The sequence below is a fragment of the Martinezella lusitana genome (assembly GCF_010668395.1).
Classification (GTDB): Bacteria; Pseudomonadota; Alphaproteobacteria; order Rhizobiales; family Rhizobiaceae; genus Rhizobium; species Rhizobium lusitanum_A.
Genome location: NZ_WUEY01000001.1, coordinates 54,104 through 109,905, shown reverse-complemented (window position 1 = coordinate 109,905; position 55,802 = coordinate 54,104). Strand labels below are relative to the sequence as shown.

Genomic DNA, 55,802 nt, shown 5'->3' with positions numbered 1-55,802 from the left:
AGCCGCACGGTCTTCGTGGCGGTCGATGGCGGACACATCGTCGGTACGGCCAGTCTCGACGGAGCCGTCGTGCGTATGGTGTTCGTCGCTCCCGCCGCGCAAAGGCGCGGCATCGGCGCCCGCCTCATGGCGGCAATCGAGCAGGCGGCTATCGCGGGTGGCATTGCCATTTTATCCGTGCCGTCGTCCATCACCGCCCAGGCCTTCTACGAGGCGCTCGGTTTCAATGGTGTCGGCGACAGCTTTCACGGCGACGAGCGAACGATCATCATGCAGCGTTCGCTGAAATCATAAAATCCGGCCGCAGGAGCGCATCTCCCGCGGCCGGTTCTTGAAGATATTCGGTTTCTGAACCGCTATGGCTCAATGCCGCGCGATGATCTCGCGGCCTGCGATCTTCATCTTCACGCCAAGCTTGCCGGTAGAGCGGCGCACGAGGAAGCGTGGACGGCGGTCGGCGAAATAGGAGTGGCGGCGACGCGGCTGGCTGTCCTGCGAGCGGACGCCGCCGAGATGCTCTTCGAGCGGGCGGGCGACGCCGTCGGCCTCGATCATCAGCATGGGGATGCGGAAGGCTTCCGACCAGGAGCGCCAGTCGGCGGCGATGTCGCTCAGGTCGTGAGCGACGAGGAGGGGGATGCAGAGATCCGGATCGGAGTGATGCAGCTCCAGAGTGACGGTCACTTCGCCGTCGCCATGGTCGATGGCACGGGCGGCAACGCCCTGGAAAGCCCGTTTCGGCAAGGCGACGGACAGCGGCAGGCCGCTGGACGGCAGGATCTTGCGCAGCACCGCGCCGCGCTCGTCGATCGTAATGGTGACATCACCTACAGCACCTCGCATGGCGTAGCTGACCTGTTGCGGAAAGCGCGCCGGATCGAGCCGCAGTGTGGTTCCAGCCCAATCGGGCTTAAGGACGGTATTTGTCATCGATTTCTCTACCCTTGCTTTACCTGAGAGCCCGTTGTTCCGGTCTTCTCTCGGAGAACTTTTGTCCTCTCGTTGTTGGGCAGATTAGGCGCCGTCCCTTCCAGACAGCTTAAAAATCGAGGTTAAGAAAACTTTGCGTCCTCAAATGGTTAGCAAAGTCGCTTGCATCAGGGTTTCCATAAAGTGAATGCAGGGCAGGGTGGTGCCTCAATATAGTACACGCATAGGGAGAGTCCATGTAAGTCTCGGGTAAGGTTTGTATGGAATAATAACGAATAGATTCGCCCCCCTTTATTAGAGATCTATTGGGATTCTGCTGATGATTTCCACCTATCTTGGTTATACGGTCGCAACCAGGGACATGGCGACCTCGCTCAATCAGGTGGCCTCACAGGCGCAGAACAAGCGTGCGATCGACTATTACAATGCCAATATCGGCAAAGTAACCAATGTCGACGACTTCCTGAATGACTATCAGCTATACAGTTACGCCATGGAAGCCTACGGGCTTTCGGACATGACCTATGCCAAGGCCTTTATGAAACAGGTCCTGACCAGCGACCTCAGCGACTCCAGCAGTTTTGCCAATAAACTCACCGATCCGCGCTACAAGGAGTTCGCTGCTGCGTTCAATTTCGGTGCGGGTACGTCCAATACGGCACAAACCGGCGCGCAGGAAGACGATCTCATCGGGCTCTATCAGCAGTCGTTTACGAATGAGGAGACGGCTGCGGCGACCGAGACAAGTTACTACAGCCAGAATATCAGTTCCGTGAAGTCGGTCGATGATCTCCTCGGCAACACGCGCCTGCGCAACTATGTGCTGCAGGCCTATGGCATCGATCCGACCTATGCGTCGAACTCCATCCTCAAGCAGATGCTGACGAGCGATCCGAACGATCCCAACAGCTATGTCAACCAGAACGGCAGCGCTGCCGACAAGGCGCTGGTGGCGGAATTCAATTTCAATGCCGACGGCACGGTCAAGACATCGACGCCGGACAGCGACACGGCCTATTACGAGGCCAATATCGGCAAGATCACCTCGGTCGATCAGCTCACGTCCGATCCGCAGCTGTTCCAGTACGTGAAGACGGCCTACAATATCCCGTCCTACATCACCGCCGACCAGTTCGATGCCTCGGCAAAGGATGCGGGCACCGCGAGTTCGAACGGGTTGACCGCCGTCATGGCCCAGTTCAACTTCCAGAGCGACGGCACCGTTGCGTCGGGCTCGCAGGCGCAGACGTCGGGCCAGATGAGCGACACGACCTCGGCCTATGCCGCCAACTATCCCGGCGGTCCGCAGACCCTCGGCCAGCAGGCCGACGTGATGAGCGCCTACAATTCGACGGTCCCCTCGTTCATCACGAGCGTCGGCGCGAGCGACAACGATCTCTACTACAAGAACCACATCGGCTCCATCACGTCCGCCGACCAGCTGACCTCGGACCCGCGCCTTTTCGATTACATCAAGACGGCCTACGGCATCGACCCGACGACGCCTGCCATCGTCTTCAAGAACGCTTTCGGTGATCCGACGACCGCCGCCATCTTCGGGCTGACGAATGTCGTTTCGCAGTTCAATTTCCAATCGGACGGTACGCTTGCCGCCGGCCAGACGGCGCAGTCCCAGGACGAGATAGACGCGGCCTCGAAGACCTATATGAGCAATTACCAGTCGTCGCAGTCGACGCTGACGACCGATGCGGTCAACAACTACAAGAATCGCCTCGCCGACGTGAAGACCATCAAGGATTTCATGGCGAGCAACACGGCCGACAGCAGCACCACCAACGACAGCATGCCGGAACTTTATCAGATGGCGTTGCGCGCCTATGGTATCGGACCGAACGAGGTCACGAAGAGCCAGCTCACCAAGATCCTCGAAAGCGATCCGTACGACCCGAAGAGCTATGTCAGCTCGCTCAAGGATTCCCGCTTCACCGACCTTGCCAAGGCGTTCAACTTCGACAGCAGCGGCAATCTCAAAGCTCCGGTCCAGTCCCTGTCGCAGACACAGATCAACAGCTATATCTCGCAATACTCCAGCCGCAGCACCACCGGCCTGACGGGCGCGGAACTCACCAAGGCAACCAGCGATGCCAAGGATGCCGGCACTTACTTCGCGACCAACATCGCCAACGTGACCAGCGTCACGGATCTGCTGGCCGACAGCAAGCTCACGAATTTCATCCTGACGGCCAATGGCATCGATCCGAAAAGCGTCGATACCGCGACCTTGAAGAAGGCCTTCGCGTCCGATCCCTCCGATCCGAAGAGCTTCATCAATACGGACGACGGCGCCAAGTTCAAAAGCATCGTCGAAGCCTTCAATTTCGGTACCGATGGGAATCTCACCGACAGCAAGCTCGGCACGGCACAGAACCAGGGCACGCTCGCCGCGACCAATGACCTCTATCTGCACCAGACGCTGGAAGATCAGGAAGGGCAGACCAATCCGGGCGTACGTCTGGCGCTCTACTTCCAGCGCAAGGCGCCCGATATCAACTCGGTCTACGATATCATGGGCGACGCGGCGCTTTATGAGGTGATTACGACCACCTACAATCTGCCGAGCTCGATCTCCAACATGGATGTCGATACCCAGGCGAAGATGCTGAGCAATTTCGTCAATGTCAGCGACTTGCAGGATCCGGACAAGGTCAACAAGCTGCTGCAGCGATTCTCGGCGATGTACGATATGGAGAACAACACGACCTCCTCGACATCGCCCGCGCTTGCGATTCTCACGGGCTCTTCCTCTGGAGTCGGCATCAGTGGCGACACGCTGCTTTCCATCGCGCAGCTGTCCTCGTCGACGTAACGAGCGTCCTAAAAAATTTGCCTCGTGTCCCTGTCGAGCTTCTGCGCGGCGGGACGCCCGTATGTGACTGGTTTTTCGGGGTTTTCGGGAAAATTCTGATGCATCGGACGGGCGCGGAATGGCTGCTTTCCATAACGGCAGGAAGGAACTTATTAACCATCCTTGCCCTATTCGATTTGAGAAGCCATCGGCAATATCAATGACTGGGTTGCAGGTCTCATGCGTCTTTCCCGAACGACACTTTCCAATGCCTCGCAAGGCGTCCAGCCGGAGGGCGATCTCGACCCCGAGCAGGCAGCCGAAGAGGCCCGCCGGGCCGAGCAGATCGCTGCTCGCCGCGCGTTCCTGGAGGAGAAGATTCGCAACGCCCGTGAAGCCAAGCGCAAGGCTGAAGAGCAGCGCCGCGCCGAGGAAAAGCGGCTTGCCGAACAGGTGAGACAGCGCACCGCCGCTGCTCCGCCGCCGGTCGTGGAGGCGCTGCAGGCCGCTGCCGCAATTGCGAACGAGCAGGAAATGCCCGTCCTGCCGCAGGGGATCTCTGCGGAAGATCTCGCATCGCCCGGCTGGCAGAATGCCTTCCTGATGGGGCCGAACGTGCGGTTCACCCGCACGCGCGAAAACGAAATCATCAGCCGTCGTCCGCCCGCCGAGCCGAAAGCCGACGTTCAGCCGCAGCTCGGCTCGCATGCCTCCATGCGGGTGATGGAGCCGCCGGTCGTCGAGGCGCCCGTTGCGTTGCCTGTGCCCGTTGCCGTCCAGCCCCTGCGTCAGGACGAGTTCCATCTGCCGCCGCTGGAGGACATGCCGCTGGTGGTTGAAAGCTACATACCGACAGTAATTCAGAGATCTCCGGCAACCGAGCCGGACGCATTGGAGATGACCGTTATCGCTACCGCATTCTCGAAAGCTCCCGCGATCGCGCTGGATGCTTCCCCTGTTCAGTCAAGTGTTCCCGAGTCCGTAGCCGCGCCTGTGGTCGAGTCGCGTCTTGCCCATCTTTCCGATTTCGCCTTCTGGGATGCGATGCCGTTCGACGGCGAGTTCCTTTCTGCCTTGAAGGGTGAGCCGAAGCAGCCGGCGATGCCGCCCAAGCCGGAAATCGATGCCGAATCGATCATTGCGAAATTCCGCGTCGTCGAGTGCCGCCGCCCGGCTGCCGCCGCCGAGCCGCAGCCCGCTGTCGTGCCATCCCCGGCAGTCGAGGTCGCAGCACCCGTCGAAACCGCTTCCGGCGTGGCTGCGGCAGATCTGAGCACGCCAGCCATGGACGAGCTTGCCGCACTTGAGGCCGCCGTTCTCGCTCCCGCCGTCGAGGCCGTGCCGGCGATTGTCGAAGCACCCGCAGCCGAGCCGCAGCCGGTCGAGACATTCGTGCCGCCTGCTTTCGTAACCGCGGTTTATGGCGCCGAAGCAGCGCCGGCTGCCGAGGCTCGCCCCGCTCCGGTCATGGTTGTCGCCCCGATGCCGGCGAAGGTTGCCGTCCCGGTTCCCGCCGAACCGGTCGCCAAGGCTGCGCCGATCCTTCCTGCAGTCGAGGCCGCAGCCCAGCGGTTGATCGATGCGCCGCCATCGCGGATCTCGCCGCGCCGGCCCGCCTCCCTGACGCCGCCCGAGTGGCGCCCGATCGCCGTCAGTGCTGAGGGGGAATACGAGTTTCCGCCGCGCGAGTTGCTGCAGGAGCCTGTTGCCCGTTCCGGCGTCATCATGACGCAGGAAACGCTGGAGCAGAATGCCGGCCTGCTGGAAAGCGTGCTGGAGGACTTCGGCGTCAAGGGCGAGATCATCCATGTCCGTCCCGGCCCGGTCGTCACGCTTTATGAATTCGAGCCGGCTCCAGGCGTCAAATCCTCGCGCGTCATCAACCTCGCCGACGATATCGCCCGTTCGATGTCGGCCCTGTCGGCCCGCGTCGCCGTCGTGCCCGGCCGCAACGTCATCGGCATCGAGCTGCCGAACGTCAACCGCGAGACCGTCTACTTCCGCGAGATGATCGATTCGCCCGATTTCGAGAAGAGCGGCTACAAGCTTGCCCTCGGCCTCGGCAAGACCATCGGCGGCGAGCCCGTCATCGCCGAGCTCGCGAAGATGCCGCATCTGCTCGTTGCCGGCACGACCGGCTCGGGCAAGTCCGTCGCCATCAATACCATGATCCTGTCGCTGCTCTATCGCATGTCGCCCGAGCAGTGCCGTCTGATCATGGTCGACCCGAAGATGCTGGAACTGTCGGTCTATGACGGCATCCCGCACCTCCTGACCCCGGTCGTCACCGATCCCAAGAAGGCCGTCATGGCGCTGAAGTGGGCGGTGCGCGAGATGGAGGATCGCTACAAGAAGATGTCGCGTCTCGGCGTGCGCAATATCGACGGCTACAACAGCCGCGTCGCCGCCGCCAAGGAAAAGGACGAGACGATCCACGTCATGGTTCAGACCGGCTTCGACAAGGGCACAGGCGCCCCGATCGAAGAGAGCCAGGAGATGGACCTGACGCCGATGCCCTATATCGTCGTCATCGTCGACGAAATGGCGGACCTTATGATGGTCGCCGGCAAGGAGATCGAAGGCGCGATCCAGCGTCTGGCGCAGATGGCGCGTGCCGCCGGCATTCATTTGATCATGGCGACGCAGCGGCCGTCCGTCGACGTCATCACCGGCACGATCAAGGCGAACTTCCCGACGCGCATCTCCTTCCAGGTGACGTCGAAGATCGACAGCCGCACCATTCTCGGCGAGCAGGGCGCCGAACAGCTTCTCGGCCAAGGCGATATGCTGCACATGGCCGGTGGCGGACGTATCTCCCGTGTCCATGGCCCCTTCGTCTCGGACGAGGAAGTCGAAAAGGTCGTGGCTCACCTGAAGCTGCAGGGCCGTCCGGAATACCTCGACACGGTCACCGCCGACGAGGACGAGGAAGACGAGGAAGAAGATACGGCCGTCTTCGACAAGGGCGCGATCGCTTCGGAAGATGGCGACGATCTCTACGAACAGGCGATCAAGGTGGTCATGCGCGACAAGAAGTGCTCGACCTCCTACATCCAGCGCCGCCTCGGCATCGGCTACAACCGCGCCGCATCGCTCGTCGAGCGCATGGAGAAGGACGGTCTGGTCGGCCCAGCCAACCACGTCGGCAAGCGCGAGATCATCACCGGCAACCGCAATGGCGGCAATTCGGGCAACGAGGATTTCGATTGATCTGACCGGGGGATGACGCTGGCTGCGATCGTCGCGGAGAGTGCGCATCCCCCCTCTGTCCCTTTCGGGACATCTCCCCCACAAGGGGGGAGATCGCTGATCAGCGGAACGTGCGTGCCTCAAACAAACATCTCGCCCGCAGAAACCAAAATGCGATGACTTGGTGAAGCGGTACGGCATACTCCCAACAATCTCCCCCCTTGTGGGGGAGATGTCACGAAGTGACAGAGGGGGGTATCAAATCCTCGGCGTATTCAGAGCCAAATTGTTTCTATGCGGCCGCGTCAAATTAATCCCAATATCAAACCCGCTCGAGCTTGATGTGCGGCAGCGGCGGCAGCTCGATGCGGATGGCATCGTCGCGCTGCACCCGGCCACCCTGCGAGACGATGCCCATGATGCCGGCCTTGCGGACCAGACCGCCCTCGGCATCGCGGTCGAGCACCGCATGCAGCAAGCCCTTCTGAAAATCGTCGATCTGCTTGCAGGGATTGCGCAAGCCCGCCACCTCCACGATCGCTTCCGCGCCGATATGCAGGCGCGTGCCCTGGGGCAGGGAAAGCAGGTCGATCCCCCTGGTCGCGATGTTCTCGCCCATGTCGCCCGGCGCGACCACAAAGCCCTTTTCGGTCAGTTCCTCGAACAGCTCTTCGTGGATGATATGCACCTGGCGCAGGTTGGGCTGCGTCGGATCGGCCGCGACGCGTGAGCGGTGCTGCACGGTCACCCCCATATGCGCGTCGCCTTCCACGCCAAGGCCGGTCAGCAATTGGATATGATCCTTGTTCTCCTTGCTGAACCCATGCACGCCGCTGCTGCTGACCGCCGTCACATATATGCGCTTGTCGCCCATGCCGAACCCTTCCATAAACGACCAGATCTCTGTAGATTGGTATATACCAATTTCAAGGCGACAGAATTGTGATGGGTGAGAAAAATCGACAGGGCGAAAGCGTAAAATCCGCCGGAGGCTGGGCGACCGTTGCCAGGGAGCTGCGAAGCGCCATCGACAAGGGCAGGCATGCCCCCGGCAGCCGCCTGCCGAGCGAGCGCGCCCTGTCCGAGCAATTCGGCGTCTCGCGGGTGACGATGCGGCGCGCGATTGCCGAGCTGGAGGGGGAGGGGCTCTTGCGCGTGGCGCGAGGAAGTGGCGCCTATGTACGCGCCGACATGCCCGTTCGCTTTCAATTGGGCGACAAGGTGCGATTCAGCAAGGATCTGACCGCGACGGACGCAAATCTGACGCGAAAGGTTTTCTCGACAAGGGAGGTTCCGGCAGATGCCGATATTGCTGGCAGGCTGAACCTCCAGCCGGGCGAGTCGGTGCTGGAAATGTGCGTGATCGCCTATGCCGACAGCCTGCCCGTCTCGGTGGTCATGCGCAGTTGCTTGGCTGCGCGCTTTCCCGGCCTGGCGCAGAAGTTCGGTTCAATGGGGTCGTTCACGGCAGCACTGAAGGATTATGGCGTAAAGGATTATTGGCGACGGTCCACCGACATCACGGCGCGTATGCCCACGGAAGCCGAAGCGCGTCTTCTGCAGCAATCGCGCCTCGCACCGGTGCTCGCCTATGCCGGCGAAGACATCGATGCCGACGGCGCGATCATTTCCTGCCAGATCGGCTGCTTCGCTTCCGAGCGGGTCGTCGTCACGGTGTAGGACCGTAAATCTGGTCTCAGGCCTTGAGGACCTTCCCCGGATTCATGATCCCGGCCGGGTCGAACGCCGTCTTGATGCGGCGCATCAGGTCCATTTCGATATCCGAGCGGATCGAAGCCAGCTCGTCTCGCTTCAACTGGCCGATGCCGTGCTCGGCGGAAATCGAGCCGCCATACCGCAGCACCAGCCCGTGCACGATCTTGTTCATCTCGCGCCAGCGGCCGATGAACTCCGCCTTGTCGGCGCCGACGGGCTGCGAGATGTTGTAGTGGATATTGCCGTCGCCCATGTGGCCGAAGGCGCAGATGCGTGCGCCCGGCATGGCGGCGACAACGGCCTTTTCGGCTTCCGCCATGAATTGCGGGATCTGTGCGACCGGCACGGAAACGTCATGCTTGATCGAGCCGCCTTCCGGCTTCTGCGCGTCGGACATGCTCTCGCGCATGTGCCAGATGGCCGTCTGCTGAGCTTCCGAGCTGGCGATGGTCGCATCCTGAACCAGGCCGGCTTCGTAGCCCTGTTCGAGCAGCGCCGTCATCATCCGCTCGGCTGTTTCAGCCGAATCGGACGTGGAGATATCGATCAGCACATACCAGGGATGCGCCGTCTCCAGCGGGTCGCGCACGCCAGGAATATGGCGAACGGTGAATTCGACGCCGATGCGCGGCATCAGCTCGAAGCCGGTCAGCGCCGTGCCGCACAGGCTGGAGGCGTTCTTGAACAGGGTCAGCGCGTCCTCGACCGACTGCAGGCCGGCAAAGGCGACCTGATGGCCGAGCGGCTGCGGAAAGAGTTTTAGCACCGCGCCGGTGATGACGCCGAGCGTGCCTTCCGCGCCGATGAAGAGGTCGCGCAGATCGTAGCCGGTATTGTCCTTCTTCAGGCGGCGCAAGCCGTTCCAGATCTCGCCCGTTGGCAGCACGACTTCGAGACCGAGGCAGAGCTGGCGCATGTTGCCATAGGCAAGAACGGCCGTGCCGCCGGCATTGGTGGAAAGGTTGCCGGCAATGCGGCAGGACCCTTCGGAGCCGAGCGAAAGCGGAAACATGCGGCCATGCTCGGCTGCCGCCTTGTGAACGTCCGCCAGAATGCAGCCGCCGTCGACAACAATCGTATTGCCGACCGGATCGATATCCCGGACGCGGTTCATGCGCTCCAGCGACAGGATGATGTCGGAGCCGCCCTCGCGCGGCGTCTGGCCGCCGACGAGGCCGGTATTTCCGGTCTGCGGAACGATGGCCGCGCCGGTCTCGCTGGCGAGTTTCAGGATCGCCGAAACCTCCTCCACCGAGCCGGGCTTCAGCAGCATGGGCGAAGCGCCGTGATAGAGCCCACGGTTTTCGACGAGATGCGGTGCGATCGCCGCCGGGTCCCGCACGGCATGTTTTTCGCCGACGATGGCGGCGAAGCGAGCGAGGAGGTCGGAAGAGGGGGCGGAGCTGCTCATGGCGTGTCCTTTGCCGGTAGGGCGGGCTAGTTCATTCTCGTGGTGCAGCCGCGCGACGCAGCCGGTCGTTGATGGCCTCGCCGAGGCCCTCGTCGGGAATATGCGAAAAGGCGATGGTCGCCGCGCCGGTCGCATCGGCGCGCTTCATGAAGTCGAAAAGGTTTGCGGCGGCCTCGGAAAGATCGCCGGTGGCGCTCAGATCCAGCACGGCAACGGCGTTCTCCATGCCGGCAATCTCGGGCGTCCCGAAGCGGATCAGCGCCTCGTTTGCGGACACATCCCTTGCGTCGAGCCGCACGGCGGCCCCCGGCGCATAGTGAGAGGCGAGCATTCCGGGCGCCTCGATCGCAGCCGAAGCTTTCTTCTTGCGCTTCAGCGCCTTGCCGGCTACCCGCTCGATTTCGCGGGCCGCGAGCCCACCGGGCCGCAGCAGACGCATCTCGCCATCCTCGACCTTGACGATGGTCGATTCCACGCCGACGACCGAAGCTCCGGCATCGAGGATCAGCGTGATTCGCTCCCCGAGATCGTCATCGACATGATCGGCGCTGGTGGCGCTGATCTTGCCCGACGTATTGGCGCTCGGCGCGGCAAGCGGGCGGTCGAAGGCACGGATCAGCTCGCCGGCGAAACCTTGAGGCACGCGGATGCCGACCGTGTCGAGACCGGCGGTCGCCAGCGGATGGATGCCGCTGTCGGCCTTGAGCGGCAGCACCAGCGTCAACGGGCCGGGCCAGAAGGCTTCCGCCAGCTTGCGGGAAATGGGATCGAAGACGGCATAACGTTCCGCCATGGCGAGATCGCTCATGTGGCAGATCAGCGGGTTGAAGCGCGGCCGTCCCTTCGTCTCGTAGATCCGCGTAATGGCGGCCGGGTTGGTGGCATCGGCGGCAAGCCCGTAGACCGTCTCCGTCGGCAGTCCGATCGGTAAACCTTCGGCAAGCGTTGCCGTTGCGACGTCAATCGCCGTTTGCGGATGTTCGAGAATGTCTATGTGTCGTGCCATGGCCTGCCTGCTTGCAGTTCAGGCCGTTCTTATGCCCTTCGAGTTTTCGGATCAATCGTCAAAGCTGGCGAATGATGTCGCGAAGCTGTTCGTTGCGGGCACCGAGCAGGAGAACGTTGCGGATGGCGATCTGCGGATCGTGCGTATGGAATAGCACGCCGTTGCCGCGAATCTCGCGATTGATCGTCAGCCTCTTGTCGTCCGCTTCCTTGTCCGGATGGACGGCGACGGCGAAATACATCCGCGAATATTTCAGGCTGATGTCTTCGAAGAAGTTTTCTTCCTGGCCGATGCGGGCAAAGAAGTTGGCGATATAGAAGGCCCAGTTCACGTCCTCATATTGCGCGAACTGCGTCCGCGCGGCGGTGACGTGACAATAGCCGAGATGCGGCGTGTCCTTCAGCGTGTGATGAAAGATGAGCTTCGGAAAGCGGATGGATTTGTGGAAGCTGTTGAGCCGGTCATGGGTCTTTTCGCCGGCATCCCTGAGCTTCAGCGCGGTGCGCTCGGCCACCTGCTGATGACTGAGGTATTCGCGCTCTTCCGCAAGCCAATGCGGCCTGTCGCGGTTGATGCGGCCCGTGCGCAGGAATTCGCTGTGCCCCGTCGTCGGTGCCGCCGGCGCCGGTTCGGGGTCGGCGGGCTTCCCAGCGTCGAAATATCTGAGTTTGGCCATGCCGGATCTCGCTATAAGACTCTCTATGCGGGACGATAGATCGCAGAGCTTGAGCCGGGCTTAACCGCGCCGGGCCGGCAAACCTTCGAGGAGACGAAAGAACATGCCAGGAATGACCGATCTCACGCAGCTGCTTTCCGGCATGAAGCCTCGTCTCGTCGCGGGTGAGTTCGTCTATTGCACCGTGCCGGCCTCCGCGCTCGCGGATCATCTGCATCTGGAGCCGATCGGGCTTTTCCGGGAGAAGGAAGGCGTGACGCTGATCCTTCCCCTGGAGGCGGCGAAGCGAGCGGGGCTCCCGGCCGCACCGGCAATGCGGATGATTACGCTCGAGGTCCACTCGTCTCTCGAGGCTGTGGGCCTGACGGCGGCCTTCGCCACGGCCCTTGGAAACGAGGGGATCAGCGCCAATGTCGTTGCCGCTTACTATCACGATCATATCTTCGTGCCGGCTGCCGATGCCGGGCGTGCGATGGCCGCCCTGATGGCGCTTTCCGCCGCCCAATCATCCCCCTGAGCGCCGGCCGGCGGCGGGTCTGTCGCAATCAGAATAAAGCGTCATCGATGCGATGTGGATGGCGCATATGCCGCACTTTCCACGCAGGCACATAAGAGCTTGAATTACCTTCCTATATTGGCGCTGCTTGCAACCGTCCCACGGCCCCGTTTCACCTGTCGTCAATTTCGAAGCCGATGTCGCATTGCAGCGCAGCCGCCGACAGGGCCGAGGGATATGATGATATCAATCTCAAGGTGCCGTCTGCTAGGGAGGCGGAGAATTGGGAAGCCGGTCAAAATCCGGCGCTGCCCCCGCAACGGTGGTGGAGTAAGGCATGGCGGATAAAGCCACTGGGTCTGGTCGGCCTGGGAAGGTGCCATGGGGTTCTGGAAACAGGGCCGCTCCAGAGCCCGGAAACCAGCCTTGGGCACATATGGTTTACTGACCGCGGCGGGCGGCCAGGACATTGCACCCGGCTGTTCCCAACCGGCCGCGCATGTCCTCTGCTCGTCTCCCGGTACTGCGCGAGGATAGGCAAATGGATATCAACAGCAATGTTTTGCGGCAATTGAAGAACCGCCGGCCGGGTTTCAGCCTGGAGCAACCCTTCTACACCGACGCCGAGTACTTCAAGCTCGACATGGAGATGATCTACTATCGCGACTGGCTGTTCATCGGTCACGATTGCGAAGTGCCGCGCGCGGGCAACTACTTCACCGTCCAGATCGGCGATTACCCGATCGTCATCGTTCGCGGCCGCGACCAGGTTATCCGCGCCTTCCACAACAGCTGTCGCCATCGCGGTTCGCGCGTCTGCACGACCGATCGCGGTTCCTCGGCAAAGCTGGTCTGCCCCTATCATCAGTGGACCTACGAGCTCGACGGCTCCTTGCTGTTCGCCCGCCAGATGGCCGAGGATTTCGACAAGAGCCAGTATTCGCTGAAGCCGGTCCATTGCGAAAGCGTCGGCGGCTACATCTTCATCTGCCTGGCGAAGAACGCTCCGGACTTCGCGTCCGTCCGCGCCACGATCGAACCCTACATGGCGCCGCATCGCATCAGCGAAGCCAAGATCGCCTTCCAGAGCACCATCATCGAAAAGGGCAACTGGAAGCTGGTCTGGGAAAACAATCGCGAGTGCTATCACTGCGCCGCCAATCATCCCGAACTTTGCCGCACCTTCCCGGAAGCGCCGACCGTCAGCGGCGTGCAGGGCGCGATGAGCGATCCCGTGATCACCGCGCATTGGGCGCACTGCGAAGCCGCCGGCCTGCCGAGCGAATTCAAGCTCTCTCCGGATGGGCAGTTCCGCACCGCGCGCATGCCGCTGATCGAAGGCGCGGAAAGCTACACCATGTCCGGCCAGAATGCCGTCAAGCGGCCGCTCTCTCCGGATGTGACGGTCAACGGCATCGGCACCATGCTTCTGTTCCACTATCCGACGACGTGGAACCACATACTCGGCGATCACGCCATTTCCTTCCGCGTTCTGCCGATCAGCGCCGAGGAAACCGCCGTCACCACCAAGTGGATCGTTCACAAGGATGCGGTCGAGGGTGTCGACTACGATCTTGAGGAACTGACCCACGTCTGGACCGAAACCAACGATCAGGACCGTCGTATCGTCGAGGAAAATGCCTTCGGCATCCGCTCGCCGGCTTACGAGCCCGGCCCCTATTCGGAAATGCACGAAGGCGGCGTCATGCAGTTCGTCGAATGGTACACGAATTTCATGATCAACCGGCTGCAGGGCGACCAGGCCAAGCTTTCGGCGGTAGCCTGAGAATGAACATGGCCGTCTCCCTTCCGCATCGCCACCTAGATCAGATGCAGCCTTGGAGCGACAGGCAGCATCTGCTCGAATGCCTCTCGGCCACGCCGGAAGCCCCGGACGTGATGACCTTTACCTTCAGGTCCGACAAGGACAACTGGTTCCGCTATCTGCCCGGCCAGTTCGTGACCCTTGAACTGCCGACGGCTCCGGAGCCGGTCATGCGCACCTATACGCTCTCCTCGACGCCATCGCGGCCCTTCTCGGTCGCGGTGACGGTGAAGGCGCAGAAGGATAGCATCGGCACGCGCTGGATGTTCGAGAACCTCAAGCCGGGCATGCGCATCAAGGCTTTCGGCCCTCTCGGCGATTTCAGCCATATCCGTCATCCCGGCGAGAAATATCTCTTCGTTTCCGCCGGCTCCGGCATCACGCCGATGATGTCCATGACCCGCTACATGTCCGACACCGCGCCGCTGTCGGATATCACCTTCATCAACTGTTCGCGCGGCCCGGCCGACATCATCTTCCGCTCCGAGCTGGAATATCTCGCGCGCTTCATGCCGAACCTCAATCTCGGTCTCATCGTCGAGGGTTGCGGCCGCACCGATCTCTGGTCGGGGCTGAAGGGCCGCATCGACAAGGCGAAGATCGGTCTGCTGGCCCCCGATTTCATGGATCGCACGATTTTCTGCTGCGGTCCCGAAGTCTTCATGGATGCCGTCCGTTCCATGCTGGAAGCCCATGGCTTCGACATGAAGCGCTACCACCAGGAAAGCTTCCAGCCGGCCAACGCGGCGACGCCGCTCGCGGAAGTGAGCGACGATGCCTCGACGGAAGCCGCAACGACGATCCGCTTCACCATGGCCGGCAAGGACGTCGTCTGCGCGGCAGGGCAGACCGTGCTGCAGGCGGCGCGGGGCGCAGGCGTGCGTATCGGCGCGGCCTGCGAATCCGGTCTTTGCGGCACCTGCCGCGTGATGAAGCTCTCGGGCGACGTCGAGATGAGCCACAATGGCGGCATCCTCGATGACGAGATCGACGAGGGTTACATCCTCGCCTGCTGCTCCCGCCCGAAGACGGACGTGCAGATCGAAGCCTAGAAATCCTCGTAGTTCAGCTCGTTGATTTCGACGGGCTTCGTCGATGGCGGCGTGGACGCGGTGACGATGGTGTCGACCATGAGCGAGACCAGCGTCTGCCGCGGTCCGCTGCACAGGGACGCGAGCGCGATCGTCAGGTCCGGCGCGGGCAGGGGCTTGGCCGGCAGGAGATCGCCCTGCGGCCAAACCTTGGCGAGCTGAATCCTGGTCATCGGCACGACATTGACGTCGATATCGGTCAGGGTGCCGGGAACGCGGTAGGGGCAGCTCTTTTCGGAACAATTGTCCGACGAAGCGAACTGCCAGATGGCATAGCTATCCCAGTTGCCGAGCGGGAACGTGCCCTTCACATCCGGCTTGTAACGGGCATACCAGAGCGGCAGCCGCGACAGCAGCGGATAGGTGCCGCGATGATCGGCGATATATCGCGCCGTGTTGTGGTTGGTATAGAGGATCGGATAGCGCCCGGTCCTGATCTTGATATGGGCCACGAAAATCTGCGCATCGTCCAGCGACATGAACTGCGTGGTATCCATGCCGTCTATGTCGAGCACCATCAACTCGTCCGGCTGCGGATCGGCATAGTCGAGAAAATGATTGGCCTGATCGATCGGGTTGCCGGGCCGTCCCAGATGATAGGCGCCCCACAACAGACCATTCGTTTTTGCAAGCATGCGGCGAGTTTGAAACAGCTCGCGGCTGACGGCATATTTGCGCCACATCGTCTTGCAATGGGCCACCGTATCGCCGGCATGATCCCCCGTGCAGCTGAAGCTTTCAGGGAGACCGTCGGATGCTTTGGAGATGAAACCGGCGATCCGCTTGTCTTGCAGAAATGCATTCCAGTCGATGGTGTTCAGCTCGTAAGCATCGACGATCAAAGCGTTTTTCGGATCTGTCCAGGGTTGGGTTTCACCGGCCGAAAGCTTGGAGGCCGGACCCATCAGGGTCAGGATCGTCAGGATGCTGCAAATCAGGAGCGTACTCTGCCGGTATCCTTTCATGAAATAATAGTAAGGATTGCTGGTTAATCTTGGGTTAAGAATGCAATCACTATAAATTCATCGTGGAGCCCCGCATAACTCCTTAAATTGGTAGAGATTTGAGGAACTAAATAAAGTGCTGCCGCGTTTCTTGTCGTCTACTCCGATATGCGACGAAGCAGGCAGCGAAACCTCGCTCGGGAAGCATTCCCGATATGAAACGCTATGGGCTTGAACACAAGTCGAACCAGGGAATGGAGATGAAAATGCTTGGTTTCCGTGCGAAAATCGCGACCGTCGCCGTTACGGCGGCCGTCACTCTGACGAGCTTTGCGCCGTCTTTCGCCATGCAGATGCCCGCTGCCCCCGTCGTATCGGCGGACAAGGCCGCACCCGCCAACCTCGAACAGGTTCAATGGCGCCGCGACGGCTACTATCGCCGTGGCTGGTATGGCGGCTATCGCGGTTATTCGGGCTATCGACATGGCTATCGCTACCACGACGGCTACTGGTTCCCGCTGGCCGCCTTCGGCGCCGGCGCGCTCGTTGGCGGAGCGATTGCCAGCCAGCCGCGCTATTACGCTCCGGCACCCGCTCCAAGCGCCGGCATCAACCCGCGTCACGTCGAATGGTGCGAGGCACGTTATCGTTCCTACCGCTCCTACGACAACACGTTCCAGCCCAATTCGGGCCCGCGCCGTCAGTGCTATTCGCCCTATTTCTGAGGACGCTTCCGGACTCGTCAATGCAAAGCCGCCCGGTCTGCGCCGGGCGGCTTTTTCATGCCGTGCGCGGCCTCAGAGAATATTGACGCGCTTGAGAAGCCACCATGCCAGCAGCATGGATACGATGATGAAGCACACGGCATAGCCGGTGCCGCTCGACCCGCCCGAAAGGGGGAGGCTCGAAGTGTTCATGCCGAAGAAGCCCGTCACCAGCGTCGGCGGAAGCAGGAATGCGGTCATGATCGACAGAATGTAGAGATGGCGGTTGATCTCGGAGGAGAGCTTCGAACCGATTTCTTCGTGCAGCAGCCTGGCGCGCTCCTGCAGCGCATAGATATCGTGTTCGACCGCTTCCAGCCGGCCCGTCAGACGCCCGGCGACATCCTCGAAGCCGAGCGGCATTTCCTCGTCGTCCGAAGCGGCGGCATGGCGCATCAGCGACAGGACGGTCCGCAGGTGGCGGTGCAGCCGCACGATCGTCCTCCGGATGGGCGGAAGCTGCGTGCGCTCGTCGCGCGTGGTGTTCCCGTGGACGAAGTCCTCGATAAGATTCAGCTCTTCGCTGATCTCTATGACGACTGAGATCAGAGTGCGCTGGAACTCGACCACAAGCAGCTCGAAGATATCGAGCGGCCGGGAAAATCTGGTGGCGTTCTTCTCGATCAGCACGCGCGCCCGGTCCAGGCTGCGCAGCGGCTGCAGGCGGCTGGTGATGAGCATCCGGTCGGTCACTGCGAAGTGCAGCCAGCCGATATCGTGCGTATCCCGGGCGAAGTCCCGCTGAAAATCGACCAGGGTGCCGAAGAGCATCTGGTCGTCGACGGTGATCGTCGCGTGGGTCTCGTGCGTCGTCAGAGCGATGCGTGCGGCGTCGTTCAGTCCGGGCGCATCCTCCAGGAAGGCGGCAACACGAGCGTCCACGAGATTGAGATGCAGCCAGAGGAAACCCTCTTCTGCAAACAGCGTCGAACGATCGATGTCGTCAGGCAGGCGTTCCGGCTTGGTTGCTCCGGGAAGGAGCCGGTAGGCCCAGATGAAGCCTGGTATCGTGTGGGCTGACGTGAGCGTGTTCATGGCGGTATCGTTCGCATTGTCTGAACAGTTGCCTTAGTCTTCGTTCATGACGATTGTTTATGCAAGCCCACCCTCAAATGGAATAATTGATGCGCCGGGTAGCAATGCCACACGCGTGTAGCGCCTCCAGGGCGCAAATGTCGTGCCGGTTCGCGACAAGGTGGAAATGGTTACCAGGCTTTTGAAAAAAATTGACGCTTACGTAAAAATAAAAATAGCTGTAACAATACATCGCCGTTCGGCCCGGGTGAGGCGGGTCATTGGCAGCACCAATGCGGAGGAAGCAGCATGTACAAGGCGCCAGTCGAAGAAATCGCATTCACGCTGAAGCACGTCGCGGGCATGGGACGCGCCATGGATGAGGGCATCCTCGGCGATCTCAGCGCCGATGTCGTCGATGCCATCCTTTCGGAGGCGGGGCGGTTTGCCGGCGAGGAAATGGAACCGCTTGCCGAAATCGGCGACAAGCAGGGTGCAAGGCTGGTCGACGGCAAGGTGGTTCTTCCCGATGGCTGGGAGAAGCTCTATCGCGACTGGACTGCCGGCGGCTGGAACGGCTTGACCGCGCCGGAGGAATTCGGCGGGCAGGGCCTGCCGCATATGCTGAATATCGCGACGCTGGAAATGTGGAATTCCGCTTCCATGGCGTTCGGTCTGGCCCCGACACTGACCATGGGTGCCGTCGAGGCGCTGATTGCGCATGGCAGCGACGACCTCAAGACGAAATATCTGGCAAAGCTCGTCTCCGGCGAATGGTCCGGCACCATGAACCTGACCGAGCCGCATGCCGGCTCCGATGTCGGGGCGCTGCGTACGCGTGCCGAACGCCGCGACGACGGCACCTATCGCCTCTTCGGCCAGAAGATCTTCATCACCTGGGGCGATCATGAGGCAGCCGAAAACATCGTCCATTTCGTTCTCGCGCGCCTGCCGGATGCGCCTGCCGGCACGCGTGGCATTTCGCTGTTCCTCGTGCCGAAATTCCTCGTGAACGACGATGGCTCGCTCGGTGCGCGCAACGACTATTTCGCCCATTCGCTCGAACACAAGCTCGGCATCCACGGCTCGCCGACCTGCACGATGATCTATGGCGACGGCAAATACGGCACGGAAAAGGGCGCCGTCGCCTGGCTGGTCGGCGAAGAGAACAAGGGTCTCGCCTGCATGTTCACGATGATGAACAATGCGCGTCTGGCCGTCGGTATCCAGGGTGTGGCAATCGCCGAGGCCGCAACGCAAAAGGCCATTGCCTATGCCAGGGAACGCACGCAGGGCCGTGCGCCCGGCACGGCGGCGTCGGGTATGAGCCCGATCATAGAGCATCCCGATGTCGCGCGCATGCTGCTGACGATGAAAGCCCTGACGCAGGGCTCGCGCGCGATCTGCTATGCCTGCGCCGAGGCGATCGACATGTCGCATCGCGATCCGCGGAAAGGCCGCTACTGGCAGGAGCGCGCCGCGCTGCTGACGCCGATCGCCAAATCCTTTTCCACCGATGCCGGCGTCGATGTCGCCTCGCTCGGAATTCAGGTCCATGGCGGCATGGGTTTCATCGAGGAGACAGGTGCCGCGCGCCTGCTGAGGGACGCGCGCATCGCTCCGATCTATGAAGGCACCAACGGTATCCAGGCCATCGATCTGGTGACCCGCAAGCTCACCATCGCCAACGGCGATCATTTGCGTGGCTTCGTTGCCGAGCTGCGCGAGATCGCCGATGCCGTCGCCAAGTCCAATCTCGAAGGCTTCGGCGAGACGGCGTCACGGCTGCAGGCGGCCATTGCCGATCTGGAAAGGGCGAGCGAGTGGCTTCTGGCGAAGCAGGCGGAAGGCGCCGTCGCCCAGGCGCTGGCGGGTGCCACGCCTTATCAGCGGCTCTTCGGCTTGGTGCTGACGGGATCCTATCTGGCCAAGGGCGGCCTCGCCGATGCCGGCGATGGCGAAGGGGGCAAGCGCATTGCGCTCTGCCGTTTTGCCGCGGAGAACCTTCTGGCCGAAACCGCCGCCCTCTCCGACCGTGTCGTCGCGGGGGCCTCCAGTCTCGAAGCCGCACGTATCGCACTTGCTTGAGGAAAAGCCATGACCGATCACATCCTTGTCGAACGTCCCGAAAGCGCACCGCACATTCAGATCATCCGGTTCAATCGCCCGGACAAGAAGAATGCCATCACCCGCGGCATGTACCAATCGATGACCGCGGCGCTGAAGGCTGCAGACGATGCGCCGGATATCCGCGTCAATGTCTTCCTAGGGACCGAAGGCTGCTTTTCGGCTGGGAACGATCTCGCCGATTTCCTCGCCTTCGCCCAGGGCGGCAGCATGGGAACCGAAGTCGTGGATTTCCTCGTCGCGCTGGCGAGCGCAAGAAAGCCGGTCGTCTCAGGCGTGGATGGTCTGGCGATCGGCATCGGCACCACCCTTAACCTGCATTGCGATCTGACGGTCGCTTCCGATCGCAGCCTGTTCAAGACACCCTTCGTCGATCTGGCCCTCGTTCCCGAGGCAGGGTCGAGCCTTCTCGCCCCGCGCGTGATGGGCCACCAGCGCGCCTTCGCCCTGCTTGCCCTTGGTGAAGGTTTTTCCGCGGCGCAGGCGAAGGAGGCCGGTTTGATCTGGAAGGTGACCACACCGGACGCAGTTGAAGCCGAAACGCTCTCTCTGGCCGCCAAGCTCGCCGCAAAGCCCCCTGAAGCGCTTGCGATTGCGCGCAACCTCATGCGCGGCGCGCCGGATGCCGTGCTCGGCCGCATCAGGGAAGAGGCCGAGCAGTTTGCGGCACGGTTGAAAAGCGCCGAAGCCCGCGCCGCCTTCGAAGCCTTCATGAAACGATGAACACCAATCCGCCCTCGTGGTGAGGTGCGAAGCCCGAAGGGCGTAGCCTCGAACCACGAGGGTCGGCCTTATTTTTCCAGTGCCGCGACCACCTCGACATGCGAGGTCCACAGGAACTGGTCGATCGGCGTTACCCGCGTAATGCGGTAGCCGCCTTCGACCAGCAATGCGAGATCGCGGGCGAGCGTCAGCGGATTGCAGGAAACGGCGACGATCTTCTTGACCTGGGAGCGGGCCAGCTCCTTGCTCTGGAACTCGGCGCCGGCACGCGGGGGGTCGAAGACGACGGCGTCATAGACCTTCAGCTCCTGCATCATCAGCGGCCGGCGGAACAGATCGCGGCGTTCGACGGTGACGGGCTTCAGCCCTTGCGTGTTCCGGGCTGCCTGATCGAGCGCGGCCAGCGGCTTGTCTTCCCCTTCCACCGCATGCACCCGCCCGATCCGCGCCAGGCGAAGCGAAAAGGTGCCGCTGCCGGCAAAAAGATCGGCAATGCGCTTCGCCTTGCCGACATGGGCCGTCACCAGTTCGACCATGGCGTCCTCGGCCTGCCGGGTCGCCTGTGTGAAGGCGCCGGGCGGCGGCAAGACCGGCACGCCCCCGAAGTCGATCATCGGTTTTGTCGGCTCCACGAGAATTTCGCCGTTCAGCGACAGGCGGGCGATGCCGCGAAGCGACAGCACGGTTTCGATCGTGCTGCGGCGCTGCTTGTCGGAGAGCGACTTGATGCCGTCGACGGCGAGATCGAGGCCGGTTTGCGTCTCCAGCACCGAAATGCGAAACGCTTCCGCATTGACGGCGAGCGCCGCCGCGATCGTCTTGATCGCCGGCAAACGGGCCATGATGCCGGCCGAGGCGATGGGACATTCCTCGATGGCGACGATGTGGTGGCTTTCGGCCTGGTTGAAGCCGATAAGCATCTCTTTTTCGGTTTTCCGCGCGGCGAAGACGACCTTGCGGCGCTCGCCCGGATGGGCGGCAACGATATCGTCCACCTCGGGCGTCAAACCCTTGGAGCGTAGTGCATCGACGACGAGCTGGCGCTTGAAGGCGCGATAGGGCGCATCGGCATAGTGCTGCAGCGTGCAGCCGCCGCAGGTGCCGTTGACGCCGTGCGGGCCGAAGTGCCGACAGTGCGGCTCCTGCCGATCCGGCGAGGCCGATGCGATCGACATCAGCGTGCCCTGGCTTTTCACCCGCGCGATGGCGACGCTTTCGCCCGGCAGCGTGAAGGGCACGTAGATCGGCCCGTCCGCGCCCTGCGCGATGCCGTCGCCCTGGGCGCCGAGCTTCTGGATAGTCACGGTTTCAGTGCTCATGGCTTGATCCCTGCGAGAAGAAATTCCTGGTTGCCGTCGCCGCCCGTTATCGGCGAGGCGATGAGGCCGAGGCTTTGCCAGCCCATGTCTTCGCTGAACCAGCGCTCCAGTTCGGCCGCAACCGCCGGAGCGGAAGAGGGGTCCTTCAAAAGGCCGGCCTTGCCGATCGCATCGCGACCGGCCTCGAATTGCGGCTTCACCAGCAAGGCGGCCCGCGCGCCGGGTTCGGCCAGCGCAAGGGCCGGCGCCAGAGCCAGCTTCAGCGAAATGAAGGAGACATCGGAAACGACGAAGGAGAAAGGCCCGCCGATATCCGCCGCGGTCAGGTTGCGCGCGTTCAGACCCTCGATATTGCTCACGCGCGGATCGGCCGATATGCGCGGATGCATCTGACCGTGACCGACGTCGATCGCCGTGACATGGGCGGCGCCACGCTGCAGCAGCACCTCGGTAAAGCCGCCCGTCGATGCGCCGACATCGAGACAGTGCTGTCCTTGCGGATCGAGACCGAAATGGTCGAGCGCCGCCACCAGCTTCAACGCCGCGCGCGAGACGTAATCCTGCGCCGGATCGTCGATGCTGATCTTTGCATCTTCGGTAAACACCGCGCCCGCCTTGGTCACGATCTTGCCGTCCACCGTCACGGTGCCGCGCTGGATCGCATCGCGCGCACGAGATCGGCTGGCGAAGAGCGAGAGGGTGACGAGAAGTTGGTCGAGGCGTTGCGGTTCGGACATGGGCTGTCCATGCAGGGCAATGGAATATGTTGCAAGCCTTTTATGCTGATATCGGCGTTGACGGCGGATTGCGGCCGGCCATAATCGCTGAAATCAACGTGCGAGGGGTATCATGCGGAAGATCGGCGGCTTTGCGGCGTTAATGGCGATGTTCGCTGCACCGGCCCTTGCGAACGACACCATGGCCGAGCTGAGAACCGGCGGCCTCGCCTATGTCCGCACTGGCGATATCAGCATGGCCGAGGAAAAGCTCTTCGTTTCGCAGGCCGAAGTGCGCGTCGACTACGTCTTCGAAAACACCGCCGACAGGGATGTCGAAAGCGTCGTCGCCTTCCCGATGCCCGATATCAAGGGCGATATAGACAGCACGGTCGATGCCGGAAACGTCGATTCCGACAATTTCCTCGGTTTCACCGTGACGCAGGACGGCAAGGCCATCACCCCGACCCTTCAGCAGCGCGTGTCGGTGGCGGGCGTCGATATGACGGACGAGCTGAAGGCGCACGGCATTCCCTTGCTGCCGCTGAGCAAGGCGGCGATGGATGCCGTCGCCACGCTGCCCCTCGATGTGCTCGAGGACTGGACGGCTCGCGGCCTGATCGCCGACGACGAATATGACAATGATGGTCAGGGCATGAAGCATCACCCCACGCCGATGTGGACGCTGCACACTACTTATTGGTGGCGCACCAAGTTCCCCGCCAAGGCGAAGATTGCCGTCGAGCATCGCTACAAGCCGAGCGTCGGCGGCACCGTGGCCATCACCTTCGCCGGCGAGGAAGACTATCAGAAGCAGCAGCTGCAGGCCTATCGCAGCAAGTATTGCCTCGATGAAGCCTTCCTGAAGACGGCGACCAAGCTTGCGGCCGTGGCCGACAAGGGCGGCCGCAGCTACACCGAGAGCTGGATCTCCTATGTGCTGACGACAGGCGCCAACTGGTCCGGCCCGATCAAGCATTTCGAGCTGACGGTCGATAAGGGCAGCCCTGAGAATTACATCAGCTTCTGCGGTAGCGATGTGAAGAAGACGGGTTCGACCACCTTCCAGATGACGGCGCAGGATTTCTATCCCGAACACGACCTGGACATCCTGATTCTCTCCGCAGCGCCGGTGAACTAGGACGCGTTTAAATCCGATCGCGTAAAATTAAATAATTTTAAAGCCACAGCCTCTACTTGTACCCGGGATTGCGATGGTCTGTTTCGAGATCGTCGCCTGCCATGAAGGCTTCGCGTTTCCGCGTCCCAATCATGCCCTCCCTGAATATTTCGAGCGTCGGCCGCGGTCCCTCCCAAGCGCGGGCCGATCATGCTCGCCAGGACCGGCGCTCAGGAGGCGCTCGCTCATGTTTGCGAAAAAACTCTCGTTGAATGGCAAGCTTGCCATCACGTTTACGGCGCTGATCGCCATTTTCGCCTGTGTTTCCGCATTCGTCTATTCCAAGGAAGAAGTCTCCGCCGGTGCTGCTGCGGAGCAGACCAGGTCGCAGCAGCTCGTCAGCCTGATCGACGACTCGCTGCAGGCGATGCTGGAGCAGGCCGTCAATCTGCGCGGCTTCCTGCTTCTGCGCAGCGACAGCACCTATGGCGATATCTTCAACAATCGCGAACGGATGCTGAAGAGCATCGCCGCGGCCAAGCAGGCTGCCGCCGATTCTCCGGATCTGCTGCAAGCCATCGACAACATGCAGAAGGCCGCCGATCTTTATTTCCACCAGCTTGCAGAGCCGCAGGTCAAGGCCCGCAAGGAAACCGAAATGCCGCTCGACCAGATCGTCAAGATCGGCCAGAACGAAACCAAGGGTCAGCTCGACGGCTTCCGCGAAGCTGCAGCCAAGATCAAGCAGGCCGCCCGCGCCAAGGCCGGCGATCTGGCTGCGCTTCAGGATGACGCCAATGGCGATCTTCGCCTGACCCTCATCGTGGGCGGCGTCTTTGCCTCGTTCGCCGCCGCCGTGCTCGCCTGGCTGCTGTCGCGCCTCATCGTGCGCCCGATCGTCGGCATGACCGTGGCCATGGGCCGTCTGGCGAATGGCGAGCATGACGTCGAGGTCCCGGCTGTCGGTCGCGGTGATGAAGTCGGCCGCATGGCCGATGCCGTGCTGGTCTTCAAGCAGGCGGGCATCGAGAAGCTCCGCCTCGCCGGCGAGACCGACCGTATGCGCGACGATGCCGAACGCCAGCGCCGGATGAACGACGAACGGAAGGCGCGCGAGGAGGACGAAATCCGCTTTGCCATGGAAACGCTTGCAGGCGGCCTCTCGGCTCTGTCGTCAGGCAATGTCGCCACCCGCCTGCACAACGCCTTTGCTCCGCAGTTCGACGGGGTTCGCACCGACTTCAACCATGCTGTCGAAAAGCTGGAAGCGGCCTTGCAGTCCGTTGGCTCCAATGCGCGCGCCATCAACGCCGGTGCCGACGAAATCCGTTCGGCCGCCGACGATCTGGCGCATCGCACCGAGCAGCAGGCAGCCGCCGTCGAAGAGACTGCCGCGGCACTGGAGCAGGTGACGACCACGGTTCGCGATTCGGCTAAGCGTGCCGAGGATGTCGGTCATCTCGTCGAGCGCGCCCGCCTCGGCGCGGAGCGATCGGGCGAAGTGGTGCGCAAAGCCGTCTCCGCCATGCAGCAGATCGAAAAATCCTCGGGCGAGATCAGCAACATCATCAGCGTCATCGACGACATTGCCTTCCAGACCAATCTTCTGGCGTTGAACGCCGGTGTCGAGGCCGCCCGCGCTGGCGACGCCGGCAAGGGCTTTGCCGTCGTTGCCCAGGAAGTGCGCGAGTTGGCACAACGATCCGCCAATGCGGCCAAGGAGATCAAGTCGCTCATCACCACTTCGAGCGATCAGGTCCACACCGGCGTTTCGCTGGTCGGCGAAACCGGCAAGGCCTTGGAATTGATCGTTTCCGAAGTGCAGGAGATCAACCGCCACGTCGGCGCGATCGTCACCGCGACCCGCGAACAGTCGACCGGCCTGCAGGAGATCAATACCGCCGTCAACAACATGGATCAGGGCACGCAGAAGAATGCCGCCATGGTCGAGGAACAGACGGCGGCAAGCCATGCGCTTGCCCGCGAAGCTGCGGGGCTTAACGAGCTGCTTCAGCAATTCCGCCTCGGCAACACCGCTCAGGCGGCACCCGCTCGTCCGGTCGCGGCAACCGCGCGTTCGAAGCCTGCAGCATCGCCGGCTCGCGCTCTGGGGCGCACGGTCGCCAAGGCTTTCGCCGGCAAGGCGACGGCGGCGGCCGCCGTTGCCGCCCAGGATGATTGGGAAGAGTTCTGATCGTCCCGAGAGGCGCCCCGCGGCGATATCCCGCAAGGTCGCTCACTGCGAATCACCTTTCATGAACTTCGTCGGCCCGTCGCTTTGCGGCGGGCCGATTGCGTTTTTCACAGGCTGTTGCAAAGGTATGCCAGCCCGGCACCCGTCCTGTTTCGGGGCAGCCACGTCCTTGCCGGCAGCGCTCTTGCCCTGGGAAACGGGCGGTTTGGGCGATGAGCGCCCGTTTCCCAGGCGGCTGGATCATCCTTTGGTCAAGATTTATTCAATATTTGATCGACAGCAGGGTTGCCCTCAGCGGCAAGCCGCCATTTTTATAAATCGCAGGATGATCGCCGAGGGAGATTCGAATGGGACAGCTCGTCCGAGTTCCGGCCAATGAAACACAAAGACTTCTGGCTGTACGCTCCCTGAATGCGATTCACAGCAGTCCGACGCCGGAGCTCGCGACCCTCGCGGAACTGGCGAGAGGCGTATTTGAAATGCCCTATGCGGCGATCAACATCATCGATGAGGATTGGCAGCGCATTGCAGGGCAGGCGGGGCTGAAGATCGCCGAATGCTCTCGCGATATGTCGATCTGCACGCGTGTGGTTTTCGACGACGAGCTGCTGGTCATTCCCGATCTTGCCGAGGATCCGGAATTGCGGAGCTTTTCCTTCGTCATCGAGGATCCGCGTTTCCGCTTTTATGCCGGAGCGCCGGTGCGGCTGGAAAACGGCCTCCCTGTCGGAGCCTTCTGCATTCTCGATCAGAAGCCGAGACGGTTCTCGCCGGGTGAAGAGCAAAGCCTGAGGCACTTCGCGCAGATCGCAAGCGCGCTGCTGCGTCTGCAGAAATCGAACCTGCTGATGGGGATAGCCGAAAATGGCTTGCGCACGGCTGCCATGACCGATCCGCTGACCCGTTTCTTCAACAGGTCGGCGCTGGAGGGCGTCGTCGATGGCGCGCTGAGCGCGGCCGTTGCCGCTGGCCGCCATTTCGGCGTTCTCTATCTCGACATGGACGGCTTCAAGTCGATCAACGATCGCTTCGGCCACAACGTCGGCGACGAAGTCCTGTGCGAGGCGGCGGCCCGCATTCGCTCGGTCGTCCATGCCGACGATATCGTCGTTCGCATGGGAGGTGACGAGTTCGCGGTATTCGTGTCGGCGCCCCCGGACAGGAGCGCGCTTGTATCATTGTCCGAACGATTGCTGATCGCATTCAGGGCGCCGTTTGCAGTCGATGGCGTATCCATGTCTGCAAAATTGAGCATTGGCGTTGCACTCGCTCCGAAGGACGGCGCCACGCGCAAGCTGCTGCTGCAGAACGTCGATGCGGCGCTTTACCAGGCGAAAGCCGCCGGCCGCGATCGTGCCGCGGTCTTCAATGCGCTCGATGCTTGATGGCATCAGGCAGCCGCAGGGCCGCCTGATCTTTCATATCAGCCGGCAGCTTCGACGATGCGGCCATGGCCGAGCGCGCGGAACACCGTCTGCACGATGCCGGCACGGTCGAGGCCGGCCTTGGCGTTCATCGCCTCGGGCTTGGCCTGTTCCATCCAGATGTCGGGCATCACGAGCGAGCGGATCTTCAGGCCGCTGTCGAGCAGGCCTTCATTGGCAAGGAACTGCATGACCTGGCTGCCGAAGCCGCCGACCGAGCCTTCCTCTATGGTAATCAGAATCTCGTGGTGGGCGGCCAGCTGGCGGATAAGGTCGTGATCGAGCGGTTTGGCGAAGCGCGCATCCGCGACGGTCGTCGACAGGCCGGCGGCATCGAGATCCTCGGCTGCGGCAAGGCTGTCGGCCAGCCGCGTGCCGAAGGACAGCAACGCGACTTTCGTACCCTGCTTCATCACGCGGCCCTTGCCGATCTCGAGGATCTGGCCGCGCTCCGGCATTTCGATGCCGACGCCTTCTCCGCGCGGATAGCGGAAGGAGATCGGGCCGAGATCATAGGCGGCGGCGGTGCGCACCATATGCTTGAGTTCCGCCTCGTCGGCGGCCGCCATGACGACGAAGCCCGGCAGCGTCGCGAGGAAAGCCGTGTCGAAGGAGCCCGCATGGGTCGGGCCATCGGCACCGACGAAGCCGGCGCGGTCGATCGGGAAGCGGACCGGCAGGCCCTGGATCGCCACGTCATGCACCACCTGGTCGTAGGCACGCTGCAGGAAGGTGGAATAAAGCGCGGCGAAAGGCTTGTAGCCTTCGGCGGCAAGCCCGGCTGCGAAGGTCACGGCATGTTGCTCGGCAATGCCGACGTCGAAACAGCGCTTGGGGAAGAACTCCTGCAGCTTGTCCAGGCCGGTGCCGTTTGGCATGGCGGCGGTAATGCCGACGATCTTCTCGTCGAGCGTCGCCTCCTGCACCAGGGCATCGGCAAAGACGCTGGTATAGCTCGGCGCATTCGGCTTCACCTTGGTCTGTGCGCCGGTGATGACATCGAACTTGTTGACGCCGTGATATTTGTCGGCGGCCGCTTCGGCGGGGGGATAGCCCTTGCCCTTTTGCGTGACGACATGGATCAGCACCGGCCCCTGCGCATTGTCGCGGACATTGCGCAGCACCGGCAGCAGGTGCTCGAAGGAATGACCGTCGATCGGGCCGATATGGTAGAAGCCCATCTCCTCGAACATGGTGCCGCCGGTCACATAGCCCCGTGCGTGCTCGACAGCCCGCGTGATGGCGCGGTCGACCTTCTTGCCGAGATAGGCGGTCAGCTTCTTGCCGAAGTCGCGGAAGCCTATGTAGGTGCGGCCGGAAGCGAGCCGGGCAAGATAGGCGCTCATCGCCCCGGTCGGCGGGGCAATCGACATGTCGTTGTCGTTGAGGATGACGATCAGCCGCGCGTCGAGCGCGCCGGCATTGTTCAGGGCTTCATAGGCCATGCCCGCCGACATCGCGCCGTCGCCGATGACGGCGATCACCCGGCGGTCGGTCTGATCCAGCTCGGCGGCCACCGCCATGCCGAGGCCGGCGGAAATGGAGGTCGACGAATGCGCGGCACCGAAGGGATCGTATTCGCTTTCGGCCCGGCGCGTGAAGCCGGAAAGACCGTCTTCCTGGCGCAGCGTGCGAATGCGGTCGCGGCGCCCCGTCAGGATCTTGTGCGGATAACACTGATGCCCGACATCGAAGATCAGGCGATCGTTCGGCGTATCGAAGACGCTGTGGATGGCGATGGTCAGTTCGACGACGCCGAGGCCGGCGCCGAGATGTCCGCCGGTGCGCGACACCGCATCGATCATCTCGTCGCGGACTTCGCGGGCCAGCTGCGGCAATTCCCGGTCCTCCAGCTTTCGCAGGTCGGAAGGATATTGGACCCGGTCCAGCAGGGGCGTCTGTGGCATTTGTGTCAAGGCGGATGCCTCTTTCTTGCTATTCTTGGGCGGTTGCCCGCCTTTACGTCAAAACAGATTGCGATAAAAGACGCCGAATTCAAGGTGCTCCCGAACAAGAAACATGTGGGATTGTCATGAACCCGTTAGCCTTCCGGCAGGGGAATGAACTCTTCCTCGTCGCCCGGCACGATATCGAAGCGGCCGGTGCGCCATTCTTCCTTGGCCTTTTCGATGCGCTCCTTTGAGGACGAAACGAAATTCCACCAGATATAGCGCTTCGAATTGAGCGCTGCACCGCCAAAAAGCATGAGATGACAGCCTTTTTCGGCTGCTTCCAGCGTAATCGCATCGCCGGGACGGAAAACGAGAAGCTGATCCTGCTCGAAACGATCGCCCGCGACGACGAGCGAGCCCGAAAGGATGTAGACCGCACGCTCCTCATGCGCTGCCCCGAAAGGAAACGTTGCGCCCGGCTGAAGCTGCAGATCGACATAAAGCGTATCGGAGAAGGATTTTACAGGCGAGGTCAGTCCCTCGAAACTGCCGATCACCACGCGCCCGCTCACGCCGCCATCGGCGATGACAGGCAGTTCGCCCTTCTCCGTGTGGGCGAAGGAGGGGTCGATTTCCTCCTTTTCGTCGGGCAGCGCCAGCCATGTCTGCAGGCCGGACATGGCAAAGGGGTTGCTGCGCAGGTTCTCCGGCGTGCGCTCGGAATGAACGATGCCGCGCCCGGCCGTCATCAGGTTGACGTCGCCGGGGCGGATCACCTTGGCCGTGCCGAGGCTGTCGAGATGGCGGATCTCGCCGTCGAACAGGTAGGTGACGGTGGAAAGGCCGATATGCGGATGGGGGCGAACATCGAGCGCTTCGCCTGGCCGCAGGATCGCCGGTCCCATGCGGTCGAAGAAGATGAACGGCCCCACCAGCCGCCGCCGGCTGCTTGGAAGCGCGCGCCGCACGGAGAAGCCGCCGAGGTCGCTGGTGCGCGGGATGATGAGGTTCTCGATCGCGTCGCAGGCGAAGGCATCACCGGCCTGAGGATCGTTGCCTGGGAAGAAGGACATGTCGGTTCTCCTTTCGGTTGAGACTCAACCTACCGGGAATGTCGGCCAAACTCAAACGTTCCCGTCGGCCTCAGGCGCCATCAAGCGGTTCGGTACCTTGCGGCTTGCCGGCGCGGTCGAGCCTGATCTTCTCGATGCGGTTTTCCGCCGCGGAAAGCAGCGTCTCGCAATGCTTCTTCAGTGCTTCGCCGCGCTCGTAGATGGTGATGGATTCATCCAGCGCCACGTCGCCCCGTTCGAGCCGGGCAACGATGCTTTCAAGCTCCGCCACGGCCTTCTCGAAGGAATAGCCCGATACATCCGCCTTGGCGCTCTCACTCATCGTCAACCTCTCATCATGCGTAGAATATGCATCCCCGCCGACTCGGCGAGACCTTCCAGATCATAGCCGCCTTCGAGCAGGCTGACGACCCGGTTCTTGGCACTGCGGTCGGCGACTTCGAGCAGCCGTCCCGTCGCCCAGTCGAAATCCTCGCCGGTCAGGTTCAGCTGCGCGAGCGGATCGCGGTGATGGGCGTCGAACCCGGCCGAGATGATGATGAGATCCGGGCTGAAGTCGTGGAGCGCCGGCAGCACGCGCGACTTGAAGGCCTCGCGGAAATGATCGCCGCCGGTATTGGGGGAAAGCGGCGCATTGACGATGGTGTTGTGCGCACCGCGCTCGTCCTTCTTGCCGGTGCCGGGATAGAGCGGCATCTGATGGGTCGAACAGAAGAGAACGGACGGATCGTCCCAGAAAATGTCCTGCGTGCCGTTGCCGTGGTGCACGTCCCAATCGACGATGGCGACGCGTTCGGCGCCGTGGACCTTCTGCGCGTGGCGTGCGGCGATCGCCGCATTGTTGAAGAAGCAGAAACCCATGGCCTTGGTCTTCTCGGCGTGATGGCCGGGCGGACGGGCCGCGACGAAGACGTTGTCGGCTGCCCCCGTAAAGACATCGTCGACCGCCGCCATCGCGCCGCCGACGCCGTGCATGATCGCCTGCAGCGTCTTCGGGCTGGCATAGGTGTCCGCCTCGAGCTGGTTGATCTCGCCCTCGTCGCCCTTGTCCGGCATCGAGCGCAGCACGAACTCCAGATGCTCTTCGGGATGCGCAAGCAGGATCGCATCCTCATGGGCGGGAGGGGCCTTTCGCCGGTCCAGCCGCTCGAAATTCGGATGCTCCAGCGCGATGTTCAGCGACCGCAGCCGGTCGGGTCGCTCCGGGTGGCCCGGCGGAACGATGTGCTCGAGAAAGATCGGGTGTTCGTAAAGACGTGTGCTCATGGGGCCAATCTATAAATGAGGTCTGACGCCTATTAGAGGACATGGACAATGTCACTACAATGTCAACAACCCATCTTAACCACTTTGAGAGGGCGCCCGTTTACTTATCGAGGTGCGGTGTTAAGCTTTCATTAAGGTCAGTATGGCGTCGGTCAGGGTTATTGCGTGATGGCGAGAGTAGAAAGATCCGATGTCATCGAGGTAAGGGTGCCGCCGCGCGATGTCGACCGGCACGGCCAGATGTTCATCGCCTCCTACATCTCCCAGGCGGAAACGGCGCTTTCGAATTTCTGGCGCACGCGGCCGCTGGTCGACGACGAGCCCATCTATATCGCCAAGAAGGCCTCGTGCTCGCTGCATCGCGCCTTGCGCTTTGATGACCTTGCCCGCTTCTCCATCAGTGTCAACAAGATCGGCGGCAAGTCGATCGGCTTCATGGTGATGGTCGAGACCGGCAACGAACTGGCCGCGGAGGTGGAGATCCTCTGGCTTGCCGTGCGTGGCGATGAGCAGGATCCGGTGCCGCTTCCCGAAGACACGCGCGACTGGCTCTACAAATATCTCGCTTGAGCGGCTGTAAGGCCGGCATCGCGGCTGCGAACCACCGCGATTTTGTGTGAGATGTTCAGCTCCGCTGTGGCAGCAGCGGGTAGCCGGCCATGACGGCGCGGCCGACGAGCGCTGCGACCACGGCCTTGACGACGTCACCCGGCACGAAGCCCAGCGACCCGAGAAACGCCTTGCTGAAGCCGATATTGGCGGCCAGCCAGGCGATGCCGAATGCGTAGAGCACGACCACGCCGCCGATGACCGCGGCGATGAAGAAGCCGACGCCTTGAACGAGGCCGCTCTGTTCCGGCTTCACCAGCTGTTCCGAGATATAGCCGGTGACGAAGGCTGCAAAAATCCAGCCGACGAAGAAGCCGGCCGTCGGGCCGACGAACACCGCGAGGCCGCCTCGGCCGCCCGACAGGACCGGCAGGCCGATGGTCACGAGAACGACCACCAGCAGCACCGCGATCGTGCCGCGCTTGGCGCCGAGCACGACACCGGCGAGCATGACGCCAAGCGATTGTGCGGTGATCGGAACCGGAATGATGCCGATCGGGATCGGTGGCAGCAGGCCGAGCGCCACGATGATGGCGGCAAAAAGCGCCGAGAGGACGAGATCGCGGGTGTTCATGGCGGCTCCTTCCGAAAAAGACCTGTGTTCATTGCCGCCGAATTCCACGCGCGTCAATTGCCGCCGCAATATTGTCGGCGTCGCGCAGCGTCAGGATGATGAGCGGCGCAAGCGTGGTCGCCAGGCGTATCTTGATGCCCCTAGCCTGATGCGCTTCGCGAATCGCGCGGTAACGATCGAGAATTTCGGGCACGAAACGGATCACGAGGCCGATCGCAAGCCCGATATCGGCGGCCCTGAGCAGGCCGATTTTTTCGAGCGGCATGGCAAGGGCCGTGATCTCGTCGATGAAGGCGGCCATCGACGTCGTCGCCGTCACCGTCGCGGCAAACAGCGCGAGCGCCGTCAGACGCAGCGCCGTGACGATTGCGGCGTGGAACGGGCCGACGAGCGCCGCGAAAACCGAAAGGACGGCAATCGAGATCAGAATCGGCCTCAGCCGTCTCAGCGCATCTCCGATCGCCAGTCCGGTGCGGAAATAGAGGCCGGCACCGAGAAGATTTGCGCAGGCAAGCAGCGCGACCGACTGCGTCAAGAAGAGCAGAACGCCACATGCGGCAAGTGTCAGCAGCTTTGCGCGCGGCGAGAGCCGGTGCAGCCAGGTATCGACGTCGACATGCAGCGTCTGCATCAGCCCGCCAACTCCCTGTAGCGTGCGATCGCTTCCGCCGCCGGCGCATCGGCGACGAGCCGGCCCTGATCGAACAGCAGCACCCGCTCGAAATCCTCGAGCAGCGGCAGGTCGTGGCTGATGACGATGGCGCTTTCCGGCAGCCCGGCGATGGTTTTCTGCACGAGCGCCCGATTCTTGAGATCGAGCTGGTTCGTCGGTTCGTCCAGAATGAGAATATCCGGGCCGGTGACCAGCACCGAGCAGAGGGCCGCCATCTGCAGTTCCCCGCCGGAAAGCTCATGCGCGCGCCGCCCTGCCAGGTGGCCGGCGCCGAATCGCGCAAGGATGCCCTCGACGGCCGCATCGACCTGCGTCTTGTCGTATCCCCGTGCCTTCAGCCCGAAGGCGATATCGTCGCGCACGATGGGCAGGATGATCTGGTTCTGTGGCGACTGGAAGATATAGCCGACCTTGCCGAGCACCTTGCCGGCATCGCCGACCGTATCGAGACCGTTGACTGTGACACGCCCGCACGTCGGCTTGACGAGCCCGTTGATCAGCCGCGCAAAGGTGGTCTTGCCGGAACCGTTGAGCCCGACTATCCCGATGCGGCGCTCCTGAAGCGTCAGGTTCAGCGGAAACAGCGCGGTGCGCGTGCCGTAATCGACGCCGGCATTGTCAAAGCGGATATCCAAGCGGCTTCCCTGTTCGGTGGTGGTGTCGCGGAGCTATAGCGCATAGCCTCGATTTATCAAATCAAGACCTCTTTGAATGCATGGGAATTTATGCCTATGATCCCGCAATGACGAATCTGCTGTCGAATCGTGATGCCCGCCGCGTGTTCCTTGCCAAGCAGGGGCTTGCCAATCCACCGAACCGCGCCTTGAGCAAGGCGGGTCTGCTGCAGCTCATCCACGACATCGGCTTCGTGCAGGTGGACAGCATCGCCACCGTCGAGCGCGCCCATCACCAGATCCTGTTTTCGCGCAACCAGACCTATCGGCGCGAGCATCTGACCGAGCTTTTGGAAAAGGATGGCGCGCTGTTCGAGAACTGGACGCATGATGCCTCCATCCTGCCGAGCGCCTTCTTCGTCTACTGGAAACATCGCTTCCGCCGCGAGGAAGTGGCGATCATCGAGCGCTGGCGCAAATGGCGGGGGGAGGGGTTCGAGGCCGTCTTCGACGAGACCTACGAGCGGGTGCTGAAGAATGGCGCCATCACCGCCCGCGAGGTCAAGGCGGAAGATCACGTCTCCGGCGGCTGGTGGAACTGGCATCCGAACAAGACGGCGCTCGAATACTTCTGGCGCACCGGCAAGTTCGCCATCGCCGGTCGTACCAATTTCCAGAAGGTCTATGACCTGGTCGAGCGCGTTCTGCCGAGCCATTTCCATGAGCCGGAAGTCGAGCACGACGAATTCGTCGACTGGGCTTGCCGCAGTGCGTTGCAGCGTCTCGGCTTCGCCACGTCGGGCGAAATCGCCGCCTTCTGGGATCTGATAACGCCTCAAGAGGCCAGGACATGGGTCGAGACGCATCGGGACGAGCTGACCGATGTGTTGATCGAGCCTGCCGATAGCGGCAAGCCGCGCCCTTCCTACGCCTTCCTCGATTTTCATGACACGCTCGACGATCATGCCGAAGCGCCGGCGCGGATCCGCGTCCTCAGCCCCTTCGATCCGACTTTGCGGGATCGCAATCGCACGGAACGGCTGTTCGGCTTCTTCTATCGCATCGAGATTTTCGTGCCGGAACCCAAGCGTGAATACGGCTACTATGTTTTTCCGCTGCTGGAAGGCGACCGGCTGATCGGCCGGATCGACATGAAGGCCGACCGCAAGGCGGGCACGCTGGACGTCAAACGCCTGTGGCTCGAGCCGGGCGTCAGGGCATCGGCCGGCCGGCTGGAGAAGCTGGAAGCCGAGCTGGAGCGCGTCGCCCGCTTTACCGGAGTCGAAAGGGTCGTTTTTCTTGAGGGCTGGCGCGGCGCATAGCGCTGCGAAATATTCATCCAGTGTGCCAGGCTAGATGGGAGCAGGTCTGAAACGGGAGGTTTCGTTGTCGTCACCGATTCTTGAGGGCCGCAATGTCAGGCTCCGGCCGCCGCGCACCGACGATGCCGATGTGCGTGTCGCTCTCGGCAACAGCGCCGAGATAGGGGAGATGTTCGGTGTGAGCAGGGGCGACTTGAAACCCGTCACCCGGGAAGGCGCCGCCAGATGGCTGCAATGGCTCGCCGATCATCCCCATGCCTGGGTCATCGAAATCAATGGCGCCTTCGCCGGCGAAATCAGATTGGACAACGTCAATCGCCAGGACAGGCGCGCGACGATGGCGATCGGCATCAACAATCCGGCCTTGCTGGGCAAAGGCTTCGGCACCGAAGCGATCACCGTTCTGCTGCACCATGCCTTCGGCGAGATGGGACTGCACCGCATCGGAATACGCGTGCTCGCCTACAACAAGCGTGCCATCCGCGCCTATGAAAAATGCGGCTTTGTCGTCGAAGGCAGGGAGCGGGAGACGGCTTACGTCAACGGTAGCTGGCACGACGACATCATGATGGGCCTGCTGGATCGCGAGTTCTTGTCCCGCGATACCATCGAGTCTTGATCCGCCGAATTCATGGCCGCCGGGAATCCGTTGCGATGACGATTGTTCGCAACGGATGGGAGCCGGTCATCAGACCGACTAGCAGATTTCCGTCTCTGCGATCTTGATGCCAAAACCTTCCAGGCCGACATAGTGCCGCTCGCGGCTGGTGAGCAGCTTGATCGAGCTGACGCCGAGATCCTTCAGGATCTGTGCGCCCAAGCCGATTTCGAGCCATTCGCTGTCTCGCGTCTGGGCTTCGGCATGTGCCTCGCGGCCGGTCTGGCGCGACTTGCGGCCGTTGTCGAAATGACCGACGCCGACGGAGCCTTCGCGCAGATAGACGATGATGCCTCGTCCCTCTTCGGCGATCTTGTTCATATAGAAATCGACAGGCCGGCGTTTGCCGAAAATATCCTCGGCGACGCTTTCGGGGTGCAGGCGTACCGGAATATCGATACCGTCGCGGATGTCTCCGAAGACGACGGCAAGATGCTGCATCGGGTCCCAGGGCAGGGAATAGGTATGGGCGCGCGCCTTGCCGAACGGCGTCTCGATGTCGAAGCTCGTGCCGAGTTCGATCAGCGTTTCCTTGCGCTGGCGATAGGCGATGAGATCGGCGACGGAGACGAGCTTCAGTCCGTGTTGCTCGGCGAAACCGACGACCTGCTGGCCACGCGTGACCGTGCCGTCGTCATTGACGAGTTCGCAGATGACGCCGATCGGCGGCAGGCCGGCGAGCTTGCAGAGATCGACGGCTGCTTCCGTATGGCCCGAGCGCATGAGCACGCCGCCTTCGCGCGCAACCAGCGGGAAAATATGGCCGGGGCGGACGAAATCCGTGGGGCCGACATTCGGATTGGCAAGGTTGCGCACCGTCAGCGTCCGGTCGTCGGCGGAAATGCCCGTCGTGGTGCCGTGCTTGAAATCGACGGAAACGGTGAAGGCGGTGGTGTGCGCGGAGTCATTCTCCGCCACCATGGCATTGAGGTTCAGCCGCTTGGCTTCCTCGCGCGGCATCGGCGTGCAGACGATGCCGGAGGTGTGGCGAACGATGAATGCCATCTTTTCCGCCGTGCAATGAACCGCGGCGACGATCAGGTCGCCTTCGTTTTCGCGGTCGTTATCGTCCATGACGACGACGATCTCGCCGGCCTCGAAGGCCCGGATGGCATCGACAACACGCTTCTGGTCGTAAGGCATCTCGAATTTCCTATCTCTGCCGGCCCGTCTGGCCGCGATCCCTCAGATAATGGTCGGCGACGGCGCAGGCAACCATCGCCTCGCCGATCGGCACCGCGCGGATGCCGACGCATGGATCGTGGCGGCCCTTGGTGCGCACATCGACATTGTTGCCGTCGGCATCGATCGACTGGCGCTCCGTCAGGATCGAGGAGGTCGGCTTGATGGCAAAGCGGGCGACGACGGGTTCGCCCGTGGAAATGCCGCCCAGGATGCCGCCGGCATGATTGGACAGGAAGATGCGCTTGCCGTCGTTGCCCATGCGCATCGCATCGGCATTCTCCTCGCCGGTCAGCTCGGCGGAGGCGAAGCCTTCGCCGATTTCGACGCCCTTGACGGCGTTGATCGACATCAGCAGCGAGGCGATATCCTGATCGAGCTTGCCGTAGATCGGGGCGCCAAGGCCCGCCGGCACGCCTTCGGCCACGACTTCGACCACGGCGCCGATCGAGGAGCCGGCCTTGCGGATGCCGTCGAGATATTCCTCCCATACCGGCACGATGTCCGGATCGGGGGCGAAGAACGGGTTCTGGTCCACCTGCGCCCAGTCCCAGTTGGCGCGGTTGATCTTGTGCTTGCCGATCTGCACCAGTGCGCCGCGGATCGTCACGCCGGGCACGACGAGGCGGGCGATGCCGCCGGCGGCCACGCGTGCGGCCGTCTCCCGGGCCGACGAGCGCCCGCCGCCGCGATAGTCGCGGATGCCGTATTTGACGTCATAGGTATAGTCGGCATGGCCGGGGCGGTAGCGCCGCGCGATTTCGCCGTAGTCCTTCGAGCGCTGGTCGGTGTTCTCGATCAGCATCGAGATCGGCGTGCCGGTCGAGATCATCGTCTCGCCGTCCTCGTCCAGCATCACGCCCGACAGCACCTTGACGAGATCGTCCTCGCGGCGCTGCGTGACGAAGCGTGATTGCCCCGGTTTGCGCTTGTCGAGCCAGACCTGGATATCCTCGAGCTTGAAGCGGAGGCCCGGAGGGCAGCCGTCGACGACGCAGCCGAGCGCCGGACCGTGGCTTTCGCCCCAGGTGGTGACGCGGAAGAGGTGACCGAAAGTATTGTGCGACATGAAAAACGACCGGTTTGGTGCAGCCTGACAGGCAGACAGCGTCTTGTCTCTTGCAATTGCGGCACACTCATAGGCCAAAATGCCGGCAAGACAAAATCTTTCTTTCCAACAGCGCGGAAACGGCTGGCGCAGCCATCTTCCGTTGCATCATCGATATGGTAAACAAAGATTAATCCGTTCTGTGGATTGTGACGATGCATTCACCAATTGGGCGAGCAAAGCCACCATTGCGGGCAATTTCCGCCATATTCGCAGTGTTCTCTAGGGCTCATAAGAAATCACAGTCGAATTGACGTTAAGGGGTGACGACCATGCGCTTTTTTGTAGCGACGCTTTTAGCCACGGCAAGCCTTCTTGCTCCCGTCGCAGGCTTTGCCGAAAGCGCAGATGTCGAGGCCACGATCAAGAAGGTCGATACGAAGAATTTCAGCATCACGCTGGACGACGGCAAGAATTATCAGGTGCCGGAGGATTTCGATTTCAACGGCCTGCAGGCTGGTGTGAAGGTCGTCGTCTTCTACACGGAAGTCGATGGCAAGCGCGTCGTCAACGATCTCGATATCGTCCAGTAGATTTCTGTGCCGCCAGGCAACTGGCGGCCCAAGCGAACGCGGCGCTTCGGACGCGATCGCTATCCCGCAGTTTCCCAAGCCGCACCGCCGACGTTCAGTCGGGAATGGCTCTACATCCAGCCGATAATCTTCATTTGCGGATCGACCTTCAGGATCTGGTCCTGATGGATAGGAATTTCGGCCGCTTCTTCCTTTTCGACATCGCCGATCAGACGGAATAGCGTGCGGATGACGCCGCCATGCGTGACGCAGACGGTCGGGCGGTCGACGGATGCCAGCCAGGAGCCGACACGCCAGGAGAGGATTTCATAGCTTTCCGCGTCATCGCCGGGCGGAATGAAATCCCACTTGTTGGCCTTGCGTTCCGCGAGCCGGTCGGGCTGCGTCGCTTTCAGTTCCTTGAGGGTAAAGCCTTCCCAGGCGCCGAACGATACTTCGACCAGCCGGTCGTCGGTGCGATAGTCCCTGGGCGGCACGCCCATGGCCTGTCTTGCGATTTCCATGGTTTCGCGCGTGCGCCGCAACGGGCTGGCGACGAAATCGAAGGGCCGGTTTTCGAAGGCGAGGATTTCGGCGAGATCGATGCCGTTCTGCCGCGCCTGTTCGCGGCCGATGGCGTTGAGATCGATATCCTTCTGCCCCTGCAGGCGCCGCTCGGCATTCCAGTCGGTCTGACCGTGACGTATCACATAGAGGATGGGCGACACGGTCAGATTTCCTGTTGGTCAGTCCTTCGCGACGGAAATGTCGGGCGCGTCCACGGCCTTCATGCCGACCGTATGGTAGCCGGAATCGACGTGATGGACTTCGCCGGTGACAGCCGTCGACAGGTCGGACAGCAGATAGAGGGCGGAATTGCCGACCTCGTCGATCGTGACGGTCCGCTTCAGCGGTGCGTTGTACTCGTTCCACTTCAGGATGTAGCGGAAGTCGCCGATGCCGGAAGCCGCGAGCGTCTTGATCGGGCCTGCCGAGATCGCGTTGACGCGAATGCCGCGGCCGCCGAGATCGACTGCGAGATAGCGCACGCTTGCTTCCAGAGCAGCCTTTGCCACACCCATGACGTTGTAATGCGGCATGACCTTCTCCGCACCGTAATAGGTGAGGGTGATCATCGAGCCGCCGTCATTCATGATTCGCTCGGCGCGCTGTGCAACCGCCGTGAACGAATAGACGGAGATGTCCATCGTCTTCGTGAAGTTGTCGCGGCTGGTATCGAGGTAACGGCCGGTCAGCTCGTCCTTGTCGGAGAAGGCGATGGCGTGCACGACGAAATCGATCTTGCCCCATTTGGCTTCCAGCGTGTCGATGACCGCATCGATCGTTGCCGGCTCGGTCACGTCGCAATGGCCTGCCATGAAGGCGCCCAGTTCCTGGGCGAGCGGCTCGACGCGCTTCTTCAGGGCATCGCCCTGCCACGTCAATGCGATTTCGGCTCCGGCATCCGAACAGGCCTTGGCAATACCCCACGCTATCGAACGGTTGTTTGCTACGCCGAGGATGACGCCGCGCTTGCCTGCCATGAGGCCAGTGGATTGAGCCATATTCTGCTCCCTTGAACTTTCGAATGACCCTGCCTATGGCATAGCCCGTCCCCCTGTTCAAGCATCGTAAAGATCATCAACTGTTAGGGATCGTAACAAAGGGTGCTGTTGTCACTAAAATTTCACAGGAAAAGCCCTTCGCGCATGCTGCGCATGAGATCCGTAACCTTATCGTCCGGTTTTTCCCACAGCATGAGCCGCAATTCGACGATGAGATCGCCTTTTCCGCCGTTGCCGTCGGGCAATCCTTCGCCGGGAATGCGAACGGTCTGATCCGAACCGGACCAGGCGGGCACCGTCAGCTTGACCGGCCCGTTCAACCCGTCGACCATGGTTTCGCAGCCGAGCACGGCATTTTCGATGGTGACGGGCAGTATCGTGCGCACGTCACTGCCGTCGAGCGTGAAGCGTCCGTCGGTAGACAGATGGATGGTAATGGCGACGTCGCCGCGCAACATGCCCTGAAGCTTCAATCCCTGGCCTTTCAGGTGAAGCACCTGGCCGTTCGAGATGTCCGTCGTCGCCTGGAAGCGCGCCTCGCGGCCGTCGGACAGCGGAACGGTGATCCATCGGCTCTTCAGCATGTCGTCGAGCGTCACCGTGGCTTCCGCCGCGACCTCTGGCGTCTTTTCCGGCGGCTTCTCCGGAACGCTGCCGCCGGTGATGCGGCGTACGAGCGAGCTCAGAATACCGAATGCGGACCGTGAGCCGGCTGAAGAGGTTCCCGTCGCCAGCAACTCTTCTTCCGCAGAGGCTTCTTCGGTGGCGGCCGAGTTGGCGTCCTGCGGCTTCTCCGCCTGCTGTGCGCCGGTCTCCGCCGTGGCTTGCTCCTGCTGCGCGCGGCCGGCCTTCACTCCAAAAATGCGCTCGACCATGTCCTCGGGGGATTCGCCGGCGGCGGTCTGCTGGGCGGACCGGCCGGCCGCGGCGGATGCAGCGGCCTTGCGCGCATTGGCCTGGGCAAGCTCTTCCATGATCTTGTCGGCGTTGGCGCGTGCGGCCTTGGCGCGCTCGGCCGCCTCGCGCGCGGCCTGCCGCTGCTGCATGATCGTCTGCTCCTGGCTCTGGCCCTTGGCCTCGGCCATGCGCGCGATCTGATCGTAACGGCTGCGCTTCTTCGGATCCTTCAGCGTCTCGTAGGCATGGCCGATTTCGGCGAAACGCTCCGTCGCCGTTGGATCGCCAAGATTGTGGTCCGGATGGGCGGTTTTTGCCAGGTTGCGCCAGGCGGACTTGATTTCGTCCGCCCCTGCATCCTTCTTAACGCCCAACACCTTGTACGGATCGCGCATCTTTCCCGCCATCGTTCATGGATGTGCCCAGCCCCATAGCGGCACTCCAAGCAAAGAACCCCGTTGGTCGCGCTTCGCCACCTTGCTTCCTGTCTGGGAGGCACGGCGATGCGCGAATGAACCGATCCTGCGGGAAGAGTTGCTAATCAGGCGTTACGCCGGGCAGGGGCAAGCCATCCCCATTTGGCGGCATGGTTAGCCGATCGCTAACGAGGCAGGCCGGGAGCTGGCAAATGCTTCCGTAGCGCATTTGCACATGCGCTCATCGGCTCGAATTATCTTGGATGCGGGAAGGAGCGGAGGACGAGGAGGTTCAGCCGGCCTGCTGGAAACTGAGCAGCTGCCACTCACCCTGGCCGACGAGGCAGGTCCTGCCGGAGAAATTGGCAATGCCCTGATAGGAGTGGCGGCTCGTGCGGAACTGTCGGCAGACCACGCCAGAAGCGTTGCTTTCGACGATCGTGTCGATGACGCCGGCGCTGCCGGTCGAGGCGTTGGCCCACGGAATGGACTGACCGTTGAGCTTTAGCAGATCCGCGGAAGTGACCGCATTGCGTACGGTCGTCTCATCGGAAATGCTGTCGGTCGTCACGGGGGCTGTCGGCACCGTGCCGGTCGATACGCTGCGATCCACCTTGGCGGAGCTCAGATAGTCCATGCCGCCGCCGACGCAGCCGCCAAGTGTGAAAAGGGAGACCAGGGCGACAGCCATCGTCACGCCTTTTGCAAGCTTGCGCTTTGTATCAACGGTCGACTTTGCTATGACTTCCACCCGAACATTGCGGCCAGCCAGAGGGGCCGGCGGTTATTAGGAATTGCGGAGTATTTAAACTAATATGTCGGAAAACGAGTTAACAAGCGGTGACTTCACCGAGCAGAACGAGCCTTTCACCCTTTTTGCGGCCTGGCTGCGCGAGGCGGAGAGCACGGAGCCGAACGATCCGAATGCGGTTGCACTGGCAACGGTGGATAAGGATGGTTTGCCAAATGTCCGCATGGTTCTTCTAAAAGGCTTCGATAGTGACGGATTCGTATTCTATACGAATTTCGAAAGCCAGAAAGGCCAAGAAATTCTTTCCCAAAAGAAAGCGGCCATGTGTTTCCACTGGAAATCGCTGCGTCGCCAGGTGCGCCTGCGCGGCCTGGTTGAAGTGGTGACCGACAACGAGGCCGACGAATATTTCAAGACCAGGGCGCGGGGCAGCCGCATCGGCGCCTGGGCCTCGAAGCAATCCCGCCCTCTGGAGGGCCGGTTCGCGCTGGAAAAGGCCGTCGCCGAATACACGGCCCGCTATGCCATCGGCGAGATCCCGCGTCCGTCCTACTGGTCCGGCTTCCGCATCCGGCCGCTCTCGATCGAATTCTGGCATGACCGCCAGTTTCGCCTGCATGACCGAATCGAATTTCGTCGTGATGTCCCGGAAGGTGCCTGGCAGAAGGTGCGGATGTATCCGTGACCCTATGCCGTTTCCCGGCGCCCCATCAGCCGCATGGGGATGCCGGAGGCGAGCGCCGACGCATAGCGCGCCTTCTGGTAATGGCCGTTCAGCGATAGTCGCGGCAGGAGCATCGCAGCCGCGCCGTTCGTCGCCATTATAGTGCCGGGGCGTGTCGTGACGCCGACGGAAAAGCCGAGTTCCGCGGCAAGCCTGCCCTCGCGCTGCGAGACTGCTTCCGGCGTGCCGTAGGGATAGGCGATTGCAACCGGCCGTTTTCCGGCGATGTCGGTCACATAATCGGCCGAAAGCGCCATCTCCGCCTCCGCCTCCGCCTCCGTCAGCCTCGCCAGCGCCCGGTGGCTCACCGTATGCGCGCCGAGCGAAGCGAGCGGATGATCGATAAGTTGCCTTAATTCATTCCGATCCATGATGGACGCCCGTACGATGTCGAGCGGGTCCAGGCCATGATGCCTGGCAAGCTCGTCGATCCGTCCGACGGCTTCGCTTTCTTCGTTTCCGTGAACGAAAGCGGCGAAGCGGGCAAATGCGGCATGTTTCTGACTGTCCTTGCCAAGCGGCACGAATTCCTCGCCAGAGCCGAAGTCGAATGTCAGCCGATCCAGCCGGCCGAGCAGTTCGGCCAGCGTTTCCCACCATAGACTATGGGTCCGTTCCGAAAGCCCCTGGGCGACGAAGACCGTGAAGGGCGCATTGTGGCGTGCGAAGACCGGCAGGGCATGGTCGAGATTGTCCCGGTTGCCGTCATCGAGCGTGAAGGCGACGAAAGGCGGCTTGCCCGCGGCAGTGGCTGCCCGCGAGGGAAGAGCGTCGAGGGCGATGAACTCGTAGCCATCCTGCTTCAGGCGGGCGATCGCGCGATCGAGAAAACCGGGCGAAACCTCCAGATGCGCATTGGGCGCAAAACGGCGGGGCAGGGCGGGGCGGACATGATGGAGCGTGAAGATGGCGCCAAGGCCGGCGACACCGCGCATCAGGCCGGCACCCTTTAGAATTGCGGCAGCCTCCAGCCCGCTGGAAATCATCGTGCGCTTGAGGCGGACCTTGATGCCCTGTTCCATGCGGAGCGACCTGGTTGACCAATGCCAACGCTTTAGCCCACCCTCCGTTAAACCTTACTGAATCTTTGCCATAATTTCCAATACGTTAACAATTATTTTACCAGCAATAGCAAAATTAAAGAACTATCGAGGCTGTTGCCTCAATATCGCACCGATATCAGGTTTTTTGTCGCAAAATCATACATGGATTGATGCGGTGTGTTGGCATTCTTTCGGTTGGGGACAATTATGAAACGACTTTTGATGGCTCTGTCTGCGGCCGTCTTGCTATTGAGCGCTCCTGTGGCGAGCTTTGCTGGCAGCGCCTATTTCATCATGGATGCGAAGACCGGTAAGGTGCTCGCCTCAAGCAATGCGGATGACCTCAACCATCCGGCATCCTTGACCAAGATGATGACCTTGTATCTGACCTTCGAGGCGATCCATCGCGGCAAGCTGAGCTGGAACAGCCGGATACCGGTATCGAGCGCGGCGGCGGCCAAGCCCCCGACCAAGCTCGGTCTGAGACCCGGCAGCACGGTGACGGTCCGCGAAGCCGTCGACGGCATGATTATCAAGTCCGCCAACGATGCCGCCGCCGCCATGGCGGAAACGCTGGGCGGGAGCGAAAGCGGCTTTGCCCGGCTGATGACGCAGAAGGCGCGCGAGATCGGCATGCGCCGCACCGTCTTCGTGAATGCTTCGGGCCTTCCCAACATGCAGCAGGTGACGACGGCACGCGACATGTCGACGCTCGCCGTTGCCCTCATCAACAATTATCCCCAGGAATACCGGCTCTTCTCGCAGGCGAGCTTCAGCTATCGTGGTCATCGCGTTCGCGGCCACAACAACCTGATGTATCGCTATGAAGGCATGGACGGCATCAAGACCGGCTATACCAACGCCTCCGGCTTCAACCTGGTCAGCGCCGTGCGCCAGGGCAACCGTCGGGTGATCGGCGTCGTCATGGGCGGCGCCACGGCCCGCGGCCGCGATGCCTTGATGGCATCGCTGCTGGATCGCTACATTCCGAAGGCGACCTCCGTTTCGGCATCGCGGCTTGTTGCAAGCGTCAGTGGCGGCAAGGCTGCACGGCAGGTCGAAGTGGCCTCCGCCTCCGATGATGTTGCCGTCGATGTCGACACGCAGACCACCGCGACGACGACCAACAAGCGCGCCGAGGCCGTGCCGATGGCATTTGCCGCCGCCTCGAACGTCACCGTGCCGATGGATCGCCCCGCAGCGATGGACGAAATTCTCGTTTCCAACAAGCCGGCAGCCGGCGGTGGCTGGCAGGTGCAGATCGCCGCAACGCCGACGGCCCAGGCCGCCAAGGATCTGCTCTCCGAAGCGAAGTCCCGCGCCGGCAACGCGCTCGCCAACGCTTCGCCCTATACCGAAGCCGTCGGCAAGGGTGGCAACACCGTCTATCGTGCCCGCTTCATCGGCTTTGCAAGCCGCGACGATGCGAGTTCCGCCTGCTCCGCTCTGAAGCGCAAGGATTTCGATTGCATGCTGCTGCCCAACAAAGGCTAAGCATATCGCGAACTGGATTTTGACGAGCAGGCGGGGCAAAACTCCGCCGGCTCGACTTTTTTGTCGGAATCGTTCATCAATGCCCGGAACATAAGGGGAACGATACCGATGCTGAAAGATCTGATGACGCAGTTCGAGGCGGCTTCCGCGACCTATGCCGCCGACAACGGCCTTGAACGCGATGACGATTGGTTCGTCCTGAAATTGCAGGAGGAGATGGGCGAATTGATCCAGATCTGGAACAGGATCACCGGTCGCGGCCGCCGCAAGGGCATGAGCGAATCAGAGCTTGCGACGGCGCTCGCCGATGAAACGGCCGATGTGCTCGGCCATATTCTTCTATTCGCGCATCGCAACGGCCTCGATCTCAATGCAGCCGTCGAGCGCAAGTGGCGTTTTCGCCCGCACGAAGAGTAAGGGCAGGGGTAGCTTAAGCCTTGGTGCCGCCCACGGTGATCTGGTCCATGCGCAGATGCGGCTGGCCGACGCCGACGGGAACCCATTGACCCGCCTTGCCGCAGTTGCCGATGCCGGTATCGAGCTTCGTGTCGTTGCCGACCATCGTGACGCGTCTCATGGCGTCCGGCCCGTTGCCGATCAGCATGGCGCCCTTGATCGGAGCGCCGATCTTGCCGTTCTCGACGAGATAGGCCTCCGTGCAGCCGAAGACGAACTTGCCGGAGGTAATATCCACCTGGCCGCCGCCGAAGGAGACGGCATAGATGCCCTTCTTCACCGAGGCGATGATTTCTTCCGGCGTCTTGTCGCCGCCGAGCATGTAGGTGTTGGTCATGCGCGGCATCGGCGTATGGGCATAGCCCTGCCGGCGGCCGTTGCCGGTTGCCTTCATGCCCATCAGGCGCGCATTCTGCCGGTCCTGCATGTAGCCGACCAGCTTGCCGTTCTCGATCAGCACGTTATAGGCCGAAGGCGTGCCTTCGTCGTCCACCGTGATCGAGCCGCGGCGGTTTTCGATCGTGCCGTCGTCGACGACGGTAACGCCCGGCGCGGCGACCATCTGGCCCATCAGGCCTGCGAAGGCCGAGGTCTTCTTGCGGTTGAAATCGCCTTCCAGCCCGTGCCCGACGGCCTCGTGCAGCATGACGCCCGGCCAGCCGGAGCCAAGCACGATGTCCATCGTGCCGGCCGGCGCTTCGATCGCCTCGAGATTGACGAGCGCCTGCCGCAAGGCCTCGTCGGCGCCGCGATGCCAGTTGTCCTGAGTGACGAAGTCGCCGAAACCGATGCGTCCGCCGGTGCCGAAGGAGCCTGCCTCCTGCCGGTCGCCGTCGCCGACGATCACCGAGATGTTGATGCGTGTCATCGGGCGGATATCGCGGACCCGATGCCCATCGGCGCGCAGGATGTCGACGACCTGCCAGCTCGCGGCGATGGATGCCGTCACCTGGCGTACCTTGTCGTCCTTGTCGCGCAGATAGCTGTCGATCTGCTGCAGGAGCTTGGCCTTCTCCTCGAAGCTTGGCGTGCCGATCGGGTTCTCGTCGCCGTAGAGCACCTTGTTGGTGCGCTGCGGCGCTGCCGCGTAGGAGCCGGCATGACCCGAGGTGACCGCGCGCACGGCGTCGGCGGCGCGCTTCAGCGCCGCCTCGGAAAGATCGCCGGCATGGGCATAGCCCACGGCTTCGCCGGCAACGGCGCGCAGGCCGAAGCCCTGCTCGGTGTTGAAGCTGCCGCCCTTCATCCGGCCATTGTCGAATGTCAGCGATTCCGCCTGGACATGCTCGACGAAGAGCTCGCCGTCGTCGGCGCCCGACAGCGCCTCGGCAACGATGCCGCGCAGCTTGGCTTCGTCGGCGTCGAAAAGGGTAAGGAGATCGGTATTCATGAGTCAGGTGCTCCGTTCAGAGCCGATGTAGGATTCTCACGGCGCAAGAGCAAGCCCATCCCGTCAGGGAAGGGCGTCGTAGCCTTCGGCAAAGCCCTTCAGATCGACCGGAATGCCGATGCCTTCTTCCGGCGACTGGAAGACGATGAAGGTTGCGGTGGCGCCGCTGCGCAGTGTCTTCAGCAACTCGTCCTCGAGCACGACCTCGGCGTAGCAGCCGTCGGAGAAGCAGCGCACGAAATAGGCGCGGCCGATATCCTTGCCGTCGATATTGAGGCCGAGCCCGTTCGGCAGCAGCACGCCGAGCGGCGCAAGCACGCGCAGGATCTTCGACTTGCGGTCAGCCGTCTTCAGCACCACGACGGAAAGGCCGATTTCCGGGCGATCCTCGGCGATCACGTTTTGCATCAGCGCGCATTGCTCGGTCGAAGCGCCGGCCGGCTTGTCGCAGACGACGGACCATGCGCCGTGGCTGGAGCGCACCGTACCCGGCGGCTGCGGAACCTGGCTGGTGGGAACCTGCTGCGTATGCGGCTGCGGCTGGCCCTGCTGTTCGGGCTGCAACTGCTGGGTCTGCTGCGCCGGCGGCTGAGTCTGTTGTGCCTGCTGCGCCCATGCGGGCGCCGCGACTGCGGCAGCGACGCTGACGGTAACAAGCAAAAGCCGGGCGAGGGAACGAAAACCCATGGAAACCTCTAGATTCGAATCAGTGCCGCTATTGTTGAAGCCCAGGCCGGCAAATGAAAAGCCCCGGGTGCTGGATTCCAACCGACTACGGCGGAAATACGACGTCTACTCCATTTTGTCCCGGCGGCGCCATGGACCATCATGCAATTTTTCGTATGATGATGAAATGCTTGCCATGTCCGGGACGAGCGTGGGGGATATTCGCGCAAAAATGCCGCACTAACAAATCTCTTGAGTTGTTGCGGAGTACCCCAAACTGTGGTTTGAAGCGCAATGGATTGTAGGGATACTGCGTTTGAGGAAGATCTGGGATCAAACGCTGGAGGGAGAGACATCGTGATTAAAAGAGCTTACGCGGCTCTGGCGGCTATGATCTGTCTGCTTTTTGCGACAGGTAGTTACGCCGATCAGCCGAAACCTTGGGAAACCGGTATGCAGGAGGCGGCGACCGGCAACATGCATCAAATCCGCTGGTTTGAGGCATACACGCTTTGGTTTATTATTCCGATCACGCTGCTGGTTCTCGTCCTCCTGGTGGTGGTCATTGTCAAGTTCCGGGCTTCCAGGAACCCGGTTCCGTCGAAGACGAGCCACAACACGCTGATCGAGGTCGTCTGGACCATCGGTCCGGTGCTCATTCTGCTTTTCCTGGCTATTCCCTCCTTCAACCTTCTCACCGACCAGCTCACGTTCCCGCAGCAGATCGACGTCACCGTCAAGGCGACGGCGACGCAGTGGCAGTGGAACTATGAATATGAGGGTAGCGGTGCAACGCCGGTCGCCTTCGATTCCTTCATGCTGAAGGATCAGGACCGCACCGCCGCCGGCAAGGACGACAAGTCGAAGTATCCGCGGCTTCTCGCCGTCGACAACGAGATGGTTGTTCCCGTCGGCAAGAACGTTCGCGTTCTCGTCACGGCCGCGCCGACCGACGTCATTCATTCCTTCGCCATGCCTTCCTTTGGCGTCAGGATCGACGCCATTCCGGGTCGCCTGAACGAAACCTGGTTCAACGCCGACCGTGAAGGCTTGTTTTACGGACAGTGTTCCGAGCTCTGTGGCAAGGATCACTCTTTCATGCCGATCGCCATCCGTGTCGTCTCCGACGATCAATACAAGCAGTGGCTTGCCGCTGCCGCGACTGATCTGAACAAGGCGAACAAGGCTCTGATGGCCGCCGTCGATCAACCGACGACCGTCAAGGTCGCCGAAAACACGGCGAAGTAAGAGGGGTAGGAACTATGGCTGGATCCACGGCACACGACGATCACTCGCACGATCTTCACGACGCTCATGCGCATGATGATCATCACGCTCACAAACAACGCTTCGCTGACCGTTGGCTTTTCTCGACGAATCACAAGGACATCGGCACGCTCTACCTGATCTTTGCGATCTGTGCGGGCGTCATCGGCTTCCTTCTGTCGGTCGCCATCCGCATGGAATTGCAGGAACCCGGCATTCAGATCTTCAGCGGTTTGGCGTCGATGGTTTACGGCTATTCCGGCGACGCCGCCATCGATGGCGGCAAGCAGATGTACAACGTCTTCGTCACCGCCCACGCGCTGATCATGATCTTCTTCATGGTCATGCCGGCGATGATCGGCGGCTTTGCCAACTGGATGGTGCCGATCATGATCGGCGCGCCGGATATGGCTTTCCCGCGCCTCAACAACATCTCCTTCTGGCTTCTCGTCCCGGCATTCCTGCTGCTCATCCTTTCGATGTTCGTCGAAGGTCCGGCGGGTGCTTATGGCGCGGGCGCCGGCTGGACGATGTATGTGCCCTTGTCGGGCACGGTCGGCCATCCGGGCCCGGCGATCGACCTGGTGATTTTCGCTCTCCATCTGGCGGGTGCGTCCTCGATCCTCGGTGCGATCAACTTCATCACGACCATCCTCAACATGCGCGCTCCCGGCATGACGCTGCACAAGATGCCGCTGTTTGCCTGGTCGGTTCTGATCACCGCATTCCTGCTGCTTCTGTCGCTGCCCGTCCTCGCCGGCGCCATCACCATGGTGCTGACCGACCGTAACTTCGGCACGACCTTCTTCGCGCCGGAAGGCGGTGGCGATCCGCTGCTCTACCAGCACCTCTTCTGGTTCTTCGGGCATCCGGAAGTCTACATCCTGATCCTGCCCGGCTTCGGCATGATCAGCCACATCATCTCGACCTTCTCGCGCAAGCCGATCTTCGGCTACCTCGGCATGGCCTATGCCATGGTGGCGATCGGTGCGGTCGGCTTCGTCGTCTGGGCCCACCACATGTACGTAACCGGCCTGTCGCTCGACACGCAGCGCTACTTCGTGTTCGCGACGATGGTCATCGCCGTCCCCACGGGCGTCAAGATTTTCTCGTGGATCGCGACGATGTGGGGCGGTTCCATCGAGTTCCGCACGCCGATGATCTGGGCGCTCGGCTTCATCTTCCTGTTCACGCTCGGCGGCGTTACCGGCGTTCAGCTCGCCAATGCCGGCCTCGACCGCGAACTGCACGCAACCTACTTTGTGGTCGCGCACTTCCATTACGTGCTGTCGCTCGGCGCCGTCTTCGCCATCTTCGCCGCCTGGTACTACTGGTTCCCGAAGATGACCGGCTACATGTACAATGAGCGGATCGGAAACTGGCACTTCTGGATCACCTTCATCGGCGTGAACATGGTGTTTTTCCCGCAGCACTTCCTGGGCCGCGCGGGCATGCCGCGCCGCTACATCGACTATCCGGATGCCTATGCCGGCTGGAATTTCGTTTCCTCCATCGGCTCCTATGTCGCAGCCGTGGGCGTTTGCTTCTTCTTCTGGGGCGTTATAGATGCTTTCGTGAAGAAGCGCGTTGCAGGCAACAATCCCTGGGGCGAGGGTGCGACCACGCTCGAGTGGCAGCTTTCGTCGCCGCCGCCCCATCATCAGTGGGAAGAGCTGCCGCGCATCAAGTAGTCCGGTTCCGGACGCCGTGACACGCGGCGTCCGGCTCAACTGATAATTGGAAGAAAGAATGACGGTCATCGACAATCACGAAGCGCTCGCGAAGCAAGGCGAAACCGGCTTGTCGGAAGCGAGTGCGCGCGATTATTTCGAGCTTCTGAAGCCGCGTGTCATGTCGCTGGTCGTCTTCACCGCCTTCACCGGCCTGGTGCTGGCCCCCGGCCACATCAATCCGGTGCTCGGCTTCATCGCCATCCTCTGCATTGCCGTGGGTGCCGGCGCGTCCGGCGCTTTGAACATGTGGTATGATGCCGATATCGATGCCGTGATGAGCCGCACCGCGCGCCGGCCGATCCCCTCGGGGCGCATCAACCCGTCGGAAGCCCTGGCGTTCGGCCTCGTGCTGTCGGGCTTCTCGGTGACGATCCTCGGTCTGGCGATAAACTGGCTTTCCGCCGGCATCCTCGCTTTCACCATTTTCTTCTATGCCGTCGTCTACACGATGTGGCTGAAGCGTTCGACGCCGCAGAACATCGTCATCGGCGGCGCTGCAGGCGCTTTTCCGCCCGTGATCGGTTGGGCTTGCGTGACCGGCAGCGTGACGATCGAGAGCATCGTGCTCTTCCTCATCATCTTCCTGTGGACACCGGCGCATTTCTGGGCGCTGGCCCTGTTCAAGATGGGAGACTACGAAGCCGTCGATGTGCCGATGCTGCCGAATGTCGCCGGGATACCGGCGACCAAGAACCAGATCGTCGTCTATGCCGTGCTGACCGCCGTCATCGGCGTCGCTCCGGCTCTCATGGGCTTTGCAAGCTTCGGCTATGGCGTCGTTGCCGCAGTTCTCGGCGCGATCTTCGTACACTGTTCCATCGCCGTCTGGCGTATGGCCGATGGCGACGTGAAGATGGTGCCGGCAAAGAAGCTCTTCGGCTTTTCCATATTCTATCTCTTCGCGATCTTTTCCGCGCTGCTGATCGACCGGCTCGTTGCCGTGCTGATGTCGGGCGCCGCCGGAGGCTGGCTATGATCGAACTCGTCAAACTGACGGAAGCGCAGAAGAAATCACGGCGAGGGCGGAATATTGCACTCGGCCTGGTACTGGCCGGTCTGGTGGTGCTGTTCTACGCGATCACCATCATCAAGGTCGGTTCTGGACACGTTTGAGGAGGCGTGATGGAGGGGGAGGTCAAAAAGAGCGCGAGGAACGGCAGCCGTAACAACGGGCTGGTCGTTGCCATGTGCCTCAGCTTCGTCATCGGCATGACTGCCATGTGCGCCGCTGCCGTGCCGCTCTATCGCATGTTCTGCCAGGTGACGGGCTATAACGGCACGACGCAGCGCGTCGAGCAGGTGTCCAACCTTATCCTCGACAGGCAGATCCAGGTTTCCTTCGACGCCAATGTCGCGCCCGGCCTGCCATGGGATTTCAAGCCATTGCAGAAGACTGTAAGCCCGAAGATCGGCGAGACGGTCGAGGTCAAGTTCGAGATCGAGAACAAGTCCGACAAGCCGGAACGCGGCCAGGCGATCTTCAACGTCACGCCGCTGGAAGCCGGGGTCTATTTCAACAAGGTCCAGTGCTTCTGCTTCAACGAAACGGATCTCGCGCCAGGGGAAAAGCGCGAGATGTCGGTGGTTTTCTACGTCGATCCTGAGATCGCCAAGGCCGTGGAAACCAAGACGATCAACGCCCTGACACTGTCCTATACATACTACCCGCGGGAAGGCGTAAAGCCCGTGGCGTCGAATGAAGGCACAGCACAGCCGGCGGAAAAGAAACTTTGATGGAGAGTGCTTTTCGGTTTGACCGGAAGCAGTATGGGAAAAAGTTATTCGGGGATTGCTGATATGGCCGAAGCGCATCAAAAGAAACACGACTATCACATTATCGATCCCAGCCCATGGCCGATCGTCGCGGCCATTGGCGCCTTCGTAATCACCTTCGGCGGCGTCGGTTTCATGCGCTATCTGAATGGTGGCACGCTGCATCTGTTCGGACTGAACCTGGCGCAGCCATGGTTGTTTTTCATCGGTCTGGCCCTGATCCTCTACGTCATGTACGGCTGGTGGGCCGATACGATCAAGGAAGCGCATGAAGGCGCGCATACCCGCGTCGTCTCGCTGCATCTGCGCTACGGCATGATTATGTTCATCGCCTCCGAGGTGATGTTCTTCGTTGCCTGGTTCTGGGCCTATTTCGACGTCAGCCTGTTTCCGAACGAGGCGATCCAGGCCTCGCGCACGGCCTTCCTCGGCGGCCAGTTCCCGCCGAAGGGCGTCGAGGTCCTCGATCCCTGGCACCTGCCGATCTACAACACCATCATCCTGCTGCTGTCGGGCACCACGGTTACCTGGGCACACCATGCGTTGCTGCATGGCGACCGCAAGGGGCTGATCCAGGGTCTGACGCTCACCGTCCTTCTCGGCGCCCTGTTCTCCTGCGTCCAGGCCTATGAGTATGCCCATGCGCCATTCGAGTTCAGAAACTCGATCTACGGTGCGACCTTCTTCATGGCGACCGGCTTCCATGGCTTCCACGTTTTGATCGGCACCATCTTCCTGCTGGTGTGCCTGGTGCGCGCCATCCGCGGAGATTTCACGCCGAAACAGCATTTCGGCTTCGAAGCGGCCGCCTGGTACTGGCACTTCGTCGACGTCGTCTGGCTGTTCCTCTTCTTCTGCATCTATATCTGGGGCAGCTGGGGCGCACCGGTCGCCGCCGGCTGACCGGCCTCGATCTTTCGATGACAAAAGGCGGGCGCTCGGTGCCCGCCTTTTTGTTATATCAAGAATAAACCTCCACCTACGGTGGAGGACTGGACGAGTTTTACACGGTAGTTGAGAGACCTCCTGCTTGAACCGCTGGCGTGGCCCAGACTTCAAACAAGGAGGTTATATGGATGAGCAATCGCTCTCGCATGCGACGTGGGACTGCAAATATCACGTTGTTTTTGGCAGCAAATACCGAACGAAAAGACTCTACGGGGATGTGCGTCGAGAGTTGGGTGAACTCTTACGTCGTCTGGCTCAGCAAAAGGGCTGCCAGATCGAAGAGGGTCATTTGATGCCCGATCATGTCCACATGTTGATATCGATCCCGCCGAAATACTCGGTCGCGCATATAGTTGGATTTTTGAAGGGCAAGACGGCTCTTTACATTGCCAACAAGTACGCGCGTAAGCGCCGCTACAAAGGGTATCACTTTTGGGCACGTGGGTATTTCGTGTCGACGACGGGCTATAATGAGCAGGTCGTCAGACAATATATCCGGAACCAAGAAAAGGCCGACAAAGCTTCCGACTTTGCCGACCTCTTTAATCGTAGCTACTAAGCACTAACAAAACCACTTCTAGTGGTTCAAGCGCAGCGTTTCAAACCTCCACCTTTGGTGGAGGTCATGACTTTGGGCGCTCAGCTTCCGGATGCCAGTCTCTCGAACGCGGTCGGATGAGATATGGGGCAAGTGAGCCGTTGCCGGATTTCCTCGGCACAGGCCTCCGGGCTGCTGATCGATGTATCGACCTCCAGATCGTAGATGCCGGGTCGATGCACATGCTCCTGCCAGGCGACGACCGGAGCGGGGATGGGCATGCCGGCCTCAACCGCCACATAGGCACTCTGTCTTTCCGGCCCTTCCGCCAGCCGCCGCTGCATCACGATATCGAGCGGGCAGCGTACGCCGACAAACAAGGCCGGCAGATCCGCAAGCAGCCGGGCGCAATCGCCGAGAATGCCGAGCGGCCGCGAATGGGCGTCGTGGTGGCCGAATTCGGCGACGACATTCAGCCCCATGCGGCTGTGCGCGGCGATGGAGGCATAGAGTGCGGCATAAAGGCGCGGAATCAGTTGCTCGAGGTCGGGTCGTTCGCCGCCAGGTCGCAAACCGATACCCGGCCGATAGCTTGGAGGCATGATGTGTCGCACATAGGCGTCGACGCCGAGATTGACCCACACGCCTTCGAATCTCTCCTGAATCACTTCGACGATGCTGCTCTTTCCGGATCGCGGCGCACCGTTCAGAATGATGATATGGCCGGATGGCGTTCCGTCGCTGAGTGCCATGATTTCAGTCCTTTTGCGCGTTTTCCGGGCCTATGACGAGAACATCCGAGCTTTTCGATTGGACGGATGTGCACATCACGGCTACTGATAATGACGGGGCGAGATCTTTCCATTCGCCCGCAATGGCAGGCTGATCGAGACAGAACTTTGAGCTCAGAACAAGACAAGACACCGGATGAGGCATCCCACACCGACAGCGCTCACTTTGCGCCCGTCGATCCGTTCAAGGTCGGCATCCAGGGATGTTGTCCACGCTGCGGCCAAGGCAAGCTCTTCGATGGATTATTGTCGCTGAAGCCGCGTTGCGCCGCTTGCAACCTCGACTACGCTTTCGCCGATGCGGGAGATGGCCCGGCCGTCTTCGTCATCCTGATCGTCGGCTTCATCATCATCGGCTCGGTCCTGTGGATGCAGAT

At 61.7% G+C, this 55,802-nt stretch carries 54 protein-coding genes and 1 riboswitch (2 of these 55 running past the window's edge); of the genes, 28 read left to right on the top strand and 26 right to left on the bottom strand.

Translation table 11 applies throughout. The features are described 5' to 3' along the window. On the top strand, positions 1-294 hold the 3' portion of the coding sequence (locus GR212_RS00560) for a GNAT family N-acetyltransferase (RefSeq protein WP_163984522.1). The gene continues 162 nt to the left of window position 1, outside the view; only the last 294 of its 456 coding nucleotides appear in the window; its start codon lies beyond the left edge, outside the window; it ends in the stop codon at positions 292-294. Positions 295-363: 69 nt separating this feature from the next. On the opposite strand, the gene GR212_RS00555 is transcribed toward GR212_RS00560, so the two are convergent. After that, positions 364-930, bottom strand: coding sequence for a DUF6101 family protein (locus tag GR212_RS00555; RefSeq protein ID WP_163984521.1), 567 nt, complete (start codon positions 928-930; stop codon positions 364-366). Positions 931-1,249: 319 nt separating this feature from the next. Between GR212_RS00555 and GR212_RS00550 the strand changes: the two genes are divergently transcribed. Further along, complete coding sequence (locus tag GR212_RS00550) at positions 1,250-3,757, top strand: DUF1217 domain-containing protein (protein ID WP_163984520.1); 2,508 nt, start codon at positions 1,250-1,252, stop codon at positions 3,755-3,757. Between the two features lie 582 nt (positions 3,758-4,339). Then, the gene (locus tag GR212_RS00545; RefSeq protein ID WP_432444350.1) at positions 4,340-6,946 is read left to right on the top strand and encodes a DNA translocase FtsK; all 2,607 of its coding nucleotides are present in this window, start codon (positions 4,340-4,342) and stop codon (positions 6,944-6,946) included. A gap of 301 nt (positions 6,947-7,247) precedes the next feature. On the opposite strand, the gene GR212_RS00540 is transcribed toward GR212_RS00545, so the two are convergent. Next, positions 7,248-7,799 (bottom strand): MOSC domain-containing protein, encoded by a 552-nt coding sequence (locus GR212_RS00540; RefSeq protein WP_163984518.1) that lies wholly within the window; start codon positions 7,797-7,799, stop codon positions 7,248-7,250. 71 nt (positions 7,800-7,870) lie between these two features. Between GR212_RS00540 and phnF the strand changes: the two genes are divergently transcribed. Continuing rightward, a complete protein-coding gene (phnF, locus tag GR212_RS00535; RefSeq protein ID WP_163984517.1) occupies positions 7,871-8,605 on the top strand; it encodes a phosphonate metabolism transcriptional regulator PhnF in 735 nt (244 codons plus the stop codon). 16 nt (positions 8,606-8,621) lie between these two features. Here the strand turns inward: phnF and GR212_RS00530 are convergent, their stop codons facing one another. Genes GR212_RS00530 through GR212_RS00520 form a run of 3 tightly spaced genes read right to left on the bottom strand, consistent with a single transcriptional unit; the run spans position 8,622 to position 11,734 of the window. Next, complete coding sequence (locus tag GR212_RS00530) at positions 8,622-10,052, bottom strand: FAD-binding oxidoreductase (protein ID WP_163984516.1); 1,431 nt, start codon at positions 10,050-10,052, stop codon at positions 8,622-8,624. Between the two features lie 31 nt (positions 10,053-10,083). Then, positions 10,084-11,058, bottom strand: a complete 975-nt coding sequence (locus GR212_RS00525) for an L-threonylcarbamoyladenylate synthase (protein WP_163984515.1) — start codon at positions 11,056-11,058, stop codon at positions 10,084-10,086. Positions 11,059-11,116: 58 nt separating this feature from the next. Next, a complete protein-coding gene (locus GR212_RS00520) occupies positions 11,117-11,734 on the bottom strand; it encodes a DUF6656 family protein (protein ID WP_163984514.1) in 618 nt (205 codons plus the stop codon). A 103-nt stretch (positions 11,735-11,837) separates the two neighbouring features. On the opposite strand from GR212_RS00520, the gene GR212_RS00515 reads away from it, so the two are divergent. The 3 genes from GR212_RS00515 (at position 11,838) to GR212_RS00505 (ending at position 15,107) form a co-directional block, all read left to right on the top strand. After that, positions 11,838-12,251 carry an ACT domain-containing protein gene (locus tag GR212_RS00515; RefSeq protein ID WP_163984513.1) on the top strand — a complete coding sequence of 138 codons (414 nt, stop codon included), beginning with the start codon at positions 11,838-11,840 and terminating at the stop codon, positions 12,249-12,251. 217 nt (positions 12,252-12,468) lie between these two features. Continuing rightward, positions 12,469-12,673, top strand: a riboswitch (cobalamin riboswitch). Between the two features lie 98 nt (positions 12,674-12,771). Beyond that, positions 12,772-14,016: an aromatic ring-hydroxylating oxygenase subunit alpha gene (locus tag GR212_RS00510; protein WP_163984512.1), complete on the top strand. Its 1,245-nt coding sequence runs from the start codon at positions 12,772-12,774 to the stop codon at positions 14,014-14,016. A 2-nt stretch (positions 14,017-14,018) separates the two neighbouring features. Next, positions 14,019-15,107 carry a hybrid-cluster NAD(P)-dependent oxidoreductase gene (locus GR212_RS00505; protein ID WP_163984511.1) on the top strand — a complete coding sequence of 363 codons (1,089 nt, stop codon included), beginning with the start codon at positions 14,019-14,021 and terminating at the stop codon, positions 15,105-15,107. On the opposite strand, the gene GR212_RS00500 is transcribed toward GR212_RS00505, so the two are convergent. Next, positions 15,104-16,111 (bottom strand): glycoside hydrolase family 25 protein, encoded by a 1,008-nt coding sequence (locus GR212_RS00500; protein WP_163984510.1) that lies wholly within the window; start codon positions 16,109-16,111, stop codon positions 15,104-15,106. The genes GR212_RS00505 and GR212_RS00500 overlap by 4 nt on opposite strands. 245 nt (positions 16,112-16,356) lie before the next feature. Between GR212_RS00500 and GR212_RS00495 the strand changes: the two genes are divergently transcribed. Then, positions 16,357-16,815 (top strand): BA14K family protein, encoded by a 459-nt coding sequence (locus GR212_RS00495; protein WP_163984509.1) that lies wholly within the window; start codon positions 16,357-16,359, stop codon positions 16,813-16,815. 72 nt (positions 16,816-16,887) lie between these two features. On the opposite strand, the gene GR212_RS00490 is transcribed toward GR212_RS00495, so the two are convergent. After that, positions 16,888-17,889, bottom strand: coding sequence for a CorA family divalent cation transporter (locus GR212_RS00490; protein WP_163984508.1), 1,002 nt, complete (start codon positions 17,887-17,889; stop codon positions 16,888-16,890). A gap of 288 nt (positions 17,890-18,177) precedes the next feature. Here GR212_RS00490 and GR212_RS00485 point away from each other — a divergent pair, with 288 nt between their 5' ends. Together GR212_RS00485 and GR212_RS00480 are read left to right on the top strand one after the other, a co-directional pair. Next, positions 18,178-19,956 carry an acyl-CoA dehydrogenase gene (locus GR212_RS00485; protein ID WP_163984507.1) on the top strand — a complete coding sequence of 593 codons (1,779 nt, stop codon included), beginning with the start codon at positions 18,178-18,180 and terminating at the stop codon, positions 19,954-19,956. Positions 19,957-19,965: 9 nt separating this feature from the next. Then, a complete protein-coding gene (locus GR212_RS00480) occupies positions 19,966-20,718 on the top strand; it encodes a crotonase/enoyl-CoA hydratase family protein (protein WP_163984506.1) in 753 nt (250 codons plus the stop codon). Positions 20,719-20,786: 68 nt separating this feature from the next. On the opposite strand, the gene GR212_RS00475 is transcribed toward GR212_RS00480, so the two are convergent. Continuing rightward, positions 20,787-22,037, bottom strand: coding sequence for a class I SAM-dependent RNA methyltransferase (locus tag GR212_RS00475; protein WP_163984505.1), 1,251 nt, complete (start codon positions 22,035-22,037; stop codon positions 20,787-20,789). Continuing rightward, on the bottom strand, positions 22,034-22,774 hold the full coding sequence (locus GR212_RS00470; protein WP_163984504.1) for a TlyA family RNA methyltransferase: 741 nt from the start codon (positions 22,772-22,774) through the stop codon (positions 22,034-22,036). The genes GR212_RS00475 and GR212_RS00470 overlap by 4 nt, the downstream gene beginning before the upstream one ends. Before the next feature lie 112 nt (positions 22,775-22,886). Here GR212_RS00470 and GR212_RS00465 point away from each other — a divergent pair, with 112 nt between their 5' ends. From GR212_RS00465 to GR212_RS00455, 3 genes are all read left to right on the top strand, one after another. Then, positions 22,887-23,894, top strand: a complete 1,008-nt coding sequence (locus GR212_RS00465) for a DUF4424 domain-containing protein (RefSeq protein ID WP_163984503.1) — start codon at positions 22,887-22,889, stop codon at positions 23,892-23,894. Positions 23,895-24,120: 226 nt separating this feature from the next. Further along, positions 24,121-26,067, top strand: a complete 1,947-nt coding sequence (locus GR212_RS00460) for a methyl-accepting chemotaxis protein (protein WP_163984502.1) — start codon at positions 24,121-24,123, stop codon at positions 26,065-26,067. Between the two features lie 347 nt (positions 26,068-26,414). Then, positions 26,415-27,452, top strand: a complete 1,038-nt coding sequence (locus GR212_RS00455; RefSeq protein WP_163984501.1) for a sensor domain-containing diguanylate cyclase — start codon at positions 26,415-26,417, stop codon at positions 27,450-27,452. A gap of 38 nt (positions 27,453-27,490) precedes the next feature. Here GR212_RS00455 and dxs read toward each other — a convergent pair whose 3' ends face one another. From dxs to GR212_RS00435, 4 genes are all read right to left on the bottom strand, one after another. Continuing rightward, positions 27,491-29,407 carry a 1-deoxy-D-xylulose-5-phosphate synthase gene (gene dxs / locus GR212_RS00450; protein ID WP_163984500.1) on the bottom strand — a complete coding sequence of 639 codons (1,917 nt, stop codon included), beginning with the start codon at positions 29,405-29,407 and terminating at the stop codon, positions 27,491-27,493. 125 nt (positions 29,408-29,532) lie between these two features. Further along, the gene (locus GR212_RS00445) at positions 29,533-30,456 is read right to left on the bottom strand and encodes a pirin family protein (protein ID WP_163984499.1); all 924 of its coding nucleotides are present in this window, start codon (positions 30,454-30,456) and stop codon (positions 29,533-29,535) included. Positions 30,457-30,526: 70 nt separating this feature from the next. Beyond that, complete coding sequence (locus GR212_RS00440) at positions 30,527-30,778, bottom strand: exodeoxyribonuclease VII small subunit (RefSeq protein WP_163984498.1); 252 nt, start codon at positions 30,776-30,778, stop codon at positions 30,527-30,529. Between the two features lie 2 nt (positions 30,779-30,780). After that, positions 30,781-31,722 carry a histone deacetylase family protein gene (locus GR212_RS00435; protein WP_163984497.1) on the bottom strand — a complete coding sequence of 314 codons (942 nt, stop codon included), beginning with the start codon at positions 31,720-31,722 and terminating at the stop codon, positions 30,781-30,783. 168 nt (positions 31,723-31,890) lie between these two features. On the opposite strand from GR212_RS00435, the gene GR212_RS00430 reads away from it, so the two are divergent. Further along, positions 31,891-32,292, top strand: coding sequence for an acyl-CoA thioesterase (locus tag GR212_RS00430; protein WP_163984496.1), 402 nt, complete (start codon positions 31,891-31,893; stop codon positions 32,290-32,292). 55 nt (positions 32,293-32,347) lie between these two features. On the opposite strand, the gene GR212_RS00425 is transcribed toward GR212_RS00430, so the two are convergent. From GR212_RS00425 to GR212_RS00415, 3 genes are read right to left on the bottom strand one after another with little or no spacing between them, the layout of a single operon-like run. After that, positions 32,348-32,905: a biotin transporter BioY gene (locus tag GR212_RS00425; protein ID WP_163984495.1), complete on the bottom strand. Its 558-nt coding sequence runs from the start codon at positions 32,903-32,905 to the stop codon at positions 32,348-32,350. Positions 32,906-32,933: 28 nt separating this feature from the next. Then, a complete protein-coding gene (locus GR212_RS00420) occupies positions 32,934-33,536 on the bottom strand; it encodes an energy-coupling factor transporter transmembrane component T family protein (RefSeq protein ID WP_163984494.1) in 603 nt (200 codons plus the stop codon). Next, positions 33,536-34,213, bottom strand: a complete 678-nt coding sequence (locus GR212_RS00415; protein WP_163984493.1) for an energy-coupling factor ABC transporter ATP-binding protein — start codon at positions 34,211-34,213, stop codon at positions 33,536-33,538. Before GR212_RS00415 ends, GR212_RS00420 begins: the two co-directional genes overlap by 1 nt. A gap of 107 nt (positions 34,214-34,320) precedes the next feature. Between GR212_RS00415 and GR212_RS00410 the strand changes: the two genes are divergently transcribed. Both GR212_RS00410 and GR212_RS00405 read left to right on the top strand, forming a co-directional pair. Further along, complete coding sequence (locus tag GR212_RS00410) at positions 34,321-35,514, top strand: winged helix-turn-helix domain-containing protein (protein ID WP_163984492.1); 1,194 nt, start codon at positions 34,321-34,323, stop codon at positions 35,512-35,514. A 34-nt stretch (positions 35,515-35,548) separates the two neighbouring features. After that, entirely contained in the window at positions 35,549-36,133 is a 585-nt protein-coding gene (locus GR212_RS00405) for a GNAT family N-acetyltransferase (protein WP_163984491.1), read from the top strand. A 78-nt stretch (positions 36,134-36,211) separates the two neighbouring features. Here the strand turns inward: GR212_RS00405 and ribB are convergent, their stop codons facing one another. Both ribB and aroC read right to left on the bottom strand, forming a co-directional pair. After that, entirely contained in the window at positions 36,212-37,315 is a 1,104-nt protein-coding gene (gene ribB, locus GR212_RS00400; RefSeq protein ID WP_163984490.1) for a 3,4-dihydroxy-2-butanone-4-phosphate synthase, read from the bottom strand. A gap of 10 nt (positions 37,316-37,325) precedes the next feature. Further along, positions 37,326-38,423, bottom strand: a complete 1,098-nt coding sequence (gene aroC / locus GR212_RS00395) for a chorismate synthase (RefSeq protein WP_163984489.1) — start codon at positions 38,421-38,423, stop codon at positions 37,326-37,328. A 311-nt stretch (positions 38,424-38,734) separates the two neighbouring features. Here aroC and GR212_RS00390 point away from each other — a divergent pair, with 311 nt between their 5' ends. Further along, complete coding sequence (locus GR212_RS00390; protein ID WP_004110020.1) at positions 38,735-38,995, top strand: DUF1344 domain-containing protein; 261 nt, start codon at positions 38,735-38,737, stop codon at positions 38,993-38,995. 110 nt (positions 38,996-39,105) lie between these two features. Here GR212_RS00390 and GR212_RS00385 read toward each other — a convergent pair whose 3' ends face one another. The 4 genes from GR212_RS00385 to GR212_RS00370 all read right to left on the bottom strand — a co-directional run bounded on the left by GR212_RS00385 (position 39,106) and on the right by GR212_RS00370 (position 42,603). Continuing rightward, a complete protein-coding gene (locus GR212_RS00385; protein ID WP_163984488.1) occupies positions 39,106-39,702 on the bottom strand; it encodes a histidine phosphatase family protein in 597 nt (198 codons plus the stop codon). Positions 39,703-39,720: 18 nt separating this feature from the next. Then, complete coding sequence (gene fabI, locus GR212_RS00380; protein WP_163984487.1) at positions 39,721-40,539, bottom strand: enoyl-ACP reductase FabI; 819 nt, start codon at positions 40,537-40,539, stop codon at positions 39,721-39,723. A gap of 122 nt (positions 40,540-40,661) precedes the next feature. Continuing rightward, positions 40,662-41,831: a DnaJ domain-containing protein gene (locus GR212_RS00375; protein ID WP_163984486.1), complete on the bottom strand. Its 1,170-nt coding sequence runs from the start codon at positions 41,829-41,831 to the stop codon at positions 40,662-40,664. Positions 41,832-42,144: 313 nt separating this feature from the next. Next, positions 42,145-42,603, bottom strand: a complete 459-nt coding sequence (locus GR212_RS00370; protein WP_163984485.1) for an RT0821/Lpp0805 family surface protein — start codon at positions 42,601-42,603, stop codon at positions 42,145-42,147. A gap of 64 nt (positions 42,604-42,667) precedes the next feature. Between GR212_RS00370 and pdxH the strand changes: the two genes are divergently transcribed. Next, a complete protein-coding gene (gene pdxH, locus GR212_RS00365; RefSeq protein WP_163984484.1) occupies positions 42,668-43,288 on the top strand; it encodes a pyridoxamine 5'-phosphate oxidase in 621 nt (206 codons plus the stop codon). A 2-nt stretch (positions 43,289-43,290) separates the two neighbouring features. Here pdxH and GR212_RS00360 read toward each other — a convergent pair whose 3' ends face one another. Beyond that, a complete protein-coding gene (locus GR212_RS00360; RefSeq protein ID WP_163984483.1) occupies positions 43,291-44,349 on the bottom strand; it encodes a polysaccharide deacetylase family protein in 1,059 nt (352 codons plus the stop codon). A 228-nt stretch (positions 44,350-44,577) separates the two neighbouring features. On the opposite strand from GR212_RS00360, the gene GR212_RS00355 reads away from it, so the two are divergent. Next, a complete protein-coding gene (locus GR212_RS00355) occupies positions 44,578-45,864 on the top strand; it encodes a D-alanyl-D-alanine carboxypeptidase family protein (protein WP_163984482.1) in 1,287 nt (428 codons plus the stop codon). Positions 45,865-45,972: 108 nt separating this feature from the next. Beyond that, on the top strand, positions 45,973-46,281 hold the full coding sequence (locus GR212_RS00350; RefSeq protein WP_163984481.1) for a pyrophosphatase: 309 nt from the start codon (positions 45,973-45,975) through the stop codon (positions 46,279-46,281). A 13-nt stretch (positions 46,282-46,294) separates the two neighbouring features. On the opposite strand, the gene tldD is transcribed toward GR212_RS00350, so the two are convergent. Both tldD and GR212_RS00340 read right to left on the bottom strand, forming a co-directional pair. Beyond that, the gene (tldD, locus tag GR212_RS00345) at positions 46,295-47,710 is read right to left on the bottom strand and encodes a metalloprotease TldD (protein ID WP_163984480.1); all 1,416 of its coding nucleotides are present in this window, start codon (positions 47,708-47,710) and stop codon (positions 46,295-46,297) included. A gap of 63 nt (positions 47,711-47,773) precedes the next feature. Further along, on the bottom strand, positions 47,774-48,397 hold the full coding sequence (locus GR212_RS00340; RefSeq protein ID WP_163984479.1) for an invasion associated locus B family protein: 624 nt from the start codon (positions 48,395-48,397) through the stop codon (positions 47,774-47,776). A 336-nt stretch (positions 48,398-48,733) separates the two neighbouring features. On the opposite strand from GR212_RS00340, the gene coxB reads away from it, so the two are divergent. From coxB to tnpA, 7 genes are all read left to right on the top strand, one after another. Further along, positions 48,734-49,624: a cytochrome c oxidase subunit II gene (gene coxB, locus GR212_RS00335; RefSeq protein WP_163984478.1), complete on the top strand. Its 891-nt coding sequence runs from the start codon at positions 48,734-48,736 to the stop codon at positions 49,622-49,624. 14 nt (positions 49,625-49,638) lie between these two features. Further along, positions 49,639-51,333, top strand: a complete 1,695-nt coding sequence (ctaD, locus tag GR212_RS00330) for a cytochrome c oxidase subunit I (RefSeq protein WP_163984477.1) — start codon at positions 49,639-49,641, stop codon at positions 51,331-51,333. Positions 51,334-51,391: 58 nt separating this feature from the next. Beyond that, complete coding sequence (locus GR212_RS00325; RefSeq protein ID WP_163984476.1) at positions 51,392-52,351, top strand: heme o synthase; 960 nt, start codon at positions 51,392-51,394, stop codon at positions 52,349-52,351. Then, positions 52,348-52,488 (top strand): hypothetical protein, encoded by a 141-nt coding sequence (locus GR212_RS36760; protein ID WP_015339051.1) that lies wholly within the window; start codon positions 52,348-52,350, stop codon positions 52,486-52,488. The genes GR212_RS00325 and GR212_RS36760 overlap by 4 nt, the downstream gene beginning before the upstream one ends. Before the next feature lie 9 nt (positions 52,489-52,497). Further along, positions 52,498-53,109: a cytochrome c oxidase assembly protein gene (locus GR212_RS00320; protein ID WP_163984475.1), complete on the top strand. Its 612-nt coding sequence runs from the start codon at positions 52,498-52,500 to the stop codon at positions 53,107-53,109. A gap of 63 nt (positions 53,110-53,172) precedes the next feature. Next, positions 53,173-54,051: a cytochrome c oxidase subunit 3 gene (locus tag GR212_RS00315; protein ID WP_163984474.1), complete on the top strand. Its 879-nt coding sequence runs from the start codon at positions 53,173-53,175 to the stop codon at positions 54,049-54,051. 169 nt (positions 54,052-54,220) lie between these two features. Continuing rightward, entirely contained in the window at positions 54,221-54,655 is a 435-nt protein-coding gene (tnpA, locus tag GR212_RS00310; protein WP_113356627.1) for an IS200/IS605 family transposase, read from the top strand. Between the two features lie 80 nt (positions 54,656-54,735). On the opposite strand, the gene GR212_RS00305 is transcribed toward tnpA, so the two are convergent. Continuing rightward, positions 54,736-55,386 (bottom strand): chloramphenicol phosphotransferase CPT family protein, encoded by a 651-nt coding sequence (locus tag GR212_RS00305; protein ID WP_163984473.1) that lies wholly within the window; start codon positions 55,384-55,386, stop codon positions 54,736-54,738. A 147-nt stretch (positions 55,387-55,533) separates the two neighbouring features. Between GR212_RS00305 and GR212_RS00300 the strand changes: the two genes are divergently transcribed. After that, positions 55,534-55,802, top strand: the 5' portion of a protein-coding gene (locus tag GR212_RS00300) for a DUF983 domain-containing protein (protein ID WP_163984472.1). It continues 151 nt past the right edge of the window; only the first 269 of its 420 coding nucleotides appear in the window; the start codon lies at positions 55,534-55,536; the stop codon falls past the right edge of the window.

Bases quoted from the DNA above. Each gene is read 5' to 3' on its own strand.
- GR212_RS00545 (WP_432444350.1), top strand. From the start codon at position 4,340: ATGGGGCCGAACGTGCGGTTCACCCGCACGCGCGAAAACGAAATCATC.
- GR212_RS00500 (WP_163984510.1), bottom strand. From the start codon at position 16,111: ATGAAAGGATACCGGCAGAGTACGCTCCTGATTTGCAGCATCCTGACG.
- GR212_RS00320 (WP_163984475.1), top strand. From the start codon at position 52,498: ATGGAGGGGGAGGTCAAAAAGAGCGCGAGGAACGGCAGCCGTAACAAC.
- GR212_RS00375 (WP_163984486.1), bottom strand. From the start codon at position 41,831: ATGCGCGATCCGTACAAGGTGTTGGGCGTTAAGAAGGATGCAGGGGCG.
- GR212_RS00480 (WP_163984506.1), top strand. From the start codon at position 19,966: ATGACCGATCACATCCTTGTCGAACGTCCCGAAAGCGCACCGCACATT.
- tnpA (WP_113356627.1), top strand. From the start codon at position 54,221: ATGGATGAGCAATCGCTCTCGCATGCGACGTGGGACTGCAAATATCAC.
- GR212_RS00340 (WP_163984479.1), bottom strand. From the start codon at position 48,397: ATGGGTTTTCGTTCCCTCGCCCGGCTTTTGCTTGTTACCGTCAGCGTC.
- GR212_RS00360 (WP_163984483.1), bottom strand. From the start codon at position 44,349: ATGGAACAGGGCATCAAGGTCCGCCTCAAGCGCACGATGATTTCCAGC.
- GR212_RS00455 (WP_163984501.1), top strand. From the start codon at position 26,415: ATGGGACAGCTCGTCCGAGTTCCGGCCAATGAAACACAAAGACTTCTG.
- GR212_RS00420 (WP_163984494.1), bottom strand. From the start codon at position 33,536: ATGCAGACGCTGCATGTCGACGTCGATACCTGGCTGCACCGGCTCTCG.
- GR212_RS00430 (WP_163984496.1), top strand. From the start codon at position 31,891: ATGGCGAGAGTAGAAAGATCCGATGTCATCGAGGTAAGGGTGCCGCCG.
- GR212_RS00410 (WP_163984492.1), top strand. From the start codon at position 34,321: ATGACGAATCTGCTGTCGAATCGTGATGCCCGCCGCGTGTTCCTTGCC.
- GR212_RS00555 (WP_163984521.1), bottom strand. From the start codon at position 930: ATGACAAATACCGTCCTTAAGCCCGATTGGGCTGGAACCACACTGCGG.
- GR212_RS00465 (WP_163984503.1), top strand. From the start codon at position 22,887: ATGCGGAAGATCGGCGGCTTTGCGGCGTTAATGGCGATGTTCGCTGCA.
- GR212_RS00325 (WP_163984476.1), top strand. From the start codon at position 51,392: ATGACGGTCATCGACAATCACGAAGCGCTCGCGAAGCAAGGCGAAACC.
- GR212_RS00445 (WP_163984499.1), bottom strand. From the start codon at position 30,456: ATGTCCTTCTTCCCAGGCAACGATCCTCAGGCCGGTGATGCCTTCGCC.
- GR212_RS00485 (WP_163984507.1), top strand. From the start codon at position 18,178: ATGTACAAGGCGCCAGTCGAAGAAATCGCATTCACGCTGAAGCACGTC.
- GR212_RS00425 (WP_163984495.1), bottom strand. From the start codon at position 32,905: ATGAACACCCGCGATCTCGTCCTCTCGGCGCTTTTTGCCGCCATCATC.
- phnF (WP_163984517.1), top strand. From the start codon at position 7,871: ATGGGTGAGAAAAATCGACAGGGCGAAAGCGTAAAATCCGCCGGAGGC.
- fabI (WP_163984487.1), bottom strand. From the start codon at position 40,539: ATGGCTCAATCCACTGGCCTCATGGCAGGCAAGCGCGGCGTCATCCTC.
- GR212_RS00530 (WP_163984516.1), bottom strand. From the start codon at position 10,052: ATGAGCAGCTCCGCCCCCTCTTCCGACCTCCTCGCTCGCTTCGCCGCC.
- GR212_RS00460 (WP_163984502.1), top strand. From the start codon at position 24,121: ATGTTTGCGAAAAAACTCTCGTTGAATGGCAAGCTTGCCATCACGTTT.
- GR212_RS00525 (WP_163984515.1), bottom strand. From the start codon at position 11,058: ATGGCACGACACATAGACATTCTCGAACATCCGCAAACGGCGATTGAC.
- GR212_RS00390 (WP_004110020.1), top strand. From the start codon at position 38,735: ATGCGCTTTTTTGTAGCGACGCTTTTAGCCACGGCAAGCCTTCTTGCT.
- GR212_RS00495 (WP_163984509.1), top strand. From the start codon at position 16,357: ATGCTTGGTTTCCGTGCGAAAATCGCGACCGTCGCCGTTACGGCGGCC.
- GR212_RS00350 (WP_163984481.1), top strand. From the start codon at position 45,973: ATGCTGAAAGATCTGATGACGCAGTTCGAGGCGGCTTCCGCGACCTAT.
- GR212_RS00435 (WP_163984497.1), bottom strand. From the start codon at position 31,722: ATGAGCACACGTCTTTACGAACACCCGATCTTTCTCGAGCACATCGTT.
- GR212_RS00470 (WP_163984504.1), bottom strand. From the start codon at position 22,774: ATGTCCGAACCGCAACGCCTCGACCAACTTCTCGTCACCCTCTCGCTC.
- GR212_RS00540 (WP_163984518.1), bottom strand. From the start codon at position 7,799: ATGGGCGACAAGCGCATATATGTGACGGCGGTCAGCAGCAGCGGCGTG.
- GR212_RS00520 (WP_163984514.1), bottom strand. From the start codon at position 11,734: ATGGCCAAACTCAGATATTTCGACGCTGGGAAGCCCGCCGACCCCGAA.
- GR212_RS00510 (WP_163984512.1), top strand. From the start codon at position 12,772: ATGGATATCAACAGCAATGTTTTGCGGCAATTGAAGAACCGCCGGCCG.
- GR212_RS00355 (WP_163984482.1), top strand. From the start codon at position 44,578: ATGAAACGACTTTTGATGGCTCTGTCTGCGGCCGTCTTGCTATTGAGC.
- tldD (WP_163984480.1), bottom strand. From the start codon at position 47,710: ATGAATACCGATCTCCTTACCCTTTTCGACGCCGACGAAGCCAAGCTG.
- GR212_RS00315 (WP_163984474.1), top strand. From the start codon at position 53,173: ATGGCCGAAGCGCATCAAAAGAAACACGACTATCACATTATCGATCCC.
- GR212_RS00405 (WP_163984491.1), top strand. From the start codon at position 35,549: ATGGGAGCAGGTCTGAAACGGGAGGTTTCGTTGTCGTCACCGATTCTT.
- ctaD (WP_163984477.1), top strand. From the start codon at position 49,639: ATGGCTGGATCCACGGCACACGACGATCACTCGCACGATCTTCACGAC.
- GR212_RS00475 (WP_163984505.1), bottom strand. From the start codon at position 22,037: ATGAGCACTGAAACCGTGACTATCCAGAAGCTCGGCGCCCAGGGCGAC.
- GR212_RS00440 (WP_163984498.1), bottom strand. From the start codon at position 30,778: ATGAGTGAGAGCGCCAAGGCGGATGTATCGGGCTATTCCTTCGAGAAG.
- GR212_RS00490 (WP_163984508.1), bottom strand. From the start codon at position 17,889: ATGAACACGCTCACGTCAGCCCACACGATACCAGGCTTCATCTGGGCC.
- GR212_RS00550 (WP_163984520.1), top strand. From the start codon at position 1,250: ATGATTTCCACCTATCTTGGTTATACGGTCGCAACCAGGGACATGGCG.
- GR212_RS00305 (WP_163984473.1), bottom strand. From the start codon at position 55,386: ATGGCACTCAGCGACGGAACGCCATCCGGCCATATCATCATTCTGAAC.
- GR212_RS36760 (WP_015339051.1), top strand. From the start codon at position 52,348: ATGATCGAACTCGTCAAACTGACGGAAGCGCAGAAGAAATCACGGCGA.
- pdxH (WP_163984484.1), top strand. From the start codon at position 42,668: ATGTCGGAAAACGAGTTAACAAGCGGTGACTTCACCGAGCAGAACGAG.
- GR212_RS00505 (WP_163984511.1), top strand. From the start codon at position 14,019: ATGAACATGGCCGTCTCCCTTCCGCATCGCCACCTAGATCAGATGCAG.
- ribB (WP_163984490.1), bottom strand. From the start codon at position 37,315: ATGCCTTACGACCAGAAGCGTGTTGTCGATGCCATCCGGGCCTTCGAG.
- GR212_RS00515 (WP_163984513.1), top strand. From the start codon at position 11,838: ATGCCAGGAATGACCGATCTCACGCAGCTGCTTTCCGGCATGAAGCCT.
- aroC (WP_163984489.1), bottom strand. From the start codon at position 38,423: ATGTCGCACAATACTTTCGGTCACCTCTTCCGCGTCACCACCTGGGGC.